Raw genomic sequence first — 55808 nt, 5'->3', positions numbered from 1 at the left:
TCGCGGGCATCCTGTGCGAGCTCCTGCCCGACGGCGGCGCGATCGTGGGCGTCGGGCTCAACGTCCTGCAGAGCGAGCGCGAGCTTCCCGTCCCGTCGGCGACGTCTCTTGCCCTGGTCGGCGCCGCGACGACGGACCGCGAGGTGCTGCTGACCGCGCTCGAGGAGTCGTTCGCGCAGACCCTGGGGCGGTGGCAGGCGGCGGCGGGAGATGCCGTCGAGGCCGGGCTCGCCGAGGAGTGCGCCGAGGTCAGCGCGACCCTCGGGGCGCAGGTGCGGGTCGACCTCACGGGCGGCGGTCAGGTGGCCGGTGAGGCGTGCGGGTTCGGTCCGGACGGTTCGCTGCTCGTGCGCGAGGCGGACGGGACGGAGCGCGTGCTGCACAGCGGCGACGTGCACCATCTGCGGCTCCGGGACGGTGCACGTGCGGGCGCGCCGGGCGGGCCGTCCGACGAGGTCGCGGCGGGGGAGCGCGGCGGGATGCCGGGTCCCCTGAACTAGGATCGGTCTGTGACGCACGACATCCCTGAGGCAGCCGACGAGACCATCGAGACCACCGAGGCGGCGGGGGAGAGTCGGCCGGAGCGCCGAGCGGACGCGGCGGCGCTGTCCGCGCTCGCGGGGGCCGCCAGGCCCGACAGCCCGCCCTCGGCGCCGTCGCCGGTCGAGGCGGACCTCGACGAGGCGCTCCTGGGCGGTCCTCGAGCGCTCACGGTCGAGGGGCTCGCCGAGCGCGCCGGGCTGACCGAGCGTCAGGTGCGCTCCTACTGGCAGGCGCTCGGTCTGCCCATCACCGAGCAGCAGGAGCAGATGTTCACCGAGGACGACGCGGTCGCCCTCGAGGAGATCTACTCGGTCGCGGAGCGCGAGAAGTTCGACGACCGGTCGCTCACGACCCTGATCCGGTCGATGGGGCACACGACCGAGCGGCTCGTGCTGTGGCAGGTCGAGGCGCTCGTCGAGCACATGACCAAGCGTTTCGACCTCGACGACACGAGCGCCCGCCTGCTCGTCCTGGACCGGCTGCCGGACCTCGCGCCCGTCCTGGAGACCCAGCTGCGCCACGCGTGGCGCCGTCAGCTCGCGGCGGTCGCGGCGCGGTTCACGGTCGAGTTCTCCGAGGCACGGGCCGGGGACGTCACGGACTCCCAGGCGCTGCCGCTGCCGCGGGCCGTGGGCTTCGCGGACATCGTGTCGTTCACCAAGCGCACCGCGGGCCTCGGGTCGAGCGAGCTCGCGGAGTTCGTCCAGCTCTTCGAGACCCGTGCGCGCGACATCATCACCGCGGCGGGCGGGCGGGTCGTCAAGACGATCGGCGACGCGGTCCTCTACGTCGCCGACGACGTCGCGACGGGCGCCAGGGTCGCGCTCGGTCTCGCCGAGGAGGGCGAGCGGGCCGGGGAGGGCATGGAGGTGCCGCCGGTCCGGGTCAGCCTGGTCTGGGGCCGGGTGCTCTCGCGGTTCGGCGACGTGTTCGGACCGTCGGTGAACCTGGCCTCGCGGCTCACCGAGATCGCCGAGCCGACGACCGTGCTCCTGGACCGCGAGACCGCGGCCCTGCTGTCGCGAGACTCGCGCTTCGCCCTGACCGCGCAGCCCGAGCGGGAGGTGCCGGGGCTCGGGGTGATCGAGCCCGTGCGCCTGCAGTGGGCGTACAAGGGCTGAGGTCGGACCTCAGACGGCCTGGACGAGCTCCGGGCCGTCGTTCGCGACGCTGTTGACGAGCGGCGCGACCTCCTGGGCCATCATGCGGACCTCGGGCGCGATGAGCAGTCCGGCGGCCTCGTCCTTGCCGACCGCAGGATCGAGCCAAGCGTCCCACCGGTCCGGGGCGAGCGTGAGCGGCATGCGGTCGTGGATCGAGGCGAGCGCCGGGGCCGCGTCGGTCGTGATGATCGTGGTCGACACCAGCCAGCGGGCGGGATCGTCGTCGGCCTTGGCAGGGTCCCGCCAGAACTCGTAGAGGCCAGCGAACGCTGCGACCGCGGGTCCGTCCGGGTGGATGAAGAACGGCTGCTTGGTCACCTTGGGCCTGCGGGCGGTGGATCCGGGAGCCGGAGGCGTCTCGATCTTCCGCCACTCGTAGTACCCGTCGGCCGGGACCAGGCAGCGCCGGGCCGCGAACGGCTTGGCGAACGCGGGCTTGTCGAGCAGCGACTCCGCCCGTGCGTTGATCATGCGTGCACCGACCCCCGGGTCCTTGGCCCAGCTCGGAACCAGGCCCCAGCGAGCCACGCGCAGCGAGCGCCGGACCTCGCCCGTGTCCTTGGCCGCGCGCTCGACGACGATCCGTACGGGGTCGGTCGGGGCGACGTTCCAGGACGGCGGCAGGAGCCGCGCGTCGTCCGCGAGGTCGGCGATCGCGAACTCGTCGGCGAGGTCCTGGGCGTCCCGGAAGGAGGCATAGCGTCCGCACATGTCTCCCAGGATGCCTCGTGCCACCCACGCCGCGCCCTGCCGCTCGGCGATCGCGCCCGCGGGCGGCGCCGTCGGGCCTCGGTCGTGGCTAGATTGACAGACTGACTAGTTAGCGACACGATCTAGCCATGTCCGAGCACACCTGGCCCAGCGAGTGGCTCCGCGGCGTCCTCGACGTCTGCGTGCTGCGCATCCTCGCGGACGGCCCCACCTACGGGTACGCGATCGCCGCACGCCTCGCCGACGGCGGACTCGGCGTCATCAAGGGCGGGACGCTCTACCCCCTGCTCGGGCGCCTCGAGGCCGGCGGTCTCGTCACGGTCGAGTGGCGAGCCGGCGACGGCGGCCCCGGGCGCAAGTACTACGACCTCACCGACGCGGGCCGCGACGAGCTCGCGCAGCGCGCCGCGCTGTGGGAGGCCTTCACCCGCACGACCGGCGGCCTCGTCACCGGCACAGACGCCGGGGCCGAGCCCCCCGGCCTCGCCGACCAGCCCGTCCGTCGACCCACCCCGACCGAGGAGAACCGATGACCCGCACGAGCGAGAAGCGGACCGCCGCGCGCTACGCGACCGAGAGGCGTCTCGCGCCGCACGTCGAGGAGGAGTGGGCCGAGGCCTTCGTGATCGAGCTGAGGCTGCTCGACGTACCAGGGGCTGCCCTGGGAGCGGCGCTCGCGGAGGTCGAGTCCCACTGCGCGGAGAGCGGCGAGCCGGCCGCGGAGGCGTTCGGGGACCCCGTGGCGTACGCGCGGAGCCTCGACCTGCCGGTCGAGCCCGACGGGCGGTGGGAGGTCGTGAAGGTGCTCGGGCCGACCTCCGCCCAGTTCCTGGGGCTGCTGCTCCTCGGATGGGGCGGCTCGGCGGTGGTCCTGGCCCGACGAGCCGGCGAGGTGCCGAGCGTCGACGTGACGGCCGGGATGCTCGCGACGATCGCGGTGTTCGGGGCGGCGATCCTGCTCTTCTACCGGTTCAGCTCCACGGTGCTGCGACGGGGCCTGGAGCGTCCGGTGGCGTCGTTCTTCGCCCTGGTGGGGTGCATGGCGGTGCTCGTCGCCGTCCCCGTCCTGCTGGACGGCGTCCTCGTCACGCTCCCGGCCTCGCCCGTGGCGGTGGCCGGTGGTCTCGCGCTGACCGTGGGCACGGTGTGGGGCGCGGTCCAGGCCAGGAGGGGCACGCTCGACGACCCGATCGTCTCGCCGCTGCCCGGCGAACCGCAGGAAGCTCCGGCCCGGGGGTCACGTCTCCTGTCGGCCACGGTCACGTGGGTGGTCCCGGCGTTCGCGCTCGCCTCCCTCGCTCTCACGTGGCTCCTGCTGGGGCGCTGAGCGTGCGGTGAGGCCGGGCGGCCGGGGCGGCCCCGGCGTCGGGCACGTCACGAAACCAGGACCCGGATCCGGGGGTGGGCGGGCTGTCGAATCGTTATGATCGAACCCATGGAGACACCCCCGGCAGGAACTGCACCCACCCCGCCGGCAACCCGCTCCGCCTCGGAACCCACCGCCCCGGCCCGGCGCCCCGGCCGCTCGACCGTCAAGTGGGTCCTCCTGCTCGGAGCCCTCGCCACGCTCCCGGCGTTCACGGTCGACATGTACCTGCCGTCCCTGCCCGACGTCGCAGCGGACCTCGACGCGAGCCCTGCCCTCGCGCAGCTCACCCTGGCGGGGATGCTCGTCGGCGGTGCGTTCGGGCAGCTCGTGATCGGCCCCCTGTCCGACCGGTACGGGCGCCGGGCGCCAGTGATCATCGGTCTCGCGCTGCACGTCGTCACCTCGGTCCTGTGCGCGGTCGTGCCGACGATCGGCTGGCTCATCGTCCTGCGCGTCCTCCAGGGCTTCTTCAACGCCTCGGCCCAGGTCGTCTCGATCGCCGTGATCCGCGACCGGTTCACCGGCTCGGACGCCGCCAGGATCCTGTCGCGTCTCATGCTCGTCATCGGCCTCGCGCCGCTCCTGGCGCCGACCATCGGCTCGTTCGTCGCCGGGCACGGCGACTGGCGCTGGGTGTTCTGGGTCCTCGCGGTCCTCGGCCTCGTCCTGGGGCTGATCGTGCTGCGCTTCATGCCCGAGACCCTCGAGACCGAACGCCGTCAGGCGGGCGGGGTCGGCAGCGTCTTCCGCGGCTACGGGGCGCTCCTCAAGGACCGCCACTTCGTCGCCCTCGCCGTGCTCCCCGGGCTCGGCATGGCCGTCCTGATGAGCTACGTCGTCGGGTCGCCGTTCGTCCTGCAGGAGGGCTACGGCCTCACCCACCAGCAGTTCGCCGCCCTGTTCGCGGTCAACGGGATCGGCCTCGTGATCTCGGCCCAGGTCAACGCCTCGCTCGTGCGGCGCGTCGCCCCCGTGCGGATCCTGCGCGCCGCCCTGGTCCTCCAGGGCGTGTTCGCGGTGGGCCTGTTCGTCGTGGCGCTCACGGGAGCCGGCGGGCTGATCGGGCTCCTGGCCGCGCTGTGGCTCACGCTCGCGCTCCAGGGGCTCATCCCGGCCAACGCCTCCGCGCTGGCACTGACCCGGCACGGCGAGCGGGCCGGCACGGCGGCCGCGGTCATCGGGGCCTTCCAGGCCGGGGTCGCGGGCCTCGTGAGCCCCCTGGTCGGCGTGCTCGGCGGCGACGCGGTCGCCATGAGCACGGTCATGCTGGGGGCCGTCGTGGCCTCCCTCCTCGTCCTCGGGCTCGCGACGCCCGCGTTCCGCAAGGGCGGCTGGCACCTGCCCGCCTGAACCTGCGCGGGGCGCCCAGGAGCGGCTTGTCGGTGGCTCTTGCGCTGCTCGGCCGCTGCGCGTCGAGGGGCTGGTGCCGGGCAGCGAAAGGTCGCGCGGGCGGCAGATCCGGCACGACACTTCACATTTCCTTTGCACGACACGAAGGCCTTGGCCGTGCGGTGGAACTAGGCTCGTCCCATGCCCAGCCCGAAGACCGCCTCGAAGAGCGGCCCTCATCACGCGCGCTCCCAGCGCACGCACAAGGTCCTTCGTGCCATCGGACTCGTCACCACCGCAGGCCTCGCCTTCGGCGTCGTGGGCGGGGCCGCCGCCTACATGGACTGGCAGTCGGCAGTGACTGTCAGCGACGTCTCGGCACTGGTCGACCCGCCGGCGACGCCCGAGCCGCCGCGCGACCCGGACGACCCGTACGCGGGGAAGTCGCTCAACATCCTCGTGATGGGGACCGACTACCGCGACGAGGAGAACGCCGAGCTCGCCGGAGCCGAGGAGGGCATGCGCTCCGACACGACGTTCGTCGTCCACATCTCGGGTGATCGCAGCCGGATCGAGGTCGTGTCGATCCCGCGCGACTCGCTCGTCGACATCCCCGCGTGCAACCTGTCCGACGGCGGGACGACCCGCAAGCAGACGGGCGCGATGTTCAACTCCGCGTTCGAGATCGGGTCCGGGGGGGTGGACGACATGGTGGGCGCCGCGGCGTGCACCATCACGACCGTCCAGGACCTGACCGGGTTGACCATCACCGACCACGTCGTGGTCAAGATGACAGGAGTCATCGGGGTCGTCGACGCGCTCGGTGGCGTCCGGATGTGCTTCCCGGAGCCAGTCGTGGGTGGCTCTCACTCGCGCGACCTCAACATCGCTGCGGGCGAGCAGGTTCTCGACGGCCGTACCTCGATCAGCTTCCTGCGAGCGCGCAAGGGCAGCGGCATGGGGCTGGAGATGGGCAGCGACCTGGCCCGGATCGCCCGCCAGCAGGCGTTCCTGGACTCGATGATGCGCGAGCTCCTGTCGAAGAACATCATCACCGACACCCCGCAGCTCTACGGCCTCATCAAGGCCGTGCTCTCCTCGATCAGCGCCAGCCCCAACCTCGCTGGCCTCGACTCCCTGGCCGGGCTGGCCTTCTCCCTCAAGGACATCGAACCGAGCGAGATCGTCTTCACGCCACTGCCCGTGGTCGAGGCTCCGAAGGACAAGAACCGCGTCGTGTGGACCAAGGACGCCCAGGCGATCTGGGACCGCATGGCGGCGGACGAGCCGCCGCCCGGGCACGAGACGCCCGCGCCACCGGCGGACGGCGGTGCGGTGGCGCCCGACACGGGGGCCACGGCTCCCGACACCGGCGCCACGGTCCCCGACGCCGGCACGACCGGTGAGGTGGCACCGCCTGCCGACGCCGGCACGACCACCCCGCCTCCGCTCCTCGAAGGGGTCTGCGCCTCCTGAGGGACGTCAGCGCAGCGCCGCGAGGCGGGTGACCGCCTCGCGGAGCACGTCCTCGCGCTTGACGAACGTGAACCGGACCCGCGAGGCCAGGGCCTGCGCCGTCGTCGGGCCCGAGAGGTCCTCGTCGCCAGGTGACGCGGCGCAGAACGCGCTCACGGGCACGCCCACGACGCCCGCCAGGGCGGGCAGGCGGCGGCACAGCTCGGTGCCGTCCTCGAAGCCCAGGGGCGCGCCATCGGCGACCACGAAGTACGTGCCCCGCGGCACGACGACCTCGAAGCCCGCAGCCACCAGGCCCTCGCACAGCAGGTCGCGTCGGGCCGCGAGGGACGCGGCCAGGGCGCGCGGTGCCTCGTCGTCGGCCAGGGCCTGCGCGATCGCCGGCTGGAACGGCGAGCCGGACGTGTACGTCAGGAACTGCTTGACCGTCCGCACGGCCTCCACGAGGTGCGCCGGGCCGTGCAGCCAGCCGATCTTCCAGCCCGTGAAGGAGAACGTCTTGCCGGCCGAGGAGATCGTGATCGTGCGCTCGGCCATGCCCGGCAGGGTCGCGACGGGCACGTGCACCGCGTCGTCGTACACGAGGTGCTCGTAGACCTCGTCCGTCACGACGACCGCGTCCACGGACCGCGCCGCGTCCGCGACCACCTCGAGCTCGGCGCGCGTCTGGACGGTCCCGGTCGGGTTGTGCGGCGTGTTGACCAGGATCAACCGCGTCCGCGGCCCGACGGCGGCGCGCACCTGCACGGGATCGAGGCGGAAGCCGTCCGGGGTCGGGTGGAGCGGGACGCGCACGTGCGTCGCACCGGCGAGCGCGATGCACGCCGCGTGCGAGTCGTAGAAGGGCTCCAGGGTCACGACCTCGTCGCCCGGACCCGCGAGGGCCAGGATCGTCGCGGCCAGCGCCTCGGTGGCCCCCGTGGTGACCAGGACCTCGGTGTCCGGGTCCAGGTCGAGACCGTAGTGGCGGCGCTGGTGGTCCGCGACCGCCTCGCGCAGCACGGGGATGCCCGTGCCCGGCGGGTACTGGTTGTGACCGTTCTCGATCGCGCGGATCGCGGCCTCCTTGATCGCGTGCGGGCCGTCCACGTCCGGGAAACCCTGGCCCAGGTTGATCGCCCCCGTGCGCAGCGCGAGGTTCGTCATCTCGGCGAAGATCGTCGACGCGACCGAGCCGTCGGGGCGCAGCAGGCCCGTCGCGGCGGCCGCGGCGCGCCAGCGGCCGGGGACCTGGGGCTGGGCGGGGCGGGGGACGGCGGGGATGCTCGCAGACATGCGCCGACCCTATGCCGGGGCGGTGCTCGCCGTGGCGCCCCGCGCTGCTGCCCTGCCCGGAGCTCGCGGGGCCATGACCATAATTCGGACATCCGTCGCGGCGGGATCCGCGAGATGCCGCGGATTCTGAGCGGTTGTCCACAGGGGTGGGTGCGGACCCGGCCGGTCGTGCCCTAGTCTCGGCGCGCAACCACCCCGACGGGTGGTCGACTGCGCGGGGGGCGCGCAGGGACGCAGGGGAGCGTGGCACGACGATGAGCACCGCAGGCGTGGCGATCCTCGAGCGTGAGGTCCGCGAGCTGATCCGCCGCCGTGGCGTCGACCCGCTGCGCGACAAGGCGGGCATCGACCAGCTCGTCGCCGACGCGCTGGCCGACTACGACACCCGGACTGCGCTGGGCGTCGTGCCCCCGCTCGCCGACGTCCCCGGCGCCGTACGGGCCGTGCTCGACGCCGTCGCGGGCCTCGGCCCCCTCCAGAAGTACCTCGACGACCCGGAGATCGAGGAGGTCTGGATCAACTCGCCCGCGCAGGTCTTCGTCGCACGCGGCGGGAACGCCGAGCTCACCTCGACCATCCTCACGAGCGCCCAGGTCCGCGACCTCGTCGAGCAGATGCTCAAGTCCTCCGGTCGGCGCCTGGACCTCTCGAGCCCCTTCGTCGACGCCGCGCTGCCCGGGGGCGAACGCCTGCACGTGGTGATCCCGGACGTGACGCGCGAGCACTTCGCGGTGAACATCCGCAAGCACGTGGTGCGGGCCTCGCACCTGGAGCACCTGGTGCGTCTCGGTTCGCTGACGCCGCACGCAGCGGCGTTCCTGCACGCCTCGGTCAGGGCCGGTCTCAACGTCCTCGTGGCGGGCGCCACGCAGGCGGGAAAGACCACCATGCTCAACGCGCTCGCCGGGTCGATCCCCTCCCACGAGAGGGTCATCACGTGCGAGGAGGTGTTCGAGCTGCGCTTCGCCGTGCGCGACATCGTCTCGATGCAGTGCCGTCAGCCCAGCCTCGAGGGCACGGGGGAGATCCCGCTGCGGCGGCTGGTCAAGGAGGCGCTGCGCATGCGGCCCGACCGGATCGTCATCGGCGAGGTGCGTGAGGCGGAGAGCTTCGACCTGCTCGTCGCGCTGAACGCTGGCGTCCCCGGGATGTGCACGATCCACGCGAACTCGGCCCGTGAGGCGATCTCCAAGATGTGCACCCTGCCGCTGCTGGCCGGGGAGAACGTCTCGGACCGCTTCGTCGTCCCGACCGTGGCAGGCGCGGTCGACGTCGTGGTCCACCTGGACGTGACTGCGGACGGGCGGCGCCAGGTCCGGGAGATCGTCGGGGTCCCGGGCCGCGTGGAGCAGGGGGTGGTCGAGACCTCGGACCTCTTCCACCGGCTCGGGGGGAATCTCGTGCGCGGCGACGGGTTCCCGCCGGCGGAGGAACGGTTCGCACGGGCCGGGATCGACCTCGCGGCGCTCATGGTCGGCCCGCGAGCGGGCGAGGGACGCTGACATGGGCGTCATGGTGGGTCTGCTGCTCGGGGTCGGGGTGTTCTGCGTGTGGTGGGCCTGGTGGGAGCCGACCTCTCGCCCGCCCCGTCGGACCGACGGCTGGTCGGCGAGGACGCAGGACCTCCTGGTGCTCGCCGGTGCACCGACGGTCACTCCGCGTGCGCTGGTCGGTGCAAGTGCGGCGCTCGGGGTCTTCGTCCTGCTGGTGGTGGTCACGCTCACCCGGGCGATGCCCGTCGCCGCGTGCTTCGCGTCGATGGCGGCCGCCGCACCTCTTGCGCTCGTGCGTTCGCGTGCCCGACGGCGGCGCTCGAGCCTGCGGGACGTGTGGCCGGAGGTCGTGGACCACCTCGCCTCGGGGGTGCGTGCAGGGCTCTCGCTGCCGGAGGCGGTGGGGCAGCTCGGGGAGAGGGGCCCGGTCGAGCTGCGCGAGCCGTTCGCGCGCTTCGCCCAGGACTTCCGGGCGACCGGGCGGTTCGCCGACTGCCTCGACGCGCTCAAGGCGCGGCTGGCAGATCCCGTCGCGGACCGCATCGTCGAGGCGCTGCGCATGACGAGAGAGGTGGGCGGCACGGATCTCGGCAAGCTCCTGCGCACGCTGGCGATGTTCCTGCGTGAGGACGCCAGGACCCGAGGAGAGCTCGAGGCGCGGCAGTCGTGGACGGTGAACGGCGCCCGACTCGCAGTGGCCGGACCGTGGGTCGTCCTTGCGCTCCTGGCCACGCGACCGGAGACGGCCCAGGCCTACAGCTCTCTCCAGGGGGCCGTGGTGCTCGGCGGTGGGGTGCTCACCTCGGTGGTCGCCTACCTGATCATGCGACGTATCGGGCGGCTGCCCGAGGAAGTGCGGGTCCTGCGATGAGCGGTACCGAGGTGTCGTGGCTCGGCGCCGGCGCAGGAGCGATGCTCGGTTGCGGGCTCCTCGTCGTCCTCTCGCGCCTGCGCGCGCGGCGGTTCCGGCTGGACGAACGCGTCGGCCCCTACCTGCGGGTGCTCGGGACGTCGTCGTCGCTGCTGCAGGAGTCGCCGGCGCGGTCGCCCTTCCCGTCCCTCGACCGCCTCGTCGGCCCGTGGCTGACCGAGGTCGGGAAGGGCCTCGAGAGATTCGGGTCGACCCGCGCGGTGCTCCGCCGACGCCTCGATCAGGCGGGGCGTCCCGAGAGCGTCGACCAGTTCCGCGCGCAACAGGTCGTGTGGGCCGTGCTCGGCCTGGTCGGTGGGTTGCTGCTCGCCCTGCTCCTGGCCGCGACCCGGGGATCGTCGCCCGTGGTTCTCGCCGCTCTCGTCGCCTTCTGCGGGCTCGGCGGCCTCCTCGGCTGCGACCACCGGCTCGCGCGCCAGGTCGCGCGGCGCGAGGAACGCATGCTCATGGAGTTCCCGACCATCGCCGAGCTGCTCGCGCTGTCCGTCGGGGCAGGAGAGGGACCCGTCGCGGCGATGGAGCGCGTCGCGACCATGGCCCGCGGTGAGCTGTCGGCAGAGCTCGCGCTGACGCTCTCGATGGTCCGCTCAGGCGTGCCGTTGGCACGTGCGCTCGAAGCGCTGGCAGACCGGACCGCGTTGACGAGCCTGACCCGCTTCGCCGAAGGCGTCGCCGTGGCGGTCGAGCGGGGGACTCCGCTCGCGGACGTCCTGCGTGCCCAGGCGCAGGACGTGCGGGAGGCGGGCCGTCGGGCGCTCATGGAGTCGGGCGGCCGCAAGGAGGTCCTCATGATGGTCCCCGTGGTCTTCCTGATCCTTCCCGTGACCGTCTGCTTCGCGATCTATCCGTCGATCGCGACCCTGCGGATCGGCCTCTGAGCGGACGACCGACACCCGTGCACCGGACGGACGACCGACCGACCCTGCCCACGACCTGCGAAGACGACCTGGACCACGGCCGCGCACGAACGACGCGGCCGACCGACCGAGGGAGCATGATGACGAGACGAACGACGACCTTGACCGGACGGGTCCGGCAGCGCCTGGGGGCGCCGGAGCGGGGCGACGTCCCCGGCTGGGTCCTGGTGACCTTGATGACCGCAGGCCTGGTGATCGCCCTGTGGGCCGTCGCCGGCCCGGCGCTCACCGAGACCTTCACGAAGGCGATCAACAGCGTCGGCGGTCCGTGAGCCACGTGCGCGGACGACGCGTCCAGGCCACTGGTCGGGCCGTTCCCGTGCGGGACGGCGGCTCGGCCGTCGTGGACTTCGTCCTGGTCTCCGTGATCCTGCTCGCCCTGTTCCTGGGGGTTCTCCAGGTGGTTCTCGCGTTGCACGTGCGGGCGATCGTGATCGACAGCGCGGCCGAGGGGGCACGGCTCGCAGGCCGGGCCGACCGGACCACGGCGGACGGTGCCGCGCGCACGCGCACCCTGATCGACGCGGCGCTCTCCGAGCGGTTCGCGCAGGACGTCTCGGCGCGAGAGGTCGACCACGGCGGGTTGCGTGTCGTGGAGGTGACGGTGACCTTTCCGCTGCCCGTCGTCGGGCTGCTCGGCCCGTCGGGCGTCGTCACGGTGGATGGGCACGCTCTGAAGGAGGAGCAGTGAGCAGGCGCGGGGGCGCCGTGGCTCGGCAGCACGACAGGACGGGTCCGACCGGTGGGTCTCTGCAGAGGGTGCGGTCTCGTGTCGCGGACGGTGCTCTCGTGGGACGTCGCAAGAGCTCTCGCACGGTCTGTGAGGAGGGCAACGCCATCGTCGAGTTCCTCGGGGCCGCGCTGCTCCTCCTGCTGCCCGTGATGTACCTCGCGCTGACGCTCGGACGGATCCAGGCGGCGACCTTCGCGGTCGAGGGCGCTGCGAAGGAGTCGGCTCGCGCCTTCGTCACGGCCGACTCGGTCGCGCAGGGCGAGGCGCGTGCGGGTGTTGCGGTCTCCTTGGCGCTCGCGGACCAGGGATTCACGGACGTCCGACCAGCCGACGTGCTGTCGATCTCGTGCTCTGGCTCCCGCTGCCTCGATCCCGGCAGCGAGGTCGGCACGATCGTGCGCTACGACGTCCCTCTCCCGTTCGTGCCGCCGGGAGTGCGGTCGTGGGTGCCGTTGTCCGTCCCGGTCGAGGCCGCCCACGTCTCGTCCGTGGACAGGTACGCGGGGGCGCGGCAGTGAGGGGCCGCCGTCGTCCGCTGCTGCCGACGGCGCGTGGGCGCTGCGTTCCTGCCGTCCGGGGACGTGGGGACAGCGGCCAGATCCTGCTCCTCACGAGCGCCTTCGTCGCGTTCGCGCTCCTGCTCGTCACCGTGGTGGTCTCGGCGACGGGGGTCCACCTCGACCGGAAGCGGCTTCTCGACGTGGCGGACGCCGCCGCGATCGACGCAGCCGACTCGATGAGCGAGGACACCTTCTACGAGGGGCAGTTGCCGGCCCCCCAGGAGCAGGCGGTGCTCCGGCTCAGCGACGCGGAGGTACGTGCCTCGGTCGAGGAGTTCTTGGGGGCGCATCCCGAGATGCTGGACGACCTGCATGCTGTCACCATCGTCGAGGCGTCGACGCCCGACGGACGGACCGCGGAGGTCCAGCTCGTCGGGTTGTCCCGCCCGGTCCTCGTCACCTGGGTGACCCAGCTGTGGTCGGACGGGATCCTCGTACGTGCCGGGTCCAGCGCACGGGCTTGGTGAGTCCCGAGGGTCGGTGGTACTCATGACCATCCGGTGAACACGGGCGGCGCAAGGTGACCAAGTACGTTCACTTTCTTAACGAACCATGCAACTTTTGTCTGATGACTGACAAAACAAGGGTTCGCCGCTATGGTGATCCGGTCCGACACCCTCCAACGACGGAGACTTACATGAACGCACGTGCAAGGAAGCAGTGGATTGCCGGCGGAGCACTCGGTGCGATGCTTCTCGGAACCGTCGCGATGGCCTCCGGGGCCGCCGCCGACGAGGTGACCCACGGTGAGGAGGACGTCCAGATCCAGGTCGCCGTCACGCCGGTCGGAGCGCTCGCGCTCAACGTCGCCAACCCGTCCGTCACTCTCGGCGAGACGACCGACGACGACGTCTGGGCCGCCGGGAACCGTGAGTTCACGGGTCTCCTCGACGGCATCAGCGTCACCGACGACCGCAACGACGTGGGTGCGGACGCGAGCTGGACCGTCACGGGCCAGGTCAGCAGCTTCACCGCCGCAGGACTGCCGGAGATCGACTCCTCGAACCTCGGGTGGGTCCCCGAGCTGGCGAACCCGATCCCCGGTGACTTCAACGTCACGCCGGGCCAGCCGATCGCCGGCGAGCTCCAGGAGGTCCCCGCGGGCGAGGGCCCCGGTGGCGACTGGCTCACGGGCGGCGTCCAGGTCGGTGACCTCCTGGTGTCGAGCGGCTCGTCGCTCGAGGCCAAGGGGCAGTCGTTCGGCGTCAAGGCCGGCCTGAACCTCACGGTCCCGAAGGGCACGCCCTCCGGTGCGTACGCGTCGACGCTGACGCTCACGCTCATGGAGAGCTGACAGCTCGATCTGAGTCACGGACGGTGACGAACGCAGGGCCGGCGGATCTCCGTCGGCCCTGTACCGTCTCCGGTGCAGCAACCCGTTCGAGGAAGACCGGAAGTCGTGGTGAGCAAGGACATGAAGAAGGCACGTGAGGCAGGACCTCGGCCGACGAGGCGGACCGTTGCCGGGCTCCGTACGGGGCTCGCGGCCCTCGGTGCGCTGGCGCTCACCCTGGTCGGCGTCGTCGGGGCGGCCCACGCGAGCGCCCCCGACCCCGACAGCTTCCGGTTCTCGGTCACCACGGCGTCGGCCGAAGGCCCCGACGACCGCCGGATCTTCGACTTCGTCGCGGAACCCGGCGCCCAGATCCAGGACCAGGTCGCCGTCTCCAACCACGGTCCGGCCCCGGTGACCTTCGCCATGGTCACGAACGACGGCATCTTCACCCCCACGGGGAGCTTCGACATCCGCACCTCCGACCAGGAGCCCCAGGACTCCGGCGGCTGGTTCGAGGTCCAGCAGAGCGTGGAGGTCCCCGCGGGCGAGACCGTGATCGTGCCCTTCACCATCACGGTGCCCGAGAACGTGACGCCCGGCGACCACCCCGCCGGCATCGTCGCGACGGTCACGACAGCGGCCTCCGCCTCGGGTCCGGGGGTCGGTGTCGAGAGCAGGGTCGGCGTGCGCGTCAACCTGCGGGTCCCGGGGGAGGTCGTGCCCTCGATAGCGCTCGACGGCGTCACCGCGACCTACACGCCGTCGTGGAACCCGTTCGCCCCGGGCGACGTCAGGGTGTCCTACGAGGTGACCAACGACGGGAACCTGCGGGTCGCCGGTGACCAGACGATCAATACGTCTGGACCGTTCGGCATCGGTGCCTCGTCCCTGGATCGCGGTGTCGAAGGGATCAAGGAGCTCATCCCTGGCACCTCGCGCTCGACGGCGGCGACGATCGGTGGGATCTGGCCCGTCGGGCCCGTGACGACAGAGGTCGTCGTGACGCCCGCGCTCGTCACGACCGAGGGTGAGGCCGGCGGGGCGATCGACGTCCCCGCGGCGGACCTACGACCTGTCACGGTCACCGTGACGACCTGGGCGATCCCCTGGGTCCACCTGCTCCTCCTCGCGGTGGTCGCGCTCGTCGTGATCGGGGTGCGGGACAACCGTCGTCGGCGGACGCAGCGACTGGAGGCCCTCCTGGCGAGGGCACGGGCCGAGGGCCGGGCCGCCGCGGCCGCCGAGCCCGCCACCGAGCCCGGCGCCGACGCCGTCTCCGCGCCCGGCGAACCTGCGCCCACCGCACCCGACGCCCTGGCCGAGCCTGCCCAGGGGACCCGAGCGCCGTCGTCGGGCGGCTGACAGAGGTACCGCGGGCGCGCACCCGCGGGACCGGGCCGTGCGGGTCGCCGTCGTCGCGTAACCTTGAGGACCGTGGCCACCATCGACTTCCCGCACGAGATCCGCGCCCTCCGATCGACGCTCGACACCATCAGCGCCGTGAGCGACCCCGACGCCCTGCGCGTCCAGATCGCCGAGCTGTCGGACAAGGCGTCGGCGCCGGACCTGTGGGACGACCCGGACGCCGCCCAGAAGGTCACGACGGCCCTGTCGCAGACGCAGTCCGAGCTCGACCGCATCACGAACATGAGCGACCGGATCGACGACCTCGAGACGCTCGTCGAGATGGCCACGGAGGACAACGGCGACGCCGAGACCCTTGCCGAGGCGGCCTCCGAGCTCGAGCTGATCCGCAAGGACCTGGGCGTGCTCGAGGTCAAGACGCTGCTCTCGGGCGAGTACGACGCGCGTGAGGCCGTCGTGACGATCCGCTCCGGTGCGGGCGGCGTCGACGCCGCCGACTTTGCCGAGATGCTCATGCGCATGTACCTGCGCTGGGCCGAGCGTCACGGCTACCCGACCCAGGTCCTCGACACGTCGTACGCCGAGGAGGCGGGGCTCAAGTCCGCGACGTTCGAGGTCAAGGCGCCCTACGCGTTCGGGCACCTGTCGGTCGAGGCCGGCACGCACCGCCTGGTGCGCATCTCGCCGTTCGACAACCAGGGTCGCCGTCAGACGTCCTTCGCCGCGGTCGAGGTCATCCCGCTCATCGAGCAGACGGACTCGGTCGAGATCCCCGAGTCCGAGATCAAGGTCGACGTGTTCCGCTCGTCGGGCCCCGGCGGGCAGTCCGTCAACACGACGGACTCGGCCGTGCGCATGACCCACATCCCCACGGGGATCGTCGTCTCGATGCAGAACGAGAAGTCGCAGATCCAGAACCGCGCCGCGGCCCTGCGCGTGCTCCAGTCGCGACTGCTCCTGCAGCGCCAGGCCGAGGAGAGCGCGGCCAAGAAGGCCATGGCGGGCGACATCAAGGCGAGCTGGGGCGACCAGATGCGCTCCTACGTCCTGCACCCGTACCAGATGGTCAAGGACCTGCGGACCGAGTACGAGGTCGGCAACACCTCGGGGGTGTTCGACGGCGACATCGACGGCTTCATCGAGGCCGGGATCCGGTGGCGCCGCAGCGCTGACCAGGCCTGACGACGTGGCCGGGACCTCGTGTCCCGGCCTCTTCCGTCACCCGGGGTGAAACGTCCCGCCAGAGCGCCGGATACGGACGTACCCGGCGTGTCAGCGGTGTCAGGCCTTTCGGGCGTGCCTACTCTCGTGGGCGACCAGCGAACACTTTTCGCTTCCCCCAACGAGAGACTGGTCAACCCCTGTGATCCGTTTTGAGAACGTCTCGAAGGTCTACGCCCGTGGCGCCAGACCTGCCCTGAACGGCATGTCCGCCGAGATCGAGCGCGGAGAGTTCGTCTTCCTGGTCGGTGCGTCCGGCTCCGGGAAGTCGACGTGCCTGCGGCTCGCTCTGCGTGAGGAGCGGCCCACCCAGGGCAAGGTCTTCGTCGCCGGGCGCGACCTGTCGACCCTGTCGAGCTGGAAGGTCCCGTCGCTGCGCCGGCAGATCGGCGTCGTGTTCCAGGACTTCCGGCTGCTGCAGAACAAGACGGTCTTCGAGAACGTGGCGTTCGCGCTCCAGGTGACGGGCAAGCCGCGCCACATGATCGCCGTGACGGTTCCCGAGGTCCTCGAGACGGTCGGTCTGCAGGGCAAGGAGAAGCGCCGCCCGCACGAGCTCTCGGGTGGTGAGCAGCAGCGCGTCGCGATCGCGCGCGCCTTCGTCAACCGGCCCTCGATCCTGCTCGCGGACGAGCCGACCGGGAACCTCGACCCCAACACCTCGCTGGGGATCATGAACCTCCTGTCGCGCATCAACGCCACGGGCACCACGGTCGTCATGGCCACGCACGACTCCGGTTTCGTGAACCAGATGCGTCAGCGGGTCATCGAGCTCTCGAACGGGGTCGTGCTGCGCGACCAGAAGGACGGTGTCTACGGCGCGGGGGTCCCCATGCCCGACGACGACGCGCTCCGTGCGCCCACCGGTCATCTCGCGGCGCGACCGTGGTCGCCCCCCGTCGAGGTGCGCCCTGTGCCCGCGATCGAGCGCCCCGCGCAGGTCGAGGCGGCCCCGGCGAGCACGACCCAGGGGTCGGCCGCGAGCTCGACGCAGATGCAGCAGTCCGGCCGGGGGGAGTGGTAGCAGGTGCGTGCCCAGTTCATCCTCGCCGAGATCGGCGCAGGCCTTCGTCGTAACCTCGCGATGACCATCTCGGTCGTCCTCGTGACCTTCGTGTCCTTGACCTTCGTCGGTGCGTCCGCGCTCCTCCAGCTACAGATCGACAAGCTCAAGGACGACTGGTACGACCGGGTCGAGGTCTCCGTCTTCCTGTGTCCCATCGACTCCCCGAACCCGACGTGCGCCGGCGGCGAGGCGTCGCCCGAGCAGATCGACTCGCTCGAGGTGCTGTTCGGCAGCGAGCTCGGCGACGAGGTCCAGACCGTCTTCTTCGAGTCGAAGGAGGACGCGTTCGCGGCCTTCCAGGAGCGCTTCCCCGACGGGTACAACGGGACGCAGCTGACGGTCGACGACATGCAGGCCTCGTTCCGCCTCAAGCTCTCCAACCCGGAGAACTACGAGGTCGTCAACGACGTCGTCACCGGCCGTCCGGGCGTCGAAGGGGTCGAGGACCAGCGTCGGATCTTCGACTCGCTCTTCCTGGCGCTCAACCGCGCCTCGCTCATGGCCGGGGGCCTCGCCGTCGTGATGATGCTCGCCGCGGTGCTCCTCATCACCACGACGATCCGTCTGTCCGCCATGAGCCGTCAGCGCGAGACCGAGATCATGAAGCTCGTCGGGGCGTCCAAGCTGTTCATCCAGCTGCCGTTCATCCTCGAGGGGGCGATCGCCGCGGTCGTCGGTGCGTTCCTCGCGGTCGGGGGCCTCTGGCTCGGGGTCAAGTACCTCGTGACGGACTGGCTCCAGAGCTCGGTGAGCTGGATCGCCTACATCTCCGAGGCGGACGTGCTGCGCATCGCGCCGCTGCTCCTCCTCATCGCATTCGTCCTGGCGGCCATCTCCTCGGTCGTCACGCTCAGCCGATACACGAGGGTGTGACATGTCCCAGCTGACCCGACGCCTCGCCGCGGGCGGAACCGCCCTGCTCCTTCTCCTGGGAACCGCTGTCGCCGCGACGGCCGACGACCTGGACGACCAGCGCGCGGCCGCGGAACGCCGACAGAGCCAGGCGCTCAAGGACCGCGAAGGTCTCGAGTCGCAGCTCGAAGGTACCGACGCAGAACTTGCCCAGGCGATCCTCGACCTGCAGACCATCGAGGGCCGTCTCCCGGTGGCACAGGCAGAGCTCGACACGGCGACGGCCGAGCTGGAGCGCACCCAGCGCGAGGCCGCGCAGCTCGAGGTGCGTCTCCAGGACGCTCAGGCCGAGGAAGAGGCCATCAGCCTCGACATCCAGGAGTCCGCGGGCAAGGCGAGCTCGGCGAAGTCCAGCATCGCCGAGATGGCACGCCAGGCCTACCGGGGGCAGGGGGAGGTCAGCGGGCTCGGCATCGTGACCGGGGCACAGAGCACCGAGGACTTCATCGAGCAGTACGCGATGTCGACGACCGCGGCCCGCACGCAGGCCCGGACCCTCACGGACCTCCAGGAGGCCGAGTCGATCGCACGCAACCGGGAGGCTCGGCTGACCGCGATCCGCGAGACGATCGCGGACCTGAAGGTCCAGGCCGACGAGAACGTCGTCGCGGCCGATGCCGCGCGGACGGCGGCGGCCGACCGCAAGGCCGAGATCGAGGGACTGATCGTCGAGCAGCAGGCGAAGCAGGCGACGATCGAGTCGCGCAAGGACGCCGCGATCGCCCAGATGGCGGCCAACGAGCAGGCGCAGGCGGCTCTGACCACCGAGCTCCAGGGCATCATCGCGGCCCAGACCGAGCGTGACCGGAAGGCCGCCGAGGAGGCGGCCAAGCAGCCGCCGCCCGCCACGGGCGGCGGGTCCGGTGGTGGGGGCGGCTCCGGCGGTGGCTCCGGTGGGGGCGGCGGCGGTGGCGGTGGCGGGGGTGCCTCGACCGGCAAGTTCCTGTCCTACCCGACCGCCGTCCCGCACATCACCTCTCGCTACGGGATGCGCCAGCACCCGGTGCTGCCGAACACGTACCGGCTGCACGCGGGCACGGACTTCCGCGCCTACTGCGGCACCCCGATCTATGCCGCCGCGGGAGGCACGGTCCTGTTCGCCCGGCCTTACGGCGGCCTCGGCAACCAGGTGATGATCAACCACGGCACCGTCAACGGGTCCAACCTCATGACGAGCTACAACCACCTGTCGAGGTTCGCCGTCCGCGCGGGCCAGAGCGTCTCGAAGGGCACCCTCGTCGGGTACTCGGGCACGACGGGCACCAGCCAGGCCTGCCACCTGCACTTCGAGGTGTACGTCAACGGCGGGACGGTCGACCCGGAGAGCATGCTCTGACGTAAAGACCTACGGGTCGCGGGCCGAACTCGCGTAACCTGGGACGTCGCGCCGCACGGCGCGGGTGGGCCCGTCCTGGGCGCACCACGGAGCTCGAGCAGATCGGAAGATGCCCTCATGGCGAAGGAGACTGGCCGCAAGATCATCGCCAGCAACCGCAAGGCCCGCCATGACTATCTGATCGTCGACGTGTTCGAGGCCGGGCTCGTCCTGAGCGGCACCGAGGTCAAGGCCCTGCGCCAGGGCCGGGCCTCGCTGCTCGACGGCTACGTGGCCGTCGACGGCGGCGAGGCCTGGCTCGAGAACGTGCACATCCAGGAGTACTCGCAGGGGACGTGGAACAACCACGCCCCCCGCCGCAAGCGCAAGCTGCTGCTGCACAAGGACGAGATCCTGCGGCTGGAGGCGAAGTCCCGCGAGAAGGGCTACACGATCGTGCCGCTCTCGCTGTACTTCCTCGACGGCCGCGCGAAGGTCGAGATCGCGCTCGCGCAGGGCAAGCGGGAGTACGACAAGCGTCAGGCGCTGCGCGAGCAGCAGGACAACCGCGAGGCGCATCGCGCGATGCGCCACCGGCAGAACCGGTGACGTGCGCGCGAGGGTGAGTGACGTCGTCGGGCGCCGTGGGCGGCGCTCGGCGGGTGGACGTGCATCCGGCTGCCCGACGACGTAGCGTCGCAGGGTAGTCGTCGTCACCTTGCCGAGGAGGCCCCGTGGTCAAGCTCCGTCAGTACATTCCGCGCGTCGCAGCAGGCGCATTCATCCTCAACTCAGGGCTCACCAAGCGTGGCGCCGACGAGGCCACCGCGCAAGGCATCCACGGGATGGCCGCCGGGACGTTCCCGTTCCTCGAGGACCAGGACCCCGTGCAGTTCACCAAGGCGCTGTCCACGACCGAGATCGCGCTGGGCACGGCCCTGCTCGTGCCGTTCGTGCCGACCGGTGTGGTCGCGCTCGGGCTGGGCGCCTTCTCCGCCGGGCTCGTCTCGATGTACCTCAAGACGCCGGGGATGACCGAGCAGGACGGGATCCGACCCACCCCGCAGGGGATCGGTCTCGCCAAGGACGTCTTCCTGCTGGGTATCGCCGGTGGGTTGCTCGTCGACGCGCTGAGCCGCAAGAAGTAGCACCGGAAATACGGTCGCCCACGGTGGTGTTGATCCCGTAGGCTGGTACCACTGACCCGGTGTCGAACCGGACGGACGCCACAGGCGGACGGACGGGGTGGTGCTCGGCCGGTGATTGACAACTGCACAGGGGGTGATCGGTTTCGACGGTGGTCGTGCTTCGAGGAGAAGCGGGCCGAGGATGCAGACTTATCTCGTAAACGACGTCTGCAAACCAATAGGTGCCGATTCCAAGCGCACCGACTTCGCACTCGCCGCCTGAGCGAGTCTTCGAAGTCCGTCAGCCCGGGGTTGCTCTCGCCCCGGTTCCTGGCGTCAGCTAGAGAGCCACTGCTTACGACGTTCGTCATCGGCGGCGTAGGGACTCTTAGATGACTTAGCCCGTCAGCACCTTGTCTGTGTGAGTGCTGGGGCCGAGAAAATCAACAGCAGACTGCGCCCGGAGAAGTCCTGGATTTGCGCCACCGGACCGGGGTTCGATTCCCCGCACCTCCACCACGTCGCCCTCGGGCGGCGCATCACCCCAGTTGTCACGACGAAGGGCCGCCCCACGGGGCGGCCTTTCGTCGTCGTACCCGCCGTCGACCGGTCACGACCAGCCGTTCGCCCGCCAGGCCGCCGCCGCGTCGTCGCCGTCAAGCCACTCGATGCGCAGGGTGTGGTCGGCGAGCTCGAGGCGACCGGCCTCCCAGGCGTCGATCTCCCGACCGCGGAGATCCGCGACGTGCCGGTCCTGGTCGTCGCTGAAGGCGTCCGTGCGGTCGGGGTCGTCGAAGTGGACGCGCCACTGCAGACGCTCCTCGGGGTTCACGTAGGTCGGGAAGGAGTGTGGCCCCACGGTCTCCCAGTGCGTGCAGACCCGGGTCACGAGGTGCCCGACCGGGGCTGCGCCGTCGTACAGGCGACCGACCCGTCGCCGGTAGGTCTCCAGGCGCCGATCGTGCTGCTCGACTGCCGACGGTTCAACCACGGCGACCACCCGACCCGGCGAGGTGGGCGCTCTCGTCGCTGTCGCCCCCTCCGCCGTCCCCGCCGTCGCCCGGGGACGAGGCGCCGCCCTCGGGTCCGGCGAGCGGGGCGGCACCCGGGCGCCTGGCCCGCAGGGCCTTCAGAGCGGCTCGCACGACGAGCAGCACGAGCATGGCGGACACGAGCCAGGGAAGGAGTGCGCCGACGGCGACGACGAGCGCGTTGAGCGCGACCAGCAGGGCGGCCCAGCCGGCCGCGAGGCCTCCGAGGAAGCCGGCCGGCCGGATCGTCACCTCGGGATCCTGCGAGAGGACCTGGATCGTCAGGGTGGACATGTCGACCCGGTCGGTGAGCGACGAACGTTGCGACTGGAGGCTCTCGAGCTCCGCCTGCCGTGCCGTGAGCTCCTTCTCGGCCGCCAACAGGTCGGCGGTCGTGGCGGCCTCGCCCATGAGCGTCTGGAGGCGGGCGACAGAGGTGCCGAGCGCCTGGATGCGTGCGTCGAGGTCGATCGCCGTCGCGGTGACGTCCTGGGCGTCGAGGGTCACGTCCTGGACCTCACCGATCCCGTCCAGGGCGTCGACGGTCGCCGTGACCTTGACGGCCGGGACTCGGACCGTGAGGCTGCCGAAGGCCTGGCCGTCCTCGCCCGCATGCTCGGCACGACTCTCGACGCGGCCCCCGGCGGTCTCGACGAGCTCGCTGATGGCCTGGACCGCTGCTCGCGGGTCGGGGGCCACGACGGTGAGGTCGCCCGTGGTGATGACCTCACGGTCCTCGTCGGGGACCGACGCGCCGACCAGCCCGGGCCCGCCGTCGGCGGCGTCCTGCGCGACGCTGTCCTGGCTGATCGCTCCGGCGGCGTCCGACGCCCCGGTGCCGCGGTCCGTGGCGGAGCACCCCGCGAGCAGGAGGCTGCCGAGGAGGGTGACCGTGATGATCGACGGAGTGCGGGGCGAGGTGCGCATGCGACGACACTAGGTGGGGGTTCGCCCGGAGGGCGGTGGTTCGGGCGGATCGTGACCGTGTTGTGAACTCCCCGACATCGCACCGATACACGGCATCGTGCGGGGCGCGTGCCGCGCGTGGGTCCGCGATCTCGTGCCCCGATCCGCGGGAACGCTTCCATCCCCGGAGACCCGCCGTGCGCCTCGGCCGGGTGCAGGGCGGGTCGTCGCGGCCTAGCCGAGCGCCTCCCGGACGCGCGGCGCGACCTCGGTGCCCAGCAGCTCGATCGCGCGCAACGACTCCTTCTGGGGGACTCCGGACAGGTCCATCTGGAAGATCTGGCGGTCGTGGCCGAGTGCGCCGTGCAGCTCGACGATGCGCTCCGCGATCTCCTCGGGAGCACCGATGAAGTACGCCCCGCCGCGCGCGGCCGTCGCCTCGTAGGAGATGCGGTTCGGCATGGGGAAGCCGCGCTCCGCCGAGATCTTCTTCATGTTCTGCAGGTAGTACGGGTAGAAGAAGTCCCGCGCCTGCTTGCCGTCGTCCGCGAGGAATCCCATGGTCGACACCGAGACCTCGAGCGCGGCGGCGTCGTGCCCGGACTGCGTCGCGGCGCGGCGGTACAGGTCGACCAGCGGGGCGAACTGCGCGGGCTTGCCACCGATGATGGCGTAGTTGACGGGGAGGCCGAGGACGCCCGCACGTACCGAGGACTGCGGGTTGCCGCCGGTGGCGATCGCGATGTCGAGGTGCTCGCCGCGCCCCGGCTTGTCGAACGGACGGGGCAGGATCGTCGCGTCCTCGAGCGGCGGGCGGAACTTGCCCGACCACGTCACGGGACCGCCCTCGTCGAGCAGGCGCAGAAGGACGATCTTCTCGTCGTAGAGCGCGTCGTAGTCGTCGAGGTCCGCCCCGAAGAGCGGGTAGGACTCGATGAAGGAGCCGCGGCCGGCGAGCAGCTCCACGCGCCCGCCCGAGTACTGGTCCATCGTCGCGAACTGCTGGTAGACGCGCACGGGGTCCTCGGTCGAGAGGATCGTGACGGCGCTCCCGACCGTGATCCGCTCGGTCTGGGCGAGCGCCGCGGCGATCATCGTGGAGGGGGAGGAGATCGCGTAGTCGGGCCGGTGGTGCTCGCCGATGCCGGCGTAGTCGAGCCCGACCTCGTCCGCGAGGCGGATCCGCTCCAGCACGTCGCGCAGTCGCTGGGACACCGGCATCTGCTCGCCGGTCGTGGGGTCGGGGGCGTTGTCGCCGAAGGTGTAGAAGCCAAGTCGCATGTAGATGCAAACGTATGGAGCAGGGGGATATTCCCTGCCGCATGAGCGAGGATGAGGCGTGCTGATCTGCTGCGGGCTCACGACGTTGGACATCACCCAGGTGGTGCACGCGCTACCCGGTCCCGACGAGAAGGTCGTCGCGACTTCACAACGCGCGACGTTCGGCGGACCTGCGGCGAACGCCGCCGCGACGGCGGCGGCGCTCGGGGTGCCCGTGCGCCTCGTCACCGCCATCGGCGCGGGGATGCTCGCCGAGGTGGTGCGCGCCGACGTGGTCGCGACCGGGGTCGAGCTGATCGACGTGACGACGGGCGGGTCCGCCGTCCCCGACGGTGAGGCGAGAGGGCCCGCGGTGTCGACGGTCCTGGTGACGGCCGGGACGGGCGAGCGTGCCGTCGTCAGCACGAACGCCACGGGCCGTCCGGTCGCCGCGGGGGGCGAGCGCGCGGTGAGCGGAGTCTTCGACCTGGTGCGGCCGGGGTGCGTCGGAGGACGAGAGCGCGACGTGCTGCTCCTCGACGGGCATCACCCTCGCCTCGCGCACGCTCTCGCGGTACGAGCGCGCGAGCTGGGGGTCCTCGTGGCGCTCGACGGCGGCTCGTGGAAGGACGGCACCGCAGAGCTGATCGCGCTGTGCGATGCGGTGGTGCTCTCGCAGGACTTCAGGATGCCCGGCGGGGACGTCGGCCGGGTGCTCGAGGACGTCGCGGCCCTGGGCCCGGGCTTCGTCGCGCGCTCCCGTGGGGGCGCTCCTGTCGAGGTGCTCGACGGCGTAGTCCGCTCCTACCTCCCTGTGCCGCCGACGGGTGCCGTGGTCGACACCCTGGGGGCGGGGGACGTGCTGCACGGTGCGTTCGCCGCGGAGGTGTCCCGAGGGCGGTCGTGGGTCAGCGCGCTACGGGAGGCCGTGGCCGTCGCGAGCCGTTCCGTGACGTACGAGGGCGCCCGCGGCTGGATCGGACGCTGAGGCCCGCGAGGACGACCGGTCCCTTCGGAACGGCGGCATCTCGCGGCTCCCGTGTGGTCTGACCTCCACGGGCCCCGGGGGGAAATCGCAGCGGCCCGAACGAAGTACAACGGTTTGGTCTCGACGCCTCGGACAGGTTGACATGCGCTTAGTAAAGGAGGTCTACTAACAAACATGACAACGGCAGTCACGCGAAGTGCAGTCACACGGAGAGGTCTGAGCACAGGTCTCAGGCCCACCTCCAAGGTGCTTCCCGAGCACGCACGCGCGCACAACCGTTCGCTCGTCCTGCAGCACCTCTTCCACGAGGGGCCGACGTCCCGTGCGGACCTTGCCCGAGCCACCTCGCTGACGAGGGTCACCATCTCCGACCTGGTCTCGGTGCTCATCGCCGAGGGACTCGTCGAGGAGCTGGGAATCCGTCCCGGCCAGCGCGTCGGCAAGCCTGCCATCCTCATCGGGATGCGCACGAGCGCCTATCAGATCGTCTCGGTCGACCTCACGGACGACGCTCTCATGCGTGGTGCCGTGATGTCCCTGACGGGTGACTTCGTGGTGCGGCAGAGCCTGCCGATCGAAGGACGTGCGGGCACCGAGCTCGTGGACCTCCTGACGCGCTTCTGCCGAGGGCTCATCGCCGTCGCGACGCGTCCGGTGCTCGGTGTGGGCATCGGCTCTCCGGGGGTCGTCGACAGCGAGGGACGGATCGTCGAGGCGCCGAACCGCCGCTGGTACGACGTCGCGCTCGCGGAGCAGCTCAGCGAGAGCCTGGCGCTGCCCGTGCACGTCGCCAACGACGCGAACATCGCCGCCCTCGGTGAGTTCACGTTCGGCGGCGCGGACGGCACCGGCCTCATGGTCCTCACCGTCGGCGAGGGGGTTGGCGCGGGCATCATGCTCGACGGGTCCCGCGTGCGTGGGGCCGCCGACGCGGCCGGCGAGCTGGGCCACGTGACCGTCGTCGACGACGGTCTGCCCTGCGCCTGCGGCCGGTCGGGCTGTCTCGAGACCGTTCTCTCGGTGCCGGCTCTGCGCCGTGCCGTGGACGGCCTCGACAAGGAATCTTCCGATGCCGTCCTGGCCTCGGTCGGCAGGCTCCTGGGCATCGCCCTCGCGCCTGTTGTGTCAGCGCTCAACCTCGGCGAGATCCTGATCAGCGGTCCGGCGGACCTGCTCGACGGTCCTCTGCGCGACGCAGCGATCGACACCATCAACGCTCGAACCATGCCGGCCATCAACACCGGCCTCGAGCTCCGGATGGCTTCTCTCGACGAGGACGTCGTCCTCGCCGGGGCGGCAGTCCTGATTCTGTCCGGCCAGCTGGGCGTCTCATGAGCTCTGCTCCTGAGTCCCCGACGGGCTGAACCGGTCCTGCAGTAATCCCAGTAGCAGTACCGCAGTACCTCCCGTATCACCTCAGGTGGTGTCATCGACGCCGCCACTTCGAATTACCGAGAGGAAGTACCCCAGTGAAGAGGAACCGCCTCGTCGCCACCACGGTGGCTTCGACGATCACCCTGGCGCTCGCCCTGACCGCCTGTGGCTCCGGCGACTCCGGCTCCGGCGACGGCGCCTCCGGCGAAGCCAAGTCCGGTGACATCCGCGTCTGGCTCGTCGGCACCGACACGCCGCAGGAAGCCCGCGACTACCTCAAGACGACGTTCGAGAAGGAGAACGAGGGCTCGACCCTCACGATCGAGGAGCAGTCCTGGACCGGCCTGGTCGACAAGCTCACGACCTCGCTCGCCAGCTCGGACAGCCCCGACATCGTCGAGGTCGGCAACACCCAGGCCCCGGCGTTCACGTCGGCCGGGTTCTTCAAGGACCTGACCGGTGAGTTCGACACCCTGGGCGGCGAAGACCTCCTCCCCGCGTTCGTCGACGCAGGCACCTACGACGGCAAGTTCTACGCCGCTCCGTACTACGCCGGTTCGCGTGCGGTCTTCTACTCGCAGCAGGTCGTCGGCGACGGCTTCAAGGTTCCCACGACGCTCGACGAGTACGTCACGCAGGGCAAGGCCCTCACGACCGAGACGCGCTCGGGCATCTACTGGCCCGGCCAGGACTGGTACAACGCTCTGCCCTTCGTCTGGGAGAACGGCGGCTTCATCGCCGAGGAGAAGGACGGCAAGTGGGAGGCCGGCTTCTCGTCCGAGGGCGGCATCCAGGGTCTCGAGCAGGTCCAGGACATCATGAACACCGCCTCGCGCGCGCCGAAGGACGGTCAGGAGACCGACCAGCAGGTTCCCTTCTGCGAGGGCAACATCGGCTTCCTCTCGGCCCCGATCTGGGTCCAGTGGTCGATCAAGGCTCCGGCTGACGCCAAGGCCCCCGGCTGCCCCGACACCTACGGCGCCGACCTGCACGCGTTCGCTCTCCCGGGCAAGGAGGCCGGCAAGCCCGCGGTCGTCCTCTCCGGTGGTTCGAACATCGCCATCGCGTCGAAGTCGAAGAACCCTGACCTTGCGCTCAAGGCGTACGAGATCATGCTCAGCGACGGCTACCAGAAGCTCATGGCGGCTGAGGGCCTGATCCCGGCGAAGATCTCGCAGGCCGAGTTCCTCCCCGCAGGGGAGATCATCGAGGCCGGCGCGGCTGCCGCCGCGACCGCGAAGGGCGTCCCCGCGTCGCCGAAGTGGGCTGACGTCGAGGCCAAGCGCTACCTGCAGGACGCGTTCGTCCAGATCGCCCAGGGTGGCGACGTGAAGGCGATCGCCGAGAAGCTCGACCAGCAGATCGAGGAAACCCTCAACAGCTGATCCCACGGGGCCCCTCCGTGAGGAGGGGCCCCTGTCAGATGCCGCAGGGGTGGGAGTTCCGCGGAGCTCCCACCCCTCGGCATGACTGGCCCTGCGCGCACCACCTGTACCTGCACGGTCCTGCTCGAACCGTGCAACCCCTCGACGGAGTGAGAAAATGAGCTCATCCACCCTCGAGTCGTCCCCAGCGGTCGAGCTGAAGGACACTCTCAAGCCCCCGAAGAAGCCGTCGGCCAAGCTGCCGTGGCTGTTGCTGGCTCCCAGCCTCCTGGTCCTGGCCGTCATGGTCGGCTACCCGCTCGTCAACCTCTTCATCATGTCGTTCCAGAAGTACGAGCGCGCCCAGCTCATGGGCGTGCCTGCTGAGTGGGTCGGCTTCAAGAACTACACCGACACGCTGGCCGACCCGGTGTTCTGGACGGTCCTGGCCCGCAGCTTCGCCTTCATGGTGGTCTGTGTCTTCCTGACCATGGCGATCGGAATCCTGCTCGCCCTGCTCATGATGCGCCTCAACAAGTTCTTCCGGCTGCTCGTGTCGGTCGGGCTGCTGCTCGCCTGGGCCATGCCGGCCCTCGCAGCGGTCATCGTCTGGGGCTGGATCTTCGACACCCAGTACGGCGTCGTCAACAACATCCTCACGAAGATCACCGGCGACAACTGGATGGGCCATTCCTGGCTCATCAACCCGTGGATGTTCTTCCTCGTCGCCACGCTCATCATCGTCTGGCAGAGCGTCCCGTTCGTCGCGTTCACGATGTACGCAGGCCTGACCCAGGTGCCCGGCGAGGTCCTCGAGGCCGCATCCCTCGACGGCGCGACGCCGGCACAGCGCTTCCGGCTGATCATGGTCCCCTACGTGCGCAGCATCATGGTCGTGCTCATCATCCTGTCGATCATCTGGGACCTGCGCGTCTTCACGCAGATCTTCGCACTGCAGGGTATCGGTGGCATCGCCGACAAGACCAACACGATCGGTGTGTACATCTACCAGATGGGCATGGCGCAAGGGCACTACGGCTCCGCCAGCGCGATCGCCGTCATCCTGGTGTTCATCATGATGGGGATCTCGTACTACTACGTGCGGCAGACCATCAAGGAGGAGGAGCTGTGAGCACCCTCAACCCCACTGTCACGGGCACGGCCACCGCAGCGCCCCGGTCCTCCGGGAGCGGCCCGCGCCGGACCCGCGAGGGGCAGCGCAAGAAGGTCTCGAACGCGATGTACAGCGTGATCGCCGTCATCGTCTTCCTGTGCTCGGCCTTCCCCGTCTACTGGATGATCAACTCGTCGTTCCTGCCGACGAACCTCATCCGCAACAAGGACCTGACCTACTTCCCGGGTTCGGCGTTCACCTGGCAGAACTACGAGGACGCGATCTTCAACCAGGAGCGCGCGCCCTTCCTGCCCGCACTGGGCAACTCGGTCATGGTCACCTTCTTCGTGCTGGTGATCTCCATGGTCCTGGCCTTCATGGCATCCCTTGCCGTGACCCGGTTCAACTTCAAGGGCCGCAAGGCGTTCATCGTCGCGATCCTCGCGGTGCAGATGATCCCGGGCGAGGCCATGATGATCTCGATCTTCCGGATCGTCGACGGGTGGCAGCTCCTCAACACGATCATCGGTCTGGGCATCGTCTACCTGTCGGGTGTGCTGCCGTTCACGATCTGGACGTTGCGAGGGTTCGTCGCAGGTGTGCCGGCCGAGCTCGAGGAGGCAGCCATGATCGACGGCTGCTCGCGCTCGAAGGCCTTCTGGAGGATCACCTTCCCGCTCCTTGCCCCTGGCCTCGTGGCGACCGGAGTCTTCGCGTTCATCCAGGCGTGGAACGAGTTCGTGATGGCGCTGATCATCATGACGCGTCCCGAGTCGATGACGCTCCCACTGTGGCTGCGGACGTTCCAGCAGGCGACCCAGGCGACGAACTGGGGCGGGCTGATGGCCGGATCGGTGCTCATCGCGATCCCCGTCGTCATCTTCTTCCTGATCGTCCAGGGACGTATGACCGGTGGCCTCGTCTCGGGTGCGGTGAAGGGCTGACGTGAGCGAGGTGAGAACGGCTGCCTCGTCGCTCGGCGAGGCAGCCGCCCTGCCCGGCGGCCACTCGGTCGGCCTGGACGTCGGAGGGACCAAGGTCCTCGGCGTCCTGCTCGGACCGGACGGCTCGATCGAGGGGTCGGTCAAACTGCCGACCGTTCGAGGCCCGCAGGGTGTGGTCTCCAGTGCCGCCCGAGCAGTCCGGTCGCTGACGGACGCGGCAGGCCTCGAGCCTGCCGCGCTCGCGGGGCTCGGCCTCGGGGTCCCCGGGCTCGTCGACCCGCAGAGCGGGTCCGTGATGCACGCGGTGAACCTGGGGATCGAGGGCGAGCCGTTCGCGCTCGCCCACGAGCTGTCGTCGATCTTCGGGGGAATCCCCGTGGACGTCGACAACGACCTGAACGTCGCGGCGCTCGGTGCTTCGCACGCGATGGGTGCCGACGGCCAGGACCTGGCGTTCCTCGCTCTGGGAACGGGGCTCGCGGCCGGCATCGTGCTGGGAGGGCGGCTCCGCCGTGGCGTGAGCGGGGCAGCGGGCGAGATCGGACACATCCCGATCAATCCCGACGGGCCGTTGTGCGCGTGCGGACAGCGCGGATGTGTCGAGACCTACGCCTCGGGCACCGCGCTCAGCGCTCGCTGGCCTTCGCAGTTCGGCCGCCCGGCACCGCTCGAGCTCTTCGAGGCGGCTGCGGCCGGGAACCCCGAGGCTCTCAGGATCAAGGGCGAGTTCGCTGCTGCCGTGGCGAGCGCTGTCCGTATCCTCGAGCTGACGGTCGACGTCCGGCACGTCGTCCTCGGAGGTGGCGTGACCGGTCTCGGTCAGCCCCTTCTCGACGCCGTGCAGGAGGCCCTGGTCGCCCAGGCGAGCACGTCGCCGTTCTTGTCCTCGCTGGAGCTGGAGAAGCGTGTCTCCTTGGCCCCCAGTGATGTGCCCGTTGCCGCGGTGGGAGCAGCCATCGCCGGCCGTAGGAAGGTGTCCTGATGGAAGTTGTGATTGCGCCCGCCGATCAGCTCGCGGTGCTTGCCGCCGAGGCGATCGACAGGCTGCTTCGTGCCAAGCCGACCTCGGTGATCGGTCTTGCGACCGGGTCGAGCCCGCTCAAGGTGTACGACGAGCTCGTCCGTCGCCACACGGAGGAGGGGCTCTCCTTCGCCCAGGCGAAGGCCTTCATGCTCGACGAGTACGTCGGGATCGCGGAGGACCACCCGGAGCGCTACCGCAACGTCATCGAGAAGGAGATCGCCTCGCGTGTCGACTTCGCGCCGGACGCCGTGCAGGGTCCTGACGGGAACGCCGAGGACCTGGTCGCGGCGTGCGCCGACTACGAGCGCAAGATCGTCGACGCAGGCGGTGTCGACCTGCAGATCCTGGGGATCGGCACGGACGGGCACATCGCGTTCAACGAGCCGGGGTCGTCCCTCGCCTCACGGACGCGCATCAAGACGCTGACCGCGCAGACCCGTGAGGACAACGCTCGCTTCTTCGGCGACGACCTCGCGCAGGTGCCGCAGCACTGCCTCACGCAGGGCCTGGCGACCATCATGTCGGCCAAGCACCTCGTGCTCCTCGCCTCGGGCAAGGGAAAGGCGGAAGCCGTCCACCAGCTCGTCGAGGGCCCTGTGTCCGCGATGTGGCCCGCGACGGTCATGCAGATGCACCCGCACGCGACCGTCCTGGTGGACGACGCCGCGGCATCGCGTCTGCAGCTCGGCGACTACTACCGCCAGACGTTCCTCTCGAAGCCGGAGTGGCAGGGTCTCTGACCGACCCCACCTCGGCAGGCCGCGCAGGCCTGACCCACAGTCGCCCGTCGGTTCCGATCACGCCCCTGGTCGGAGCCGACGGGTTTCTCCTTCCCCGACGTAGACTCGAGATCATGATCGAACCCCTGACCCTCCCCACCAACGGACCTGCGGCAGGCAGCCCGTCCGGACCGGAACCGATCGTCCCGGACAGCGACCCGAGCAGCGGGACGTCGACGAGCGTCCTCGAGCGCACGGAGACCACGGCGGAGGTCGAGCCCGGGGATCACGAGCGTTTCGCGCACTACGTGCGCAAGGAGAAGATCATGCAGTCGGCGTTGTCCGGCAAGCCCGTGATCGCGCTCTGCGGCAAGGTCTGGGTTCCCGGACGGGACCCCAACAAGTTCCCCGTGTGCCCCACGTGCAAGGAGATCTACGACGGCCTTCGCGCCCCGCAGGACGGCGAGGGTGATTCCGGCAAGTGAGCGGGCAGCCTCTCTCGAACTCGTCCGCTCGCCCGTCCTCCAACCTTCCCCCGTCGGCTCCGCTGGGGGCGTCCTCGGCCGCCGCGTCGCACCTGTCGCCGGCCTTTCCTCGTCGTGCCCCGTGGGGCACGGCGTCCAAGCTGCGTGCGTGGCAGGCCGAGGCGCTCGAGCTCTATCGCACCCGCTCGCCGCGTGACTTCCTCGCGGTCGCGACCCCTGGCGCGGGCAAGACGACGTTCGCGCTCCGCGTCGCGACCGAGCTCCTCGAGCAGGGGGTCGTCCGTCGTGTGACGGTCGTCGCTCCGACCGAGCACCTCAAGCACCAGTGGGCAGATGCCGCCGCTCGCGTGGGTGTGCGCATCGACCCGAACTTCCGCAACAGCCAGGGCCGCCACGGGTCCAGCTATGACGGGGTCGCGCTCACGTACGCCCAGGTGGCCGCCAAGCCTGCGCTGCACACCGCGCGGACCGAGGCCGAGCGGACCTTGGTCATCCTCGACGAGGTCCATCACGGTGGCGATGCCCTGTCGTGGGGAGAGGCCGTCCGGGACGCGTTCGAGCCCGCGACCCGTCGCCTCGCCCTGACCGGTACGCCGTTCCGCTCGGACACGGCGGCGATCCCGTTCGTGACGTACGAGCGCGGCGCCGACGGCATCCGCCGGTCGGCCGCGGACTACACCTACGGCTACGGCGACGCGCTGCGCGACCACGTCGTGCGCCCCGTGATCTTCCTGTCGTACTCGGGGCAGATGCGCTGGCGCACCAAGTCGGGCGACGAGGTCAGCGCCCGGCTCGGCGAGGCGCTCACCAAGGACATGACGGGCCAGGCCTGGCGCACCGCTCTCGATCCGGACGGCGAGTGGATCCCGTCGGTGCTCGCGGCGGCCGACAAGCGTCTGACCGAGGTCCGCCGGGCGATCCCCGACGCGGGAGGCCTGGTCATCGCGACCGACCAGACCGACGCCCGTGCCTATGCGGGTCACCTGGCCCGCATCACGGGCAGGTCGCCGACGGTCGTCCTGTCCGACGACGACGGCGCGAGCGGACGCATCGACGAGTTCTCGGACGGTGACGGTCGGTGGATGGTCGCCGTCCGGATGGTCTCCGAGGGCGTCGACGTGCCGCGGCTCGCCGTGGGCGTCTACGCGACGTCGACCGCGACCCCGCTCTTCTTCGCCCAGGCCGTGGGCCGCTTCGTGCGTGCTCGCAGGCGCGGCGAGACGGCGTCGGTGTTCCTGCCGAGCGTGCCGCACCTGCTCGCATTGGCGAACGGCCTGGAGCTCGAGCGTGACCACGCGCTCGACCGGCCGCTCACGGCCGAGGAGCAGGGGGACATGTACAACCCCGAGGACGCGCTCATGGCCGCTGCCAACCGGGAGGACAAGGCGTCCGACGATCTCGCGGACGGCATGCAGGGGTCCTTCCAGGCGCTCGAGGCACAGGCGTCGTTCGACCGCGTGCTCTTCGACGGTGGCGAGTTCGGGACGGAGGCGGACGTCGGCTCGGACGAGGAGCAGGACTTCCTCGGGCTGCCCGGCCTGCTCGACGCGGACCAGGTGACGAGCCTGCTGCGCCAGCGTCAGGCCGACCAGATGTCCGCCCGGTCCAAGAAGTCCCGGGCGGCCGAGGTCGAGCGCAGCGAGCTCGACCACCGTCGCGCCGCTGAGCTGCGCAAGGAGCTCTCGCAGCTCGTCGGCGCGTGGGCGCGTCGCAGCGGGCAGCCGCACGGCACGGTGCACACCGAGCTGCGTCGCCGTTGCGGTGGGCCCGAGGTGCCGCTCGCGACCGTCGACCAGCTTGATGCGCGGGTCGCGGTGCTCCGAGGCTGGTTCGTCGGCAAGAAGTAGGGGGACCTCGGCACGCGGGGTCCGTTCCCGTACGAGAGGGCCTGCACGCTCGTCGAGCGTGCAGGTCCTCTGTCGTCCTCGCGGGCACCGCGGTGCCCTGGGGGGTCATCCCAGCCGGCGGGTCACGGTCGGCAGCGCAGGGTCGCCCGCGGAGAGGCGTCGCGCACCGCGGGGCAGCTCGGCCCGGGCCTCGGCGTGCCGTCGCGCGGCGTTGTGGACCCCGTAGGCGCCGATCCAGCGCGAGTCGACGGCGCCGTCGACCACGAGGGGCACGTGCAGCGGGCGCAGGTCCTCGTCGTCACCGGGCTCCCAGGCGGCGACGACGTCGTCGGGCCCCGTGACGAGGACCTCCGCGACGGCCCTGCCGTCCTCGCCGTACTGGCGTGCCGCCGCCTTTCGTCCTCCCGTGCTCGTCTTGAGCGTCGAGGCCTTGGCGACCGGCTGCAGGACGCCGTCGGCGTCGGAGCGGGCGACGAGCTTGTAGACCATGCCGCACGTCGGGGCTCCCGAGCCGGTCACGAGCGAGGTGCCCACGCCGTAGGCGTCGACGGGGGCCGCGGCCAGGGCGGCGATCGCGTACTCGTCGAGGTCGGACGTGACGGTGATGCGGGTGCCGGTCGCGCCGAGCCCGTCGAGCTGCTTGCGCACCTCGACCGCCTGGATGCCGAGGTCGCCGGAGTCGAGGCGGACCGCGCCGAGCCCCGTGCCTGCCGCGGCGATGGCGTTCTTGACGCCCTGGCGGACGTCGTAGGTGTCGACGAGGAGCGTCGTGCCGACCCCGAGAGAGGCGACCTGTGCCGCGAAGGCGGAGCGTTCGTCGTCGTGCAGGAGCGTGAACGCGTGCGCGGCGGTGCCGATCGTCTCGATCCCGTACCGGCGCCCGGCCTCGAGGTTCGACGTCCCGGCGAAGCCCGCGACCGCGGCCGCGCGGGCCGCGGCGACCGCGGCCAGCTCGCTCGCCCGGCGCGAGCCCATCTCGAGGCAGGGGCGGTCGACGGCGGCGCTCGTCATGCGCGACGCCGCGGACGCGACCGCGGAGTCGTAGTTGAGGATCGACAGGACGAGTGTCTCGAGCAGGACGGCCTCGGCGAACGTGCCCTCGACGACCATCACGGGGGACTGGGGGAAGAACACGTCGCCCTCCGCGTACCCGGTGATCGAGCCGGTGAAGCGGTAGCCGGCGAGGTAGTCGAGCGTGCGGTCGTCGACGACGCGCGCCTCCTGGAGCCAGGCGAGCTCGAGGTCCGTGAAGCGGAACGTCGCGAGCGACTCCAGGACGCGGCCGGTGCCCGCGAGGACGCCGTAGCGCCGGCCGGCGGGCAGCCGGCGCGTGAAGACCTCGAACAGGCAGTGCCGGTCGGCGGTGCCGTCTGCCAGCGCTGCCTGCAGCATGGTGAGCTCGTAGCGGTCCGTGAGCAGCGACGTCTGCGCGGACGGTGCGAACGGGGAGGTGCGGGCGGCCGGGGCGTCCGTGCCCGGGTGGTCTGCGGGACTCATGTGCCCAACCTAGGGCAGACGGCGGCGCCGTGGCGCGCGTCGGGCGCCGATGGACAGGCGCGGCGCCCTGCCGGGCGGCGCGGGCCTCCCACCAGGCCGTGGACCCTCCCACCTGGTCGTGGACATGGCGCCGCCGGACTTCACCCACCACATAGAGTGGGGGAGTGACTGGAACGGCGACCGCGGGGCCCCGCCTCGACGAGGAGATCGACACGCGGGAGGGGCTGTCCCTCGCCGACACCTGGGTGACGCTCGTCTGGAACGACCCGGTGAACCTCATGAGCTATGTGACGTACGTCTTCGAGAGCTACTTCGGGTACACGCAGCAGAAGGCGAGGACGCTCATGCTCCAGGTGCACCAGGAGGGGCGTGCGGTCGTCTCGTCGGGCGGCAGGGAGAAGATCGAGGTGGACGTGCAGGCGATGCACGAGTTCGGGCTCTGGGCCACGATGCAGCGGAGCGGGGAGTAGTGCGGCCCTTCCGGCGGGCGCGGCGTGGGTACGTCGCGGAGCTGAGCGCCTCGGAGCGCCTCGTGCTCGCCCACGTCGTGGGCGACGTCGTGGAGCTCCTGCAGGAGCAGACCGGCACGGTTCCCCCGGAGGATCCTGAGGCGTCCCGGATCGAGGGGGTCGCGCCGTTGGCGGCGCCTCCCGAGGAGGTGCGGGCCCCTACGGACCCGGCGGTGCGTCGCCTGCTGCCGGACGCGTCGCGCGAGGACGGTGAGGTGTCGGCGGAGTTCCGCCGCTTCACCCAGGGCGACCTCGTGGCGGAGAAGGCCCAGCGGCTCCTGCTCCTCGCGGACCTGCTGCTCGCGGGCGTCCCGCAGGACGCCGAGGCGTTGACGCCGCTGATCGTCCGGCCCGACGACGCCCGTCGCGTCGCGGGAGCACTCACCGACATCCGGGTCGTCCTCGCGGAGCGCCTGGACCTGCGCACCGACGACCAGGTCGAGGACCTGCACGACGAGCTGCTGGCGCGTGAGGAGTCGGGGATCGAGCCTCCGGAGGAGGCCCCGGACGCCGCGCGGCGCTTCCTGGCGAGCGTGTTCCTGCTCTCGGGATGGTTGCAGGAGTCGTTGGTCGAGCTGATGCTCGCCGAGGTGCGTCGCGCGCCCCGCTGACTCCTGCCCGCGGGCACGGCCGTCTATCACGCTTATAAGCCGCTCGCGAGATTTGTGTCAAGATGCGAGGGGGGTGAAGTGGTGCCACGATTGTCCTGGTTGAACCGGGGCGTCCGCGTCCCGGCCGAGAGAATAGAGGGACAACATGCCTACGTGGCTCATCATCCTGCTCGTCGGAGTCGTGCTGCTCGTGTTCGGTGTGGCGGTCGAAGCGGCGAAGTTCCTGATCTGGCTCGGCATCATCGTGCTCGTCGTCAGCCTCGTGGTGGGGCTGATCGGACGGGGCAAGGCGAAGGTCTAGGCGACCCGGGTCGCTGCCGGACGGCGGCGACCCGGGGCCGGGACCGAGGGCGTCGCACACTCGTGCGGCGCCCTTCGTCGTGCCGTGACGCATGCTTGTGGTCGGTCCCACAGGCCTGTGCGGGCAGCGCGACCGCCCTTTCCTGCGACCCGGCACTAGGCTCGTCACCGTGAACGACGCACCCATCGGCATCTTCGACTCGGGAGTCGGGGGCCTCACGGTCGCCCGCTCGATCCTCGACCAGCTGCCGAACGAGTCGCTGCTGTACATCGGTGACACGGCGAACAGCCCCTACGGGCCCAAGCCGCTCGCCGCGGTCCGGGCCATGGCGCTCTCGATCATGGACCAGCTGGTCGACGAGGGCGTGAAGATGCTCGTCATCGCGTGCAACACGGCGTCCTCCGCGGTCCTGCGCGACGCCCGGGAGCGGTACACGGCGCGCTACGGGCTCCCGGTCATCGAGGTGATCCTGCCCGCGGCCCGCCGCGCGGTCGCCGCGACGCGCACGGGCAACATCGGGGTGATCGGGACGCGCGCGACCGTCGAGTCCCGCGCGTACGACGACGCGTTCGCGGTGGCCCCTGGGCTGCGGCTCACCTCGCAGGCGTGCCCGGAGTTCGTCCGCCTCGTCGAGGCGGGCGTGACGTCCGGGCCCGAGGTCCTCGAGATCGCGCACGAGTACCTGGCCCCGATCCGTGCGGCAGGTGTCGACACCCTGGTCCTGGGGTGCACGCACTACCCGCTCCTGACCGGCGCGATCTCCTACGTCATGGGCGAGGAGGTCACGCTCGTCTCGAGCGCCGAGGAGACCGCGAAGGACGTGTACCGCACGCTCGTCGCGCACGGGCTGGAGCGCTCGCGCGAGGCGGGCGCCCCGCAGCACCGGTTCCGGGCGACGGGCAGCGCCGAGCCGTTCGACCAGCTCGCGCGCCGCTTCCTCGGGCCCGAGGTCTCGCTCGTGGAGGCCGTCTGATGCGCCTGGTCGTCATCGGCTCCTCGGGTTCGTTCGCGGGTCCTGAGTCCCCGGCCTCCTCGTACCTCGTCCAGGTGCCCGACGACGTCTCACCGGACGGGCGCGAGTGGAACCTTCTGCTCGACATGGGCAACGGCGCGCTGGGCGCCCTGCAGCGGTTCGTCGACCCGCGCCGGCTCGACGCGATCGGGCTGTCCCACCTGCACCCCGACCACTTCGTCGACGTGTGCGGGCTGTACGTCTACCTCAAGTACCACCCGGACCGTGCGGCCGCTGCGGCCACGACGTCTCCCGCGCCCCCCGGTGACGCGGACGGCGAGGGGGCGCTGCCCGTCTGGGGGCCGTCGAACACCGCCGAGCGCATCGGGGCGGCCTACGGCCTCGAGGCGGGGGAGTCGATGGAGTCGCAGTTCGCGTTCCGGGCCTGGGAGCCGGGGCAGGTCGTCACGGTGGGGCCGCTGGAGATCGAGCCGTTCCGGGTCTACCACCCCGTCGAGGCCTACGGCGTGCGGGTCACGGGGCCCTCGAGCCTGGTCCCGGGCGAGCGGGTCACGCTCGCCTACACGGGGGACACCGACGCGTGCGACGCCGTCGTCGAGCTCGCACGTGGCGCCGATCTCCTGCTGGCCGAGGCCGCGTTCCAGGAGGGGCGGGACGACGCGGTCGACCGCGGCATCCACCTGACGGGCAGGCGTGCGGGCGAGGTCGCGACGGCGGCCGGCGCCCAGCGGCTGGTCCTCACGCACCTGCCGGCCTGGAACGACAAGCAGGCCGCGCGCGACGAGGCCACGGCGGTCTACGCCGGGCCGGTCGACCTCGCGGCGACGGGTCGGGTCTTCACGCTCTGAGGCCCGGATAGGCTGGCTCCATGACTTCAGCCTCCACCTCCCAGACCGTCCGCGCGGACGGTCGCACGCCCGACGAGCTCCGCCCCGTCACGATCACCCGGAACTGGCTCGACGCCGCCGAGGGCAGCGTGCTCGTCGAGTTCGGGCGCACGCGCGTGCTGTGCGCGGCCTCGTTCACCGAGGGCGTGCCGCGCTGGCGCAAGGGCTCGGGGCAGGGCTGGGTCACGGCCGAGTACTCGATGCTGCCGCGTGCGACCAGCACCCGCAGCGACCGCGAGTCCGTCAAGGGGCGCATCGGCGGGCGCACGCACGAGATCTCGCGCCTCATCGGGCGCTCGCTGCGCGCGGTCATCGACGTCTCGGCGCTCGGTGAGAACACGATCGTGCTCGACTGCGACGTCCTGCAGGCCGACGGCGGCACGCGCACCGCGGCGATCACGGGCGCGTACGTTGCGCTCGCGGACGCGGTGACCTGGGGCAAGAAGCACGGGGCGATCAAGGGCGGCAAGAAGGTCCTCACGGACTCGGTCTCCGCGGTGAGCGTCGGCATCATCGACGGCACCCCCATGCTCGACCTGCCCTACGTCGAGGACGTGCGCGCGGACACGGACATGAACGTCGTGGTCACGGGATCGGGCGACTTCGTCGAGGTGCAGGGCACGGCCGAGCATGCGCCGTTCAACCGCACCGAGCTCGACGTGCTCCTGGACCTCGCCCTGCGCGGCACGTCCGAGCTCGCGATCATCCAGCAGCTCGCGCTCGACGAGGCGTCGCGGTGATCGCCGCATCCGGCGTGAGCGTCCCCGCGGGGGCCCGGCTCGTCCTGGCGACCCACAACGTGGGCAAGCTGGGCGAGCTCCGGGCGATCCTGGCCGCGCAGCCCGGCCTGGACCTGCCTGCGCAGGCCGTGGTCTCGGCGCGCGAGGTCGGGGCCCCGGAGCCCGTCGAGGACGGCGTGACGTTCGCCGAGAACGCGCTCATCAAGGCCCGCGCGCTCGCTGCGGCGACCGGCCTGCCGGCCGTGGCCGACGACTCGGGTCTCGCGGTCGACGTCCTGGGCGGTGCGCCGGGGATCTTCTCCGCGCGCTGGTCCGGCCGGCACGGTGACGACCGGGCGAACCTCGACCTGCTGCTCGCGCAGCTCGGCGACGTCCCGGCGGAGCGCCGCGCGGCGGGCTTCGTGTGCGCGGCCGCGCTCGTGACCCCGGACGGGGGAGAGTGGGTGCGCACGGGCGAGATGCGCGGCACGCTCCTGACCGCCCCGCGTGGCGAGGGCGGGTTCGGCTACGACCCGATCCTCCTGCCCGACGGCGAGACCCGGTCCGCCGCCGAGCTCTCGGCCGAGGAGAAGAACGCGATCAGCCACCGTGGCCAGGCCTTCCGTGCGCTCGCGCCGCTGGTCGTCGCGGTGCTGACCGGGACGAGCGTCGACGAGCCGCAGGTCCAGCCGTCCCGCTGACCGACATGTCGGAGCGGACGTGACCGCACGGTCACGCCCGCTCCGGCACGTCCGCGAAGTGGTCGCCTACCGGCGCCCGCGGACCCTGAGCACCAGGCTCGCGACGAGCCGCCAGCCCACGAGCGTCGCGAGCAGGAAAGCCGCCGACACCACGAGGAACGCGGTCGCGAGCCCCTCGCCCGTGGCCCAGCGCAGCGCCATGCCCACGACCCACGTCGTGACCCACAGCACCAGCCCGGTCGACCAGGCCGCGAGGGGGCGGCGCCAGGCGCGCAGCAGGACCCATCCGGCGGCCAGCCCCACGAGGAACGGCCACGCGATCGTCAGGACCGCGGTCAGCGGGCTGTCCGCGGAGTGCGTCGCCCGACCGCCGGCCGCGAACGCGAGGACCGCGACGACGTCGAGCACGACGGCCAGGGCGACGACGCCCGTCCGGACGGTCGAGCGGGGCGTGGTGGAGGCGGTGGGCGTCGAGGTCATGGCCACGACGCTACCCGAGGGTGGCCCGAGCACGGCTGCCCGCCGGGTGGTGCACGGTCTGCGTCCACGGGGCGGGACGTGGGCAGGCAGGAGGGAAGGGAGCGCCCGCCCTCCTGCTCCCTCTAGGGTTGACCCGTGCACCTGGCTGTCGACGACCTCTCCTTCTCCTACCCCGGACGCCCCGTCCTCTCGGGCGTCTCGCTGCGCGTCGGCGCCGGTACGCGGCTCGGCGTCGTGGGGGAGAACGGCACGGGCAAGTCGACGCTCCTGGGGGTCCTCGCCGGGACGCTGGCCCCGAGCGGGGGCGAGGTGCGCCGTCAGGGCTCGCTCGCGGTCGTCGAGCAGGAGCTCGTCCCGCAGCCCGGCCAGACGGTCGGGGACCTGGTCCGCGACAGCCTCGCGACCGTGCGCGCGGTGGGGGCCGAGCTCGACGCCGTGACACGCGACTTCGACCACGAGCACGGCAACCTCGCCGAGCTGTCCGACGTCCTGGCCCGCGCCGAGCACCTGGCCGTGTGGGACGCGGACCGTCGCGTCGAGGTCGCGCTGTCCCGGCTGGGGGCCTGCCGCGACCCACGGCGTGAGCTCTCGACGCTCTCCGTGGGCGAGCGCTACCGCGTGCGCCTCGCGTGCCGCCTGGCCGAGCGCAGCGACCTGCTCCTGCTCGACGAGCCGACCAACCACCTCGACACGAGCGGCATCGACTTCCTCACGGGCGAGATCGTGGCCTGGGGAGGCGGGATCCTCATGGTCACGCACGACCGCCAGCTGCTCGACGACGTCGCGACCGAGATCCTCGACCTCGACCCCGCGATGGACGGCAGGCCCGTGCTGTACGGGCAGCCGGGCTACCTCGCGTACCGCTTCGCCAAGAACCAGGCCCTGCACCGGTGGCGCCAGCGCTACCGCGCCGAGCGCAAGCGCGCCGAGAAGCTCGCCGAGCGGCTCGACGCCTCCTACGAGGGGCTGTCCGACGAGTGGCGTCCCGCCAAGGGCAGCCAGAAGCACCGGCGCGCGACGCACGCGCGCATCCACGTCAAGGCGGCGGACCGCCTCGTGCAGAAGCTCGAGGCCGAGGCCGTCGAGGTCCCGGTCCCGCCGCTCGAGCTGCGCTTCCCGGACCTGCTGGCCATGTCGCCAGGCTGGTCGCCCGACACCCCGCTGCTCGAGGTGCGCAGCCCGCGCGTGGACGCCACGCCGCACGAGGAGGGCGCCACCCCCGCAGGCCTGCCCGACGGCGGCACCCCCGCGGCACCCGCCACCGTGCCCACGGGCGCCCGGCTCGACCTGCCCGGGACGCGCATCGCGATCCCGCCGTCGGGTCGGCTGCTGATCACCGGACCGAACGGCTCGGGCAAGTCGACCCTGCTCGCGGCGCTCGCGGGCACGGTCGGCCTGGACCGGGGAACCAGGACGGTCGCCGACGGTGTGCGGGTCGGGATCGTCGCGCAGGAGGGCCCCGCGCTGCCGCCGGGCGCCGAGGAGCGCACGGGCTTCGAGGAGTACGCGCAGGAGGCGCTCGACCTGCTCTCGGCGGGCACGCTCGACCCGGACTACCTGGTGCCGGTCGCGTTCCTCGGGCTCCTGACGGAGGAGGACCTCGACCGGCCGCTGCGCGAGCTGTCCGCGGGGCAGCGTCGCCGGTTCGACCTGGCCCGCGCGCTGCTCGCGGTGCCGCACGTCCTGCTGCTCGACGAGCCGACGAACCACCTCTCGATCGACCTGGTCGACGAGCTGACCCAGGCGCTGCGCGTCACGCCTGCGGCCGTGGTCGTCGCGACGCACGACCGCAGGATGCGCGAGGACTTCGCCGACTGGCCGACGCTCGAGCTCTAGCCGGCGGCGGCCTCAGAACCCGTTCTCGGGGTCGCCCAGGAGCTGGGCGACGTGGTCCGGGACGTAGTTCGCGAGCTCGCGCGGGGGACGCACGTAGTCGCCCGACGCCGGCGGGCGCTCGGGCAGGACGACCTTGTCGTGCGGCACGTCGACGTAGGGGATCGTCGAGAGCAGGTGCGAGATCATGTTGAGCCGGGCGTTCTTCTTGGAGTCCGACTCGACCACGAACCACGGGCTCTCGGGCACGTCGGTGTGCGCCATCATCTCGTCCTTGGCACGCGAGTAGTCCTCCCAGCGGTGGATCGACTCGAGGTCCATGGGGCTCAGCTTCCACTGGCGCACCGGGTCCGAGAGCCGTGACCGGAAGCGCTTGAGCTGTTCGCCGTCCGAGACCGAGAACCAGTACTTGCGCAGGATGATCCCGTCGTCGATGAGCATCTGCTCGAAGACGGGGGTCTGCTGCATGAAGCGGTCGTACTCCGCGGGGGTGCAGAAGCCCATGACCTTCTCGACGCCCGCGCGGTTGTACCAGGACCGGTCGAACAGCACGATCTCGCCTGCCGCGGGCAGGTGGGCGATGTAGCGCTGGTAGTACCACTCCGAGCGTTCGCGCTCGGTCGGCGTCGGCAGGGCGGCGATGCGCACGACGCGGGGGCTCAGGTACTGCGTGATGCGCTTGATCACGCCGCCCTTGCCGGCCGCGTCGCGCCCCTCGAAGATCACGACGACGCGCGCCCCGGTGGCCTGGGTCCACTGCTGGAGCCTGACGAGCTCGGCCTGCAGCCGGAACAGCTCGGCCTCGTAGACCTCGCGGGACAGCGAGCGGCGCTCCTGCTTCTTCGACTTCTTCGACTTCTTCGTCGTGCTCGACTTCTTGGACGTCTTCGACATGGCGTCACGCTACCGCTGCGGCAGGGCGACGCGGGCAGGACGCGCGAGACGCCCGTGGGCGGCAACGGCCAGGGCCGGCCGGCCCCTCGGTCAGCGCCCCACGGCGGCGGGCGCAGGCCTCAAGCGCCGGTCGACCCAGCCGAGCCCTGCCGCGAGCAGCAGGAACACCACGGCCACGACGCCCGTGTTGAGCAGCGCCTGCGGGTACCCGATCTCGGTGACGTCCATGAACGGGTACGGGTACCACTGCGAGAACGCGCCCTGCACGAAGACGTAGACGATCCACGCGAGCGGCGCGAGGACCGACCACCAGATCGTCGCGGTGTCGATGCGTGGCCGCGGCCCCACGACGAGCCACCCCACGACCGCGAGCAGCGGTCCGGCCTGGTGCATCAGCAGGTTCGTGAACATCCCGGCGACGCTCAGCTCCTGGAGCCCGGCGAGGACGGTGTTGTAGACGATGCCGGTCACGGCGATGCACAGCAGCGCGTCGAGCCGCGCGACGCGGAACACGCGTCCGTCCCGCAGCGGGTCCACGAGCAGCAGCGCGCACGTGACCCCGACCAGGAGGTTCGACAGGATCGTGAAGTAGCTGAAGAAGTGGACGACGAGATCCGTCGTCGTGTCGCCCGGGAGCGGTCCGCGCCCGAGCGTGCCGAAGAGCTCCCAGACGACGCCGACGAGCGCCATGGCTGCGACGACGCCGTGCCACCAGCGGGCCGCGGCCGGTCCGCGCAGGCGGTCGCCCACGCCTCGGCCCGACGACGCCGTCACGGGAGCCGAGGTCACGAGAGGCGGCCGACGTATGCCATGGCCTGCCGCAGGAGCGTGCCCTGCCCGCCGTGCATCTCGAGCTGCACCTGGTCGCTGCACGCCTGCTCGGGCGTGAGCCACGCGAGCTCGAGCGCCTGCTGCTGCGGCTGGCAGTCGCCCGAGACGGGGACGACGTACGCGAGCGAGACCGCGTGCTGGCGAGGGTCGTGGTACCCGGTGATGCCGGGCGTGGGCAGGTACTCGGCGACCGTGAAGGGCTGCGGGGACGCCGGGACGTGGGGCAGGGCCACGGGACCCAGGTCCTTCTCGATGTGCCGCAGCAGCGCGTCGCGGATCCGCTCGTGGTACATCACGCGCCCCGACACGAGCGCCCGGGTCATCTGCCCCTCGGGCGTCACACGCAGCAGCAGCCCGACGGCGACCACGTCGCCCGAGTCGTCGACCCGGACCGGGATCGCGTCGACGTAGACGAGGGGGAGGTGGGAGCGTGCGGCCGCGAGGTCCTCCGCGCTCAGCCACCCGGCGGGCTGGGGGATCTCGCGGGAGAAGTCGTCGGGCGGGAAGTCGGCGGTGTCCGTCACCTGACTGTTCTACCACCCGGGACGCGGACTCGCGCCGAACCCGGTGGGCGGGGCCGGGTCCGGGGCAGCGGTGGCTGCACGGACCCGGCCCCACCCGCCGGTCGTGGCTCAGGAGCCCCCGGGCTCCGCCGCCAGGGCGTCGACCGGCGGCGCCACGGGCTCTGCGAGACGCGCGATGAGCTCGATGAGCAGGCGCTCGCCGACCGCGGACGGCAGCGCCTCGACGAGGGCCAGCAGCGGAGCCATGGGGCCCGTGCCCGGCTCGGGGGCGTCACCGCCCCGCGGGTCGGAGCCACCGAGCACGGCGGCCTGCACGAGGTCCCACGCCGTGCGCGCGTCGAGAGCCCCCAGGGCCGAGAGCACCTCGGGCGCCGGGACCCCTGGGGCGAGCGTCGCGACCAGGGCGCCCAGGACCTCCTGCGGGTCGGGGCGTGGCACACCGCGCACGGCCTGCGCGGCGGTGACCAGCGCGGCACCCAGCTCGTCGACCACGCCCGCCGTCACGGGGGTCACCGTGAGGTGCGTCGTGTGCGGCAGTCGCGAGCCGTCGGGCTGGGTGTAGCCGGGCTGCGGCTGGAGCACGAACCCGCTCGCCCGGACCGCGTCCGACCACACGTGCGGGTCGACCCGCCGTTCCGCGGGCACCGACTCGTCGGTCGTGACCGCCACGAGGGGCCCGACCGGGTCGCCGACGACGCGCAGGCCCTCGATCGCGTCGAGCACCTCGCGCAGCGTGACCGTCGCGACGGCGCACCGTGCCGTCACGGCCCGGTAGCCCGGCACGCCGAGCGCCTGCGTCACGGCCCAGGCCGCGGCGAGCGGCCCCGCCGACTTCGAGCCCATGATCGTCGAGTTCACGACCGGGTATCCCGGCCAGCGTGTCGTCGCGAACAGCTGGTGGCGCTGCCGGTCACGGTCGCGCGTGAGCAGGACCGAGGCGCCCTTGGGGGCGTAGCCGTACTTGTGGACGTCGGCGGAGATCGAGGTGACCCCCGGCACACGGAAGTCGAAGGGCGGGACGTGTGCGACGTCGTCGGGCCAGAAGGGCAGCACCCACCCGCCCACGCACGCGTCCACGTGCACCGGGACGCCCAGGGCGCTCGCGGACGCCGCGACCTCCTCGACCGGGTCCACGACCCCGTGCGGGTACGACGGCGCGGAGACGACGACGAGCGCGACGTCGCTCCCGTCTCCCACGGCCGCAGCCATGGCGGCCGGGACCGCGCGGCACGACGCGGGGTCCACGGGGACCAGCACGAGGTCGAGCCCCAGGTACGTCGCGGCCTTGTGGAACGCGGCGTGCACCGTGCTCGGTGCCACGACCTTGGGGGCGAAGCCGAGCGTCGCGAGCGTGTGCGGCGTGCCGTCGGCCCGCGGCGGGTGAGCCGCGAGGAACGCGTCACGGGCGGTCTTGACGGCGAGCAGGCAGCTCTCGGTCCCGCCGGACGTCACCGTCCCGACGACGCCGCTCGCGTCCTGCGCGCCCGTCCCGTGGAGCACGTCGCGCGCGAAGGCCACGAGCTCGCGCTCCATGACCGCGACCGACGAGAACGTCGTGGGATCCAGGGCGTTGAGCGGCTGGACCGCGCGGATCGCGTCGCCCGCGAGGGCGTCGAGCTCGGCCAGGTCCGGGTCGTAGACGTACGAGAGCACGCGGCCCCCGTGCGTCGGGGCGTCGGCCGCCCGCAGCGCTGCGAGGCGGTCGAGGATGCCCTCGGTCCGCAGGACGGGCGGGGCGGGCAGGGGGTTGTCGTCAAGGGCGCTCATGCGCTGCGGGCTCCTCGGTGGGCACGTCGATGTCGCCCCTGCGCAGTCGATAGCGTACGAGGGCCAGGAGGCTCAGCGCGACAAGAACCGCTGGGACCAGCGAGAACGAGAGCGCGATGCCGTCCACCGCGGCCGTCGTCTGCTCAGGTGTGAAGCCCGCGCTCGACGACTGGTAGCCCGTGACCCACTGCACGAGGCTCAGCAGCCCGGCGCCGAACGCCATGCCCGTCGTCTCGCCCGCGGTCCACACGCCGCTGAACGCCCCGCCACGGTCGGACGGGCCCTGACCCGTGACGGGGACCGTGCGGGCGTCGTGCGCGATCACGTCGGGCAGCATCGCGAGCGGGAGCGCCTGCATGCCCGCGTACCCGACGCCGGCGAGAGCGGTCGGCAGGTACACCCAGGCGCCCGGAGCCCACGCGAGCGGCACCATGCACAGCGTCGCGACCGCGAACAGCGAGCTCGCGAGGACGAAGCTGCGCTCCTTGCCGACCCGGCGCGCGAGCCGGTTCCAGAGCGGCATGACCAGCAGCGCGGGCGCGATGAGCGCCGCGAACAGCAGGCTCACCGCGAGTGTCGACTCGAGGACGTAGGTCGCGACGTAGTTCGCGGCCGCGAGCATGAGACCCGTCGCGAGGGCCTGGAGGAAGAACGCCGTGAGCAGGACCCGGAAGGGCTGGCTGCGGCGCAGCGTCGCGACGGCCTCCGAGACCGCGAGGCGGAACGCGCCCGCGGCCGACGTGGCCGCCTGCGGGGCCGCGGCGTGCGCACCCGGGGGGAGCGACGCCGTCGGGCCGGCGGCGCGCTCGGCGCGCGGGGCCACCCGGGACGCGACGAACATGCCGGCCCCGATGACCAGGCCTGCGACCACGCCCAGCGTGAGGTATCCCGACAGCGAGCTCGTCTCGCCACGCAGCACCGGGCCGCCCGCGCCGAACAGCAGGATCGCGAACGCGAGGGTCGCGACCCGCCAGCTGATGAGGCGCGTGCGCTCGTCGTACGTCGGCGCGATCTCCGCGGGCAGCGCGATGTACGGCACCTGGAACAGCGAGAACGCCGTGGCCGCGAGCAGGAAGGCCACGAGCACCCAGATCGAGGCCGCGGCCGTCGAGGCCCCGCCGGGGACCGCGAACGTCAGCGCGAAGAACACGGGGATCGTGCACGCGCCGATCGTCATGAAGCGCCGCCGCGAGCCCGTGCGGGCCAGGTCGCGGTCGCTGCCGTACCCGATGAACGGGTCGATCACGACGTCCCAGACCTTCGCGCCCGTGACGACCAGGCCTGCGACCGCGGCCGGCACGGCGAGCGCGTCCGTCAGGTAGTACAGGAGCATGAGGCCGGGCAGCGTGCCGAAGCCGCCCGTGCCGACCGAACCGATGGCGTATCCCGCGATCGTGCGCGGCCTGAGGCGTTCCACGCGCCACAGCCTAGACGTGACCTGGGTCACCGTGGTGGAGGTCGGGGTCCCGGGTACCGGCAGGCGGCCGGGAGGAACCCGGCGTATGTTCGCCCGCGGGCCGGGAATACCTCCCGGGGACCCGTTGCTGCACCTGGTGAACCCCTCAGGAAGGACCTTCATGGCAACCCAGGAACTCACCGGCGCCACGTTCGAGCAGACCATCAAGGACAACGACATCGTCCTGGTGGACTTCTGGGCGTCGTGGTGCGGCCCGTGCCGCCAGTTCGCCCCGGTGTTCGAGGCGTCCTCGGAGACCCACCCCGACGTCGTGCACGGCAAGATCGACACCGAGGCCGAGCAGTCGCTCGCCGCCGCCGCGAACATCACCTCGATCCCGACGCTCATGGCGTTCCGCGAGGGCGTCCTCGTCTTCTCGCAGCCGGGCGCGCTCCCCGCACCCGCTCTGGAGCAGGTCGTCGAGGCCGTCAAGGGTCTCGACATGGACGACGTCCGTGCGCAGATCGCCCAGGCCTCGGCCGCGGAGTCGAACGGGCAGGCGAACGCCTGACCCGTCGACCACCCCGCACCACCGAAGGACCCCGGCTCCGGCCGGGGTCCTTCGTCGTGCTGGGGGTGTCGCGGGCCGTCAGGCGGCGGGGCGTGCCGCGGGCTCGTGCTCGGCAACGCCTCGCACGGCCGCCGGTCGTGCGGCGGTCCGGCGGGCCGCGCGGTCGCGCGCCCGGTCCGAGGGCTCGGGGAGGCTCGCGAACCGGCGCTCGAGCGCCGTGAGCCACCGTGCCCGCCGGGCCGGGGAGACCTCGGCGACGCGGGGGTGGTTGACCCAACGGACCCGTGGCACGCCGAGCTGGCCGAAGACCCCGCGGGCCACGACGCGGTGCACGGGGGCGCCGAACCACAGGCGGTAGAGCGGCCCGGGGGTCGTCATGGTCGTCACGAGCGTGACGCCCGAGAGCCCGAGCGTCCCCTGGAGCGTCCCGACCCGGCTCTCGGTGTACGCGAAGCCGGGGACCAGGACCTTGTCGAAGAAGCCCTTGAGGCGTGCGGGCATGACCTCCCACCAGACGGGGTGGACCAGGACGAGGTGGTCGGCCGCGGCCAGGCGTCCTTGGTACTCGGCGGCCCGGGGGTCGACGGTCCGTCCTTCGCGCCACGCGCCCAGGTCTGCGCGTCGGACCACGGGGTCGAAGTCGTCGAGGTCGAGGTCGATCACGTCGACGTCGTGCCCGGCGCTCGTCGCACCGCGGATCGCCGCGGCGGCGAGCGCCCGGCTGTAGCTGCCCTCGTAGGGGTGGTCGATCACGATCAGGACGCGCACCGGAGTCTCCTTAACGTTGTTCAATCTAACAACGTTAGAGTTGCTGAACATTGTTAAGGTGTCAAGGTGAGGGCGTGCGGCCGACCCGTGGCCGCCGACGATCCGAGGAGGTCGGGCGATGGCCGAGCGGCTGGACCGGGAGCGTGTCGTGCGCGCGGCGCTCGCGCTGCTCGACGAGGTCGGTCTCGACGGGCTGACCCTGCGCAGGCTCGCCCAGGACCTCGGCGTCAAGGCGCCCGCGCTCTACTGGCACTTCGCGAGCAAGGCCGACCTGCTCCACGAGATGGCCGCCACCATGCTGCGCGACCTCGTCGACGGCGAGGCCTGGGACGAGGCGACCGTTGCCGGGTCGCCCTGGCAGGACTGCGTGCGCGACTCCGCGACGAACCTGCGCCGCATGCTGCTCGCGCACCGCGACGGCGCGCGCGTCTTCAGTGGCACCCTCGTCACGGACGAGGCGCTGCGCGACGCGGTCGAGGTCCCGCTGGGCATCCTCGCGTCCGCAGGCTTCGCGCCCGACGACGCCGCGCGCGCCTGGGGGACCGTGCTCAGCTTCGTCCTGGGTTTCGTCGTCGAGGAGCAGGCGGTCGGTGGTGCGGGCGCTGACGACGTCGACGGTGTCGGAGGTGTCGGAGGTGTCGGAGGTGTCGGTGATGCTGACGGCGCCCGCGGCTTCGACGAGCGGTTCGGGTTCGGCGCCGACGTGATCGTCGCGGGGCTCGCGGCGCGGCTGCGCTGACGTCGAGCGGCGCTTCGGCACGGCCGACGCACGGCTCGGCGGCCGCGCACTGGCGCGCCGACGCCCCGCGGGGGATCGTGGAGGGGTGCGCGGACGCGACGAGGCGTCCGCCCTGGACGGCGGAGGACGTCATGAGCGGCTCGGTAGCGCGCATCACCCAGATCAGTGCACGGTCCGACGTGAGCTTCGACGACGCGGTGAAGACCGGGATCGAGAGGGCGAGCGAGACGCTGCGCAACCTCACGGGCGCGTGGGTCAAGGAGCAGAAGGTCGAGGTCAGGGACGGGAAGATCGTCGCCTGGCAGGTGGCGCTCGAGGTCACCTTCGTCCTCGACTGACGGAGGTCCGGGCGGGCGCGTCGGCTTGACCCGTGGAGGGGAGGGCGGCTATTTGACCCTGCCTCCGAGATTCCCGTACCCTTGAACGTCGGTGCGCTCGGTGCGCACTGGTCCCGTGTGCCCATGGTCCGGTCGCACTCGCACGCCACGGTGTGTTGAGTCCTGCCAAGACGACCAGACATGGCGAGCACGCCAAGACTAGAAGAGATGAGCAACAACGTGGTGTACGCGATCGTCAAGGCCGGTGGCCGCCAGGAGAAGGTGTCCGTCGGCGATATCGTCGTCGTCGACCGTCTGTCGGCTGGTGCCGGACAGTCCGTCGAGCTTCCTGCGATCCTGCTGGTGGACGGGGAGAAGGTGACCCACGACGCTGCGGCGCTCGCGAAGGTCAAGGTCACTGCTGAGGTCGTCCGGGACGAAAAGGGCCCGAAGATCACGATCCTCAAGTACAAGAACAAGACCGGCTACCGCAAGCGCCAGGGTCACCGTCAGCAGCTGACCCGCCTCAAGGTCACCGGCATCAAGTGACTTCCTCGGTGGCTCGTGAGGGCCGCCGCAGGTGATCCCACCCCCTCTTCTTCCAGCACGAAAGCAGGTTCGACATGGCACACAAGAAGGGCGCGAGCTCCTCGCGCAACGGTCGTGACTCCAACGCCCAGCGCCTCGGCGTGAAGCGCTTCGGTGGCCAGGTCGTCAGCGCCGGCGAGATCATCGTCCGCCAGCGCGGCACCCACTTCCACCCGGGCAACAACGTCGGTCGCGGTGGCGACGACACGCTGTTCGCCCTGACCGCCGGTGCGGTCCAGTTCGGTACGCGCCGCGGGCGCAAGGTCGTCGACATCGTCTCGGCCGAGGCCTGATCCACGACGCAGCACGCTTGACAGGAGGGGCGCACCGACGCGGTGCGCCCCTCCTGGTGTTCTTCCCCCCTGCTTGAGAGGACCATTTCCATGGCCACGTTCGTCGACCGCGTCGTCCTGCACGCCTCCGGCGGTGACGGCGGCAACGGTTGCGCCTCCATCCGCCGGGAGAAGTTCAAGCCGCTCGCCGGCCCTGACGGCGGCAACGGGGGTGATGGTGGGACCGTGCGGATCGTCGTCGACTCCCAGACCACGACGCTCCTCGAGTTCCACCACTCGCCGCACCGCCACGCGACCTCCGGCACCCAGGGCATGGGCGACCACCGCGCGGGCGCCAACGGCGGGGACCTGATCCTGCGCGTGCCCGACGGCACCGTGATCAAGGACACGGACGGCAACGTCCTGGCCGACCTCGTCGGCGAGGGTGCCGAGTACGTCGCCGCCGCCGGTGGCCGGGGTGGCCTCGGCAACGCCGCGCTCGCCTCCCAGCGCCGCAAGGCGCCCGGCTTCGCGCTGCTCGGCGAGCCCGGCGAGGAGGCCGACTTCGTCCTCGAGGTCAAGTCGATCGCCGACGTCGCGCTCGTCGGTTTCCCGAGCGCCGGCAAGTCCTCGCTCGTCGCCGCGATCTCCGCGGCCCGGCCCAAGATCGCCGACTACCCGTTCACGACCCTCGTCCCCAACCTGGGCGTGGTCCAGGCGGGCGACTCGCGCTACACGGTCGCCGACGTCCCCGGCCTCATCCCCGGCGCGAGCCAGGGCAAGGGGCTCGGCCTCGAGTTCCTGCGCCACATCGAGCGCACCGCCGTGATCGTGCACGTGCTCGACTGCGCGACGCTCGAGCCCGGTCGTGACCCGATCTCCGACCTCGAGGCGCTCGAGGCCGAGCTCGACGCCTACGCGGGCGACCTCGACATCGAAGGGGCCCGGCTCCCGCTCAACGAGCGCCCGCGCCTCGTGGTGCTCAACAAGATCGACGTGCCCGAGGCCCGCGAGCTCGCCGAGCTCGTGCGCCCCGACCTCGAGGCCCGCGGCCTGCGCGTCTTCGAGATCTCGACCGCGAGCCACGAGGGCCTGCGCCCCCTGACGTTCGCGCTCGCCGAGCTCGTCGACCAGGCTCGCCGTGACGCCCCGGCTCCCGCGCCGGCGCGCACGATCCTGCGCCCCAAGGCTGTCGACGACGCGGGCTTCACCGTGACCCGCAAGGGTGGCGCCGAGACCGGCTTCTACTACGAGGTCCGCGGCTCCAAGCCCGAGCGCTGGGTCCGCCAGACCGACTTCTCGAACGACGAGGCCGTGGGCTACCTCGCGGACCGTCTCGCACGCCTCGGCGTCGAGGAGAAGCTCTTCAAGGCCGGTGCCGTCGCGGGCGACGAGGTACGCATCGGTTCGGACAAGAACGCTGTCGTGTTCGACTGGGAGCCCACGCTCATCACGGGCTCCGAGCTCCTCGGCGGCCCGCGCGGCTCCGACCTGCGGCTCGAGGACACCTCCCGCCCCACGCGCTCGGACAAGCGTCGCGAGTACACCGAGCGCATGGACGCCAAGGCCGAGGCCCGTGCCGAGCTGTGGACCGAGCGCGAGTCCGGTCACTGGACGGACCCCGACCAGGACTGACCCCGTACGGGTCGACGGGTCGTCGACATCGCACGTCCGCCCACAGGGCGGGTACGGCCCTCGGGTCGTGCCCGCCCTGCGGCGTCCCCGGGTGGTGCCGACCCTGCGGGCGGGCGAGACGAGCGCCCGGAGGGGAGCGGCGTCGTCGGGCCGGCGGGGGAGCAGGTGCCCACGCCCTCCCACCGTGAGGTGTCACACGCTGAAACGGCGCCCCGTCCGGGCGCCCGGCGCGGGATGATGAGCCCGTGAATGCGCTCTCCGCACGCTCCCAGGTCGCCACGGCCCACCGGGTCGTCGTCAAGATCGGCTCCTCCTCCCTCACCGGACCGGACGGGCACCTCAGCGTCCCTGCCCTCCACGCGCTCGTCGACGTGATCGCGGCCCGCCACGCAGCGGGCGGGCAGGTCGTGCTCGTGACGTCGGGGGCGATCGCCGCGGGGATCGGACCGCTCGGCCTGAGCGCACGACCTCGCGACCTCGCGACGGCCCAGGCCGCGGCCTCGGTGGGCCAGGGCCTCCTCGTCGCCCGCTACGCCCAGGCGTTCGCCGAGTACGGCATCCGCGTGGGCCAGGTGCTCCTCACGGCCGAGGACACCATCCGCCGCGGGCACTACCGCAACGCGCAGCGCTCGCTCGAGCGTCTGCTGGACCTGGGGATCGTGCCGGTCGTCAACGAGAACGACGCGGTCGCGACGGACGAGATCCGCTTCGGTGACAACGACCGCCTCGCTGCCCTGGTCTCGCACCTGGTCCGCGCCGACGCGATGGTCCTGCTGACCGACGTCGACGGCCTGTACGACGGGCCGCCCTCGCGCCCCGGCACCCAGCGGATCCGCGAGGTCCGGTCCGCGCTCGACCTCGAGGGCATCGAGGTCACCGGCCGCGGCAGCTCGATCGGGACGGGCGGCATGCTCACCAAGCTCGAGTCGGTGCGCATCGCGACGGGCTCGGGCATCCCGGTCGTCCTGACCAAGGCCGCGCACGCCGAGGGCGCCCTCGCGGGGCGCGAGGTCGGGACGTGGTTCGCGGTGACCGGCAAGCGCACGACGCGCCGGCGCCTGTGGCTTGCGCACGCCGCCCGCACGCGCGGGCGCCTCGAGCTCGACGAGGGAGCGGTCACCGCGGTCCTGGGCGGACGCGCGTCGCTGCTGCCCGCGGGCGTGGTCGGCGTCACGGGCGACTTCGACGCCGGCGACCCCGTCGAGCTCGTCGCGCCCGACGGGCGCGTGATCGCGCGCGGCCTCGTCGCGTTCGACTCGAGCGACATCCCGGACCTGCTCGGGCGTTCGACGCACGAGCTGCGCGACAGGCTGGGCGAGGGGTACGACCGGGAGATCGTGCACCGCGACGACCTCGTGCTCGTGGGGCGCAAGCGCAAGGCGTCCTGAGCGCGGCTCGTCGCGGCCGACGCGCCCCTCGCGCGCCCCCTGACGGGGCCCGCCGACCCCGACCCGGGTCGACGGGCCCCGTCTCGCGCTCCCGGCGTCTCAATGCGTGGGACGGCGCTCTCACCCCTTGACTCCTCGCCCCCGGGAGGCTTTCCTGTGCGGCAGGTGAAGAGCGCCAGCGCCAAGACCCGGCTCGCTGGCCAGCAACCCTTCGACGTGACGGGGTGCTCCGGGTGGTACCTGACCGCGACCCGTCGGGCGCGGTAAGCACACGGAGGAACGGGCGATGCGCGCACTCGGGACGGAACAGGAGCACGACCGCAGGGCGGTGTGCCGCCTCGGCGGAGCCAGACCCCTCGCGCCCTGTTGTCGCTGACACGTTGCTGAACCCCCGCTGCACCTGACGCACGGCCGACACCCCGCGTCCCCCCTCCGCCGTCCCCTCGACGGCTCCCCACCGCCGCTCGCCGTGAGCCCGGCGTCGATCCGACGCACCCACGGTCCGTCGGCGACCCCTCAGCGCCCCGGCACTGCCGGTCCGACGGCGCGCACGACCGAAGGAGCACCTCTCGCATGTCCCTCTCGACCTGGCCCTCGGGCCCCGGCGGCCGTACGGCCCCGTCCCGCCGCGCGCTCGCCGCGGCCTCCCTCGCCGCGACGGCGCTCCTGCTCGGGGCGTGCGGCACCGGTGGCGGCAGCACGGCGGACGGCACGTCCCCCGGTCCGACGGCGGAGCCCGTCCCGGGCGGCAACCTCACCTTCGCGGTCACGGTCGACTCGCACTGCATCGACCCGCAGCAGGTCGGGAACAACGACGCGATCGCCTCGGCCCGTCAGACCGTGGCCTCGCTCACCGCGCAGGACCCGGACACGGGGGAGATCCTGCCGTGGCTCGCCGAGAGCTGGGAGGTCGACGCGGACGCGACGAGCTTCACGTTCACGCTCCGGGAGGGGCCGACGTTCGCCGACGGCACGCCGATCGACGCGGCCGCCGTCAAGACGAACTTCGACAAGATCGTCGAGCTCGGGGCAGCGGCCTCGCTCGGCTCGGCCTACCTCGTCGGGTACGAGGGGACCACGGTCGTGGACCCCCGCACCGTGCGGGTCGACTTCTCAGCCCCCAGCGCTCAGTTCCTCCAGGCGTCCTCGACCTTCTCGCTCGGTCTGCTCTCGCCCGCGTCCGCCGCGCTCAGCGTCGAGGACCGGTGCGCCGGGAAGTTCGTGGGCTCCGGGCCGTTCGCGGTGAAGTCGTACACGTTCGACCAGGAGGTCGTGCTCGAGAAGGTCGCCGGCTACGACTGGGCCTCCGGGGCCGACGACCACACGGGTGAGGCGTACCTCGACACCGTGACCGTGAAGTTCGTGCCCGAGGCCAGCGTGCGGACCGGCAGCCTGCTCTCGGGCCAGATCGACGCGACCGCGGCCATCAGCACGGTCGACCTGCCGCAGTTCGACGGCAACGGCTTCTGGCTCGCGTACCGGGCGAACCCGGGCGTCGTCTTCAACCTCTTCCCCAACGAGTCGCGACCGCTCGCCGCCGACCCCGCAGTGCGGCAGGCGATCAGCAAGGGCATCGACCGCGAGGAGATCGCTGCGACCCTGCTGACCCCGCAGGACGAGCCCGCGACGAGCGTGCTGTCGCACTCGACCCCGCTGTGGGCCGACGTCTCGGACGACCTGGCGTACGACCCGGACGGTGCGGAAGAGCTCCTCGACGACGCCGGCTGGGTCAAGGGTGCCGACGGCGTGCGGGTCAAGGACGGACAGCG

The 55808-nt window shown here is 71.7% G+C and carries 58 protein-coding genes, 1 other RNA gene, 1 pseudogene and 1 riboswitch (2 of these 61 only partly in view); of the genes and pseudogenes, 47 read left to right on the top strand and 13 right to left on the bottom strand.

Annotated elements, in window-relative coordinates:
- Positions 1 to 500, top strand: partial view of a biotin--[acetyl-CoA-carboxylase] ligase gene (locus WFH32_RS04510; RefSeq protein WP_336706329.1) — the 3' portion only. The gene continues 454 nt to the left of window position 1, outside the view; only the last 500 of its 954 coding nucleotides appear in the window; its start codon lies off the left edge, out of view; its stop codon occupies positions 498 to 500.
- Positions 501 to 509: 9 nt separating this feature from the next.
- Positions 510 to 1664, top strand: a complete 1155-nt coding sequence (locus WFH32_RS04505) for an adenylate/guanylate cyclase domain-containing protein (protein WP_336706328.1) — start codon at positions 510 to 512, stop codon at positions 1662 to 1664.
- Positions 1665 to 1673: 9 nt separating this feature from the next.
- Here WFH32_RS04505 and WFH32_RS04500 read toward each other — a convergent pair whose 3' ends face one another.
- Entirely contained in the window at positions 1674 to 2417 is a 744-nt protein-coding gene (locus tag WFH32_RS04500) for an SOS response-associated peptidase (protein ID WP_191794361.1), read from the bottom strand.
- A gap of 128 nt (positions 2418 to 2545) precedes the next feature.
- Here WFH32_RS04500 and WFH32_RS04495 point away from each other — a divergent pair, with 128 nt between their 5' ends.
- The 4 genes from WFH32_RS04495 to WFH32_RS04480 all read left to right on the top strand — a co-directional run bounded on the left by WFH32_RS04495 (position 2546) and on the right by WFH32_RS04480 (position 6591).
- The gene (locus tag WFH32_RS04495; RefSeq protein WP_191794360.1) at positions 2546 to 2950 is read left to right on the top strand and encodes a PadR family transcriptional regulator; all 405 of its coding nucleotides are present in this window, start codon (positions 2546 to 2548) and stop codon (positions 2948 to 2950) included.
- Positions 2947 to 3744 carry a hypothetical protein gene (locus WFH32_RS04490; protein WP_336706327.1) on the top strand — a complete coding sequence of 266 codons (798 nt, stop codon included), beginning with the start codon at positions 2947 to 2949 and terminating at the stop codon, positions 3742 to 3744. Before WFH32_RS04495 ends, WFH32_RS04490 begins: the two co-directional genes overlap by 4 nt.
- A gap of 108 nt (positions 3745 to 3852) precedes the next feature.
- Positions 3853 to 5136: a multidrug effflux MFS transporter gene (locus tag WFH32_RS04485; RefSeq protein ID WP_336706326.1), complete on the top strand. Its 1284-nt coding sequence runs from the start codon at positions 3853 to 3855 to the stop codon at positions 5134 to 5136.
- Positions 5137 to 5316: 180 nt separating this feature from the next.
- Positions 5317 to 6591 carry an LCP family protein gene (locus tag WFH32_RS04480; protein ID WP_191794357.1) on the top strand — a complete coding sequence of 425 codons (1275 nt, stop codon included), beginning with the start codon at positions 5317 to 5319 and terminating at the stop codon, positions 6589 to 6591.
- Between the two features lie 6 nt (positions 6592 to 6597).
- Here the strand turns inward: WFH32_RS04480 and WFH32_RS04475 are convergent, their stop codons facing one another.
- Positions 6598 to 7866: a pyridoxal phosphate-dependent aminotransferase gene (locus WFH32_RS04475; RefSeq protein ID WP_336706325.1), complete on the bottom strand. Its 1269-nt coding sequence runs from the start codon at positions 7864 to 7866 to the stop codon at positions 6598 to 6600.
- A gap of 254 nt (positions 7867 to 8120) precedes the next feature.
- On the opposite strand from WFH32_RS04475, the gene WFH32_RS04470 reads away from it, so the two are divergent.
- From WFH32_RS04470 to ssrA, 16 genes and pseudogenes are all read left to right on the top strand, one after another.
- Entirely contained in the window at positions 8121 to 9368 is a 1248-nt protein-coding gene (locus tag WFH32_RS04470) for a CpaF family protein (protein ID WP_336706324.1), read from the top strand.
- A gap of 1 nt (position 9369) precedes the next feature.
- Positions 9370 to 10230, top strand: coding sequence for a type II secretion system F family protein (locus tag WFH32_RS04465; RefSeq protein WP_336706323.1), 861 nt, complete (start codon positions 9370 to 9372; stop codon positions 10228 to 10230).
- Complete coding sequence (locus tag WFH32_RS04460) at positions 10227 to 11168, top strand: type II secretion system F family protein (RefSeq protein ID WP_191794354.1); 942 nt, start codon at positions 10227 to 10229, stop codon at positions 11166 to 11168. Before WFH32_RS04465 ends, WFH32_RS04460 begins: the two co-directional genes overlap by 4 nt.
- 119 nt (positions 11169 to 11287) lie before the next feature.
- A complete protein-coding gene (locus WFH32_RS04455; protein ID WP_336706371.1) occupies positions 11288 to 11479 on the top strand; it encodes a hypothetical protein in 192 nt (63 codons plus the stop codon).
- A complete protein-coding gene (locus tag WFH32_RS04450; protein WP_336706322.1) occupies positions 11476 to 11898 on the top strand; it encodes a TadE/TadG family type IV pilus assembly protein in 423 nt (140 codons plus the stop codon). The genes WFH32_RS04455 and WFH32_RS04450 overlap by 4 nt, the downstream gene beginning before the upstream one ends.
- Positions 11899 to 11996: 98 nt before the next feature.
- Positions 11997 to 12458 carry a pilus assembly protein gene (locus WFH32_RS04445; RefSeq protein ID WP_336706321.1) on the top strand — a complete coding sequence of 154 codons (462 nt, stop codon included), beginning with the start codon at positions 11997 to 11999 and terminating at the stop codon, positions 12456 to 12458.
- On the top strand, positions 12455 to 12967 hold the full coding sequence (locus WFH32_RS04440; RefSeq protein ID WP_336706320.1) for a pilus assembly protein TadG-related protein: 513 nt from the start codon (positions 12455 to 12457) through the stop codon (positions 12965 to 12967). Before WFH32_RS04445 ends, WFH32_RS04440 begins: the two co-directional genes overlap by 4 nt.
- A 221-nt stretch (positions 12968 to 13188) precedes the next feature.
- Positions 13189 to 13794: a hypothetical protein gene (locus WFH32_RS04435; RefSeq protein ID WP_191794352.1), complete on the top strand. Its 606-nt coding sequence runs from the start codon at positions 13189 to 13191 to the stop codon at positions 13792 to 13794.
- Positions 13795 to 13899: 105 nt separating this feature from the next.
- On the top strand, positions 13900 to 15138 hold the full coding sequence (locus WFH32_RS04430; RefSeq protein ID WP_336706319.1) for a WxL protein peptidoglycan domain-containing protein: 1239 nt from the start codon (positions 13900 to 13902) through the stop codon (positions 15136 to 15138).
- A 72-nt stretch (positions 15139 to 15210) separates the two neighbouring features.
- Positions 15211 to 16323: a peptide chain release factor 2 gene (prfB, locus tag WFH32_RS04425; protein ID WP_191794350.1), complete on the top strand. Its 1113-nt coding sequence runs from the start codon at positions 15211 to 15213 to the stop codon at positions 16321 to 16323.
- Between the two features lie 181 nt (positions 16324 to 16504).
- A pseudogene (gene ftsE / locus WFH32_RS04420) lies at positions 16505 to 17185 on the top strand (cell division ATP-binding protein FtsE); the annotation flags it as partial.
- A gap of 204 nt (positions 17186 to 17389) precedes the next feature.
- Positions 17390 to 18301, top strand: coding sequence for a permease-like cell division protein FtsX (ftsX, locus tag WFH32_RS04415; RefSeq protein ID WP_191794349.1), 912 nt, complete (start codon positions 17390 to 17392; stop codon positions 18299 to 18301).
- Between the two features lies 1 nt (position 18302).
- Positions 18303 to 19676: a peptidoglycan DD-metalloendopeptidase family protein gene (locus WFH32_RS04410; RefSeq protein WP_191794348.1), complete on the top strand. Its 1374-nt coding sequence runs from the start codon at positions 18303 to 18305 to the stop codon at positions 19674 to 19676.
- 117 nt (positions 19677 to 19793) lie between these two features.
- Positions 19794 to 20264, top strand: a complete 471-nt coding sequence (gene smpB, locus WFH32_RS04405) for an SsrA-binding protein SmpB (RefSeq protein ID WP_191794347.1) — start codon at positions 19794 to 19796, stop codon at positions 20262 to 20264.
- 125 nt (positions 20265 to 20389) lie between these two features.
- Complete coding sequence (locus WFH32_RS04400) at positions 20390 to 20803, top strand: hypothetical protein (protein WP_191788878.1); 414 nt, start codon at positions 20390 to 20392, stop codon at positions 20801 to 20803.
- A 129-nt stretch (positions 20804 to 20932) separates the two neighbouring features.
- Positions 20933 to 21301, top strand: a transfer-messenger RNA (tmRNA) gene (gene ssrA, locus WFH32_RS04395).
- Between the two features lie 91 nt (positions 21302 to 21392).
- On the opposite strand, the gene WFH32_RS04390 is transcribed toward ssrA, so the two are convergent.
- From WFH32_RS04390 to WFH32_RS04380, 3 genes are all read right to left on the bottom strand, one after another.
- The gene (locus tag WFH32_RS04390; RefSeq protein WP_191794346.1) at positions 21393 to 21773 is read right to left on the bottom strand and encodes a hypothetical protein; all 381 of its coding nucleotides are present in this window, start codon (positions 21771 to 21773) and stop codon (positions 21393 to 21395) included.
- Positions 21766 to 22740: a DUF4349 domain-containing protein gene (locus WFH32_RS04385; protein ID WP_191794345.1), complete on the bottom strand. Its 975-nt coding sequence runs from the start codon at positions 22738 to 22740 to the stop codon at positions 21766 to 21768. The genes WFH32_RS04390 and WFH32_RS04385 overlap by 8 nt, the downstream gene beginning before the upstream one ends.
- Before the next feature lie 213 nt (positions 22741 to 22953).
- Positions 22954 to 24000, bottom strand: a complete 1047-nt coding sequence (locus tag WFH32_RS04380) for an LLM class flavin-dependent oxidoreductase (protein WP_191794344.1) — start codon at positions 23998 to 24000, stop codon at positions 22954 to 22956.
- Between the two features lie 58 nt (positions 24001 to 24058).
- Between WFH32_RS04380 and WFH32_RS04375 the strand changes: the two genes are divergently transcribed.
- From WFH32_RS04375 to WFH32_RS04335, 9 genes are all read left to right on the top strand, one after another.
- Positions 24059 to 24967: a PfkB family carbohydrate kinase gene (locus WFH32_RS04375; protein WP_336706318.1), complete on the top strand. Its 909-nt coding sequence runs from the start codon at positions 24059 to 24061 to the stop codon at positions 24965 to 24967.
- A gap of 174 nt (positions 24968 to 25141) precedes the next feature.
- Positions 25142 to 26302 carry an ROK family transcriptional regulator gene (locus WFH32_RS04370; protein WP_191794342.1) on the top strand — a complete coding sequence of 387 codons (1161 nt, stop codon included), beginning with the start codon at positions 25142 to 25144 and terminating at the stop codon, positions 26300 to 26302.
- 134 nt (positions 26303 to 26436) lie between these two features.
- Complete coding sequence (locus WFH32_RS04365; protein WP_191794341.1) at positions 26437 to 27726, top strand: extracellular solute-binding protein; 1290 nt, start codon at positions 26437 to 26439, stop codon at positions 27724 to 27726.
- Positions 27727 to 27883: 157 nt separating this feature from the next.
- Positions 27884 to 28837, top strand: coding sequence for a carbohydrate ABC transporter permease (locus tag WFH32_RS04360; protein WP_191794340.1), 954 nt, complete (start codon positions 27884 to 27886; stop codon positions 28835 to 28837).
- The gene (locus WFH32_RS04355) at positions 28834 to 29763 is read left to right on the top strand and encodes a carbohydrate ABC transporter permease (protein WP_404821983.1); all 930 of its coding nucleotides are present in this window, start codon (positions 28834 to 28836) and stop codon (positions 29761 to 29763) included. Before WFH32_RS04360 ends, WFH32_RS04355 begins: the two co-directional genes overlap by 4 nt.
- Before the next feature lies 1 nt (position 29764).
- Complete coding sequence (locus WFH32_RS04350; RefSeq protein WP_318243935.1) at positions 29765 to 30745, top strand: ROK family protein; 981 nt, start codon at positions 29765 to 29767, stop codon at positions 30743 to 30745.
- On the top strand, positions 30745 to 31527 hold the full coding sequence (gene nagB, locus WFH32_RS04345; RefSeq protein WP_336706317.1) for a glucosamine-6-phosphate deaminase: 783 nt from the start codon (positions 30745 to 30747) through the stop codon (positions 31525 to 31527). The genes WFH32_RS04350 and nagB overlap by 1 nt, the downstream gene beginning before the upstream one ends.
- A 113-nt stretch (positions 31528 to 31640) precedes the next feature.
- Complete coding sequence (locus WFH32_RS04340; RefSeq protein ID WP_138823974.1) at positions 31641 to 31991, top strand: DUF3039 domain-containing protein; 351 nt, start codon at positions 31641 to 31643, stop codon at positions 31989 to 31991.
- Between the two features lie 62 nt (positions 31992 to 32053).
- Positions 32054 to 33838, top strand: a complete 1785-nt coding sequence (locus WFH32_RS04335; RefSeq protein WP_225227594.1) for a DEAD/DEAH box helicase — start codon at positions 32054 to 32056, stop codon at positions 33836 to 33838.
- 105 nt (positions 33839 to 33943) lie between these two features.
- On the opposite strand, the gene WFH32_RS04330 is transcribed toward WFH32_RS04335, so the two are convergent.
- On the bottom strand, positions 33944 to 35335 hold the full coding sequence (locus tag WFH32_RS04330) for a nicotinate phosphoribosyltransferase (protein WP_336706316.1): 1392 nt from the start codon (positions 35333 to 35335) through the stop codon (positions 33944 to 33946).
- 206 nt (positions 35336 to 35541) lie between these two features.
- Here WFH32_RS04330 and clpS point away from each other — a divergent pair, with 206 nt between their 5' ends.
- The 7 genes from clpS (at position 35542) to rdgB (ending at position 40036) form a co-directional block, all read left to right on the top strand.
- Positions 35542 to 35805: an ATP-dependent Clp protease adapter ClpS gene (gene clpS / locus WFH32_RS04325; protein ID WP_246857946.1), complete on the top strand. Its 264-nt coding sequence runs from the start codon at positions 35542 to 35544 to the stop codon at positions 35803 to 35805.
- Entirely contained in the window at positions 35805 to 36455 is a 651-nt protein-coding gene (locus tag WFH32_RS04320) for a DUF2017 family protein (protein WP_191794336.1), read from the top strand. The genes clpS and WFH32_RS04320 overlap by 1 nt, the downstream gene beginning before the upstream one ends.
- 145 nt (positions 36456 to 36600) lie before the next feature.
- Entirely contained in the window at positions 36601 to 36756 is a 156-nt protein-coding gene (locus WFH32_RS04315) for a hypothetical protein (RefSeq protein ID WP_168210118.1), read from the top strand.
- A gap of 169 nt (positions 36757 to 36925) precedes the next feature.
- Positions 36926 to 37729 carry a glutamate racemase gene (gene murI / locus WFH32_RS04310; RefSeq protein WP_030151552.1) on the top strand — a complete coding sequence of 268 codons (804 nt, stop codon included), beginning with the start codon at positions 36926 to 36928 and terminating at the stop codon, positions 37727 to 37729.
- Complete coding sequence (locus tag WFH32_RS04305) at positions 37729 to 38577, top strand: MBL fold metallo-hydrolase (protein WP_336706315.1); 849 nt, start codon at positions 37729 to 37731, stop codon at positions 38575 to 38577. Before murI ends, WFH32_RS04305 begins: the two co-directional genes overlap by 1 nt.
- A 20-nt stretch (positions 38578 to 38597) precedes the next feature.
- Positions 38598 to 39356: a ribonuclease PH gene (gene rph / locus WFH32_RS04300; protein WP_191788891.1), complete on the top strand. Its 759-nt coding sequence runs from the start codon at positions 38598 to 38600 to the stop codon at positions 39354 to 39356.
- Entirely contained in the window at positions 39356 to 40036 is a 681-nt protein-coding gene (gene rdgB / locus WFH32_RS04295) for an RdgB/HAM1 family non-canonical purine NTP pyrophosphatase (protein ID WP_336706370.1), read from the top strand. Before rph ends, rdgB begins: the two co-directional genes overlap by 1 nt.
- Before the next feature lie 66 nt (positions 40037 to 40102).
- On the opposite strand, the gene WFH32_RS04290 is transcribed toward rdgB, so the two are convergent.
- Complete coding sequence (locus tag WFH32_RS04290) at positions 40103 to 40516, bottom strand: DUF3054 domain-containing protein (protein ID WP_336706314.1); 414 nt, start codon at positions 40514 to 40516, stop codon at positions 40103 to 40105.
- Positions 40517 to 40651: 135 nt separating this feature from the next.
- Between WFH32_RS04290 and WFH32_RS04285 the strand changes: the two genes are divergently transcribed.
- Positions 40652 to 42352, top strand: coding sequence for an ABC-F family ATP-binding cassette domain-containing protein (locus tag WFH32_RS04285; protein ID WP_336706313.1), 1701 nt, complete (start codon positions 40652 to 40654; stop codon positions 42350 to 42352).
- A gap of 12 nt (positions 42353 to 42364) precedes the next feature.
- Here WFH32_RS04285 and ppk2 read toward each other — a convergent pair whose 3' ends face one another.
- The 5 genes from ppk2 to WFH32_RS04260 form a co-directional block, all read right to left on the bottom strand.
- A complete protein-coding gene (gene ppk2 / locus WFH32_RS04280) occupies positions 42365 to 43243 on the bottom strand; it encodes a polyphosphate kinase 2 (RefSeq protein WP_442946299.1) in 879 nt (292 codons plus the stop codon).
- A gap of 90 nt (positions 43244 to 43333) precedes the next feature.
- The gene (locus WFH32_RS04275) at positions 43334 to 44032 is read right to left on the bottom strand and encodes a Pr6Pr family membrane protein (protein ID WP_336706312.1); all 699 of its coding nucleotides are present in this window, start codon (positions 44030 to 44032) and stop codon (positions 43334 to 43336) included.
- Positions 44029 to 44598, bottom strand: coding sequence for an NUDIX hydrolase family protein (locus WFH32_RS04270; protein WP_030151560.1), 570 nt, complete (start codon positions 44596 to 44598; stop codon positions 44029 to 44031). The genes WFH32_RS04275 and WFH32_RS04270 overlap by 4 nt, the downstream gene beginning before the upstream one ends.
- 108 nt (positions 44599 to 44706) lie before the next feature.
- The gene (locus WFH32_RS04265; RefSeq protein WP_336706311.1) at positions 44707 to 46365 is read right to left on the bottom strand and encodes a pyridoxal phosphate-dependent decarboxylase family protein; all 1659 of its coding nucleotides are present in this window, start codon (positions 46363 to 46365) and stop codon (positions 44707 to 44709) included.
- Positions 46352 to 47782: an MFS transporter gene (locus WFH32_RS04260; protein ID WP_318243932.1), complete on the bottom strand. Its 1431-nt coding sequence runs from the start codon at positions 47780 to 47782 to the stop codon at positions 46352 to 46354. The genes WFH32_RS04265 and WFH32_RS04260 overlap by 14 nt, the downstream gene beginning before the upstream one ends.
- Positions 47783 to 47942: 160 nt before the next feature.
- Between WFH32_RS04260 and trxA the strand changes: the two genes are divergently transcribed.
- Positions 47943 to 48332, top strand: coding sequence for a thioredoxin (gene trxA / locus WFH32_RS04255; protein WP_336706310.1), 390 nt, complete (start codon positions 47943 to 47945; stop codon positions 48330 to 48332).
- A 78-nt stretch (positions 48333 to 48410) separates the two neighbouring features.
- On the opposite strand, the gene WFH32_RS04250 is transcribed toward trxA, so the two are convergent.
- Complete coding sequence (locus tag WFH32_RS04250) at positions 48411 to 49151, bottom strand: NAD(P)H-dependent oxidoreductase (protein ID WP_191794330.1); 741 nt, start codon at positions 49149 to 49151, stop codon at positions 48411 to 48413.
- A 67-nt stretch (positions 49152 to 49218) separates the two neighbouring features.
- Here WFH32_RS04250 and WFH32_RS04245 point away from each other — a divergent pair, with 67 nt between their 5' ends.
- The 7 genes from WFH32_RS04245 to WFH32_RS04215 all read left to right on the top strand — a co-directional run.
- On the top strand, positions 49219 to 49839 hold the full coding sequence (locus WFH32_RS04245; protein ID WP_336706309.1) for a TetR/AcrR family transcriptional regulator C-terminal domain-containing protein: 621 nt from the start codon (positions 49219 to 49221) through the stop codon (positions 49837 to 49839).
- Positions 49840 to 49970: 131 nt separating this feature from the next.
- Positions 49971 to 50177: a dodecin family protein gene (locus WFH32_RS04240; protein WP_056651409.1), complete on the top strand. Its 207-nt coding sequence runs from the start codon at positions 49971 to 49973 to the stop codon at positions 50175 to 50177.
- Positions 50178 to 50396: 219 nt separating this feature from the next.
- Positions 50397 to 50705 carry a 50S ribosomal protein L21 gene (gene rplU / locus WFH32_RS04235; RefSeq protein ID WP_191789147.1) on the top strand — a complete coding sequence of 103 codons (309 nt, stop codon included), beginning with the start codon at positions 50397 to 50399 and terminating at the stop codon, positions 50703 to 50705.
- A gap of 74 nt (positions 50706 to 50779) precedes the next feature.
- Positions 50780 to 51037 carry a 50S ribosomal protein L27 gene (rpmA, locus tag WFH32_RS04230; protein WP_030151568.1) on the top strand — a complete coding sequence of 86 codons (258 nt, stop codon included), beginning with the start codon at positions 50780 to 50782 and terminating at the stop codon, positions 51035 to 51037.
- A gap of 90 nt (positions 51038 to 51127) precedes the next feature.
- Positions 51128 to 52651, top strand: a complete 1524-nt coding sequence (gene obgE, locus WFH32_RS04225; protein ID WP_336706308.1) for a GTPase ObgE — start codon at positions 51128 to 51130, stop codon at positions 52649 to 52651.
- A 245-nt stretch (positions 52652 to 52896) separates the two neighbouring features.
- The gene (gene proB, locus WFH32_RS04220) at positions 52897 to 54039 is read left to right on the top strand and encodes a glutamate 5-kinase (protein WP_191794327.1); all 1143 of its coding nucleotides are present in this window, start codon (positions 52897 to 52899) and stop codon (positions 54037 to 54039) included.
- Positions 54040 to 54203: 164 nt separating this feature from the next.
- Positions 54204 to 54315, top strand: a riboswitch (SAM riboswitch).
- Positions 54316 to 54612: 297 nt separating this feature from the next.
- Positions 54613 to 55808, top strand: the 5' portion of a protein-coding gene (locus WFH32_RS04215) for an ABC transporter substrate-binding protein (RefSeq protein WP_336706307.1). 457 nt of this gene lie beyond the right edge of the window; 1196 of the gene's 1653 nt are visible here — the first part of the coding sequence; it begins with the start codon at positions 54613 to 54615; the stop codon falls past the right edge of the window.

The organism is Oerskovia sp. USHLN155 (genome assembly GCF_037145535.1).
Lineage (GTDB): Bacteria > Actinomycetota > Actinomycetes > Actinomycetales > Cellulomonadaceae > Oerskovia > Oerskovia rustica.
Note: the sequence above shows the minus strand (reverse complement) of the source record. Positions and strands in the feature narration are given on the sequence as shown.

Bases quoted from the DNA above. Each gene is read 5' to 3' on its own strand.
- WFH32_RS04500 (WP_191794361.1), bottom strand. From the start codon at position 2,417: ATGTGCGGACGCTATGCCTCCTTCCGGGACGCCCAGGACCTCGCCGAC.
- WFH32_RS04495 (WP_191794360.1), top strand. From the start codon at position 2,546: ATGTCCGAGCACACCTGGCCCAGCGAGTGGCTCCGCGGCGTCCTCGAC.
- WFH32_RS04490 (WP_336706327.1), top strand. From the start codon at position 2,947: ATGACCCGCACGAGCGAGAAGCGGACCGCCGCGCGCTACGCGACCGAG.
- WFH32_RS04485 (WP_336706326.1), top strand. From the start codon at position 3,853: ATGGAGACACCCCCGGCAGGAACTGCACCCACCCCGCCGGCAACCCGC.
- WFH32_RS04480 (WP_191794357.1), top strand. From the start codon at position 5,317: ATGCCCAGCCCGAAGACCGCCTCGAAGAGCGGCCCTCATCACGCGCGC.
- WFH32_RS04475 (WP_336706325.1), bottom strand. From the start codon at position 7,866: ATGTCTGCGAGCATCCCCGCCGTCCCCCGCCCCGCCCAGCCCCAGGTC.
- WFH32_RS04470 (WP_336706324.1), top strand. From the start codon at position 8,121: ATGAGCACCGCAGGCGTGGCGATCCTCGAGCGTGAGGTCCGCGAGCTG.
- WFH32_RS04465 (WP_336706323.1), top strand. From the start codon at position 9,370: ATGGGCGTCATGGTGGGTCTGCTGCTCGGGGTCGGGGTGTTCTGCGTG.
- WFH32_RS04460 (WP_191794354.1), top strand. From the start codon at position 10,227: ATGAGCGGTACCGAGGTGTCGTGGCTCGGCGCCGGCGCAGGAGCGATG.
- WFH32_RS04455 (WP_336706371.1), top strand. From the start codon at position 11,288: ATGACGAGACGAACGACGACCTTGACCGGACGGGTCCGGCAGCGCCTG.
- WFH32_RS04435 (WP_191794352.1), top strand. From the start codon at position 13,189: ATGCTTCTCGGAACCGTCGCGATGGCCTCCGGGGCCGCCGCCGACGAG.
- WFH32_RS04410 (WP_191794348.1), top strand. From the start codon at position 18,303: ATGTCCCAGCTGACCCGACGCCTCGCCGCGGGCGGAACCGCCCTGCTC.
- smpB (WP_191794347.1), top strand. From the start codon at position 19,794: ATGGCGAAGGAGACTGGCCGCAAGATCATCGCCAGCAACCGCAAGGCC.
- WFH32_RS04385 (WP_191794345.1), bottom strand. From the start codon at position 22,740: ATGCGCACCTCGCCCCGCACTCCGTCGATCATCACGGTCACCCTCCTC.
- WFH32_RS04380 (WP_191794344.1), bottom strand. From the start codon at position 24,000: ATGCGACTTGGCTTCTACACCTTCGGCGACAACGCCCCCGACCCCACG.
- WFH32_RS04370 (WP_191794342.1), top strand. From the start codon at position 25,142: ATGACAACGGCAGTCACGCGAAGTGCAGTCACACGGAGAGGTCTGAGC.
- WFH32_RS04360 (WP_191794340.1), top strand. From the start codon at position 27,884: ATGAGCTCATCCACCCTCGAGTCGTCCCCAGCGGTCGAGCTGAAGGAC.
- nagB (WP_336706317.1), top strand. From the start codon at position 30,745: ATGGAAGTTGTGATTGCGCCCGCCGATCAGCTCGCGGTGCTTGCCGCC.
- WFH32_RS04340 (WP_138823974.1), top strand. From the start codon at position 31,641: ATGATCGAACCCCTGACCCTCCCCACCAACGGACCTGCGGCAGGCAGC.
- WFH32_RS04330 (WP_336706316.1), bottom strand. From the start codon at position 35,335: ATGAGTCCCGCAGACCACCCGGGCACGGACGCCCCGGCCGCCCGCACC.
- WFH32_RS04315 (WP_168210118.1), top strand. From the start codon at position 36,601: ATGCCTACGTGGCTCATCATCCTGCTCGTCGGAGTCGTGCTGCTCGTG.
- WFH32_RS04305 (WP_336706315.1), top strand. From the start codon at position 37,729: ATGCGCCTGGTCGTCATCGGCTCCTCGGGTTCGTTCGCGGGTCCTGAG.
- rph (WP_191788891.1), top strand. From the start codon at position 38,598: ATGACTTCAGCCTCCACCTCCCAGACCGTCCGCGCGGACGGTCGCACG.
- WFH32_RS04290 (WP_336706314.1), bottom strand. From the start codon at position 40,516: ATGACCTCGACGCCCACCGCCTCCACCACGCCCCGCTCGACCGTCCGG.
- ppk2 (WP_442946299.1), bottom strand. From the start codon at position 43,243: ATGTCGAAGACGTCCAAGAAGTCGAGCACGACGAAGAAGTCGAAGAAG.
- WFH32_RS04265 (WP_336706311.1), bottom strand. From the start codon at position 46,365: ATGAGCGCCCTTGACGACAACCCCCTGCCCGCCCCGCCCGTCCTGCGG.
- trxA (WP_336706310.1), top strand. From the start codon at position 47,943: ATGGCAACCCAGGAACTCACCGGCGCCACGTTCGAGCAGACCATCAAG.
- WFH32_RS04250 (WP_191794330.1), bottom strand. From the start codon at position 49,151: ATGTTCAGCAACTCTAACGTTGTTAGATTGAACAACGTTAAGGAGACT.
- WFH32_RS04245 (WP_336706309.1), top strand. From the start codon at position 49,219: ATGGCCGAGCGGCTGGACCGGGAGCGTGTCGTGCGCGCGGCGCTCGCG.
- WFH32_RS04240 (WP_056651409.1), top strand. From the start codon at position 49,971: ATGAGCGGCTCGGTAGCGCGCATCACCCAGATCAGTGCACGGTCCGAC.
- rpmA (WP_030151568.1), top strand. From the start codon at position 50,780: ATGGCACACAAGAAGGGCGCGAGCTCCTCGCGCAACGGTCGTGACTCC.
- obgE (WP_336706308.1), top strand. From the start codon at position 51,128: ATGGCCACGTTCGTCGACCGCGTCGTCCTGCACGCCTCCGGCGGTGAC.